General features: G+C 29.8%; 68 protein-coding genes and 1 CRISPR repeat array. Of the genes, 63 read left to right on the forward strand and 5 right to left on the reverse strand.

What is annotated here, in order from left to right; all coding sequences use genetic code 11:
* Nucleotides 1–354 precede the first annotated feature (354 nt).
* From rpsJ to TR13x_RS08445, 53 genes are all read left to right on the forward strand, one after another.
* The gene (rpsJ, locus tag TR13x_RS08185; RefSeq protein WP_035162201.1) at nucleotides 355–681 is read left to right on the forward strand and encodes a 30S ribosomal protein S10; all 327 of its coding nucleotides are present in this window, start codon (nucleotides 355–357) and stop codon (nucleotides 679–681) included.
* A gap of 58 nt (nucleotides 682–739) precedes the next feature.
* Nucleotides 740–1,366: a 50S ribosomal protein L3 gene (rplC, locus tag TR13x_RS08190; protein ID WP_054871439.1), complete on the forward strand. Its 627-nt coding sequence runs from the start codon at nucleotides 740–742 to the stop codon at nucleotides 1,364–1,366.
* A gap of 33 nt (nucleotides 1,367–1,399) precedes the next feature.
* Nucleotides 1,400–2,023 carry a 50S ribosomal protein L4 gene (gene rplD / locus TR13x_RS08195; RefSeq protein ID WP_054871440.1) on the forward strand — a complete coding sequence of 208 codons (624 nt, stop codon included), beginning with the start codon at nucleotides 1,400–1,402 and terminating at the stop codon, nucleotides 2,021–2,023.
* Nucleotides 2,023–2,316 (forward strand): 50S ribosomal protein L23, encoded by a 294-nt coding sequence (gene rplW, locus TR13x_RS08200; protein ID WP_054871441.1) that lies wholly within the window; start codon nucleotides 2,023–2,025, stop codon nucleotides 2,314–2,316. The genes rplD and rplW overlap by 1 nt, the downstream gene beginning before the upstream one ends.
* Nucleotides 2,317–2,347: 31 nt before the next feature.
* A complete protein-coding gene (rplB, locus tag TR13x_RS08205) occupies nucleotides 2,348–3,178 on the forward strand; it encodes a 50S ribosomal protein L2 (RefSeq protein ID WP_054871442.1) in 831 nt (276 codons plus the stop codon).
* Between the two features lie 65 nt (nucleotides 3,179–3,243).
* Entirely contained in the window at nucleotides 3,244–3,525 is a 282-nt protein-coding gene (gene rpsS / locus TR13x_RS08210; protein ID WP_054871443.1) for a 30S ribosomal protein S19, read from the forward strand.
* A gap of 18 nt (nucleotides 3,526–3,543) precedes the next feature.
* The gene (rplV, locus tag TR13x_RS08215; protein ID WP_054871444.1) at nucleotides 3,544–3,879 is read left to right on the forward strand and encodes a 50S ribosomal protein L22; all 336 of its coding nucleotides are present in this window, start codon (nucleotides 3,544–3,546) and stop codon (nucleotides 3,877–3,879) included.
* Between the two features lie 16 nt (nucleotides 3,880–3,895).
* Nucleotides 3,896–4,564 carry a 30S ribosomal protein S3 gene (gene rpsC / locus TR13x_RS08220; RefSeq protein ID WP_054871445.1) on the forward strand — a complete coding sequence of 223 codons (669 nt, stop codon included), beginning with the start codon at nucleotides 3,896–3,898 and terminating at the stop codon, nucleotides 4,562–4,564.
* 29 nt (nucleotides 4,565–4,593) lie between these two features.
* A complete protein-coding gene (gene rplP, locus TR13x_RS08225) occupies nucleotides 4,594–5,037 on the forward strand; it encodes a 50S ribosomal protein L16 (RefSeq protein WP_054871446.1) in 444 nt (147 codons plus the stop codon).
* Entirely contained in the window at nucleotides 5,027–5,230 is a 204-nt protein-coding gene (rpmC, locus tag TR13x_RS08230; RefSeq protein ID WP_054871447.1) for a 50S ribosomal protein L29, read from the forward strand. The genes rplP and rpmC overlap by 11 nt, the downstream gene beginning before the upstream one ends.
* 27 nt (nucleotides 5,231–5,257) lie before the next feature.
* Nucleotides 5,258–5,512 (forward strand): 30S ribosomal protein S17, encoded by a 255-nt coding sequence (gene rpsQ, locus TR13x_RS08235; protein ID WP_054871448.1) that lies wholly within the window; start codon nucleotides 5,258–5,260, stop codon nucleotides 5,510–5,512.
* Nucleotides 5,513–5,540: 28 nt separating this feature from the next.
* Nucleotides 5,541–5,909: a 50S ribosomal protein L14 gene (gene rplN, locus TR13x_RS08240; protein WP_054871449.1), complete on the forward strand. Its 369-nt coding sequence runs from the start codon at nucleotides 5,541–5,543 to the stop codon at nucleotides 5,907–5,909.
* A gap of 15 nt (nucleotides 5,910–5,924) precedes the next feature.
* A complete protein-coding gene (gene rplX / locus TR13x_RS08245) occupies nucleotides 5,925–6,236 on the forward strand; it encodes a 50S ribosomal protein L24 (protein WP_054871450.1) in 312 nt (103 codons plus the stop codon).
* 28 nt (nucleotides 6,237–6,264) lie between these two features.
* On the forward strand, nucleotides 6,265–6,807 hold the full coding sequence (gene rplE, locus TR13x_RS08250) for a 50S ribosomal protein L5 (protein WP_054871451.1): 543 nt from the start codon (nucleotides 6,265–6,267) through the stop codon (nucleotides 6,805–6,807).
* 15 nt (nucleotides 6,808–6,822) lie between these two features.
* Nucleotides 6,823–7,008 carry a type Z 30S ribosomal protein S14 gene (locus tag TR13x_RS08255; RefSeq protein ID WP_035162230.1) on the forward strand — a complete coding sequence of 62 codons (186 nt, stop codon included), beginning with the start codon at nucleotides 6,823–6,825 and terminating at the stop codon, nucleotides 7,006–7,008.
* 31 nt (nucleotides 7,009–7,039) lie between these two features.
* A complete protein-coding gene (gene rpsH / locus TR13x_RS08260) occupies nucleotides 7,040–7,438 on the forward strand; it encodes a 30S ribosomal protein S8 (protein ID WP_054871452.1) in 399 nt (132 codons plus the stop codon).
* Nucleotides 7,439–7,470: 32 nt separating this feature from the next.
* Nucleotides 7,471–8,010, forward strand: a complete 540-nt coding sequence (rplF, locus tag TR13x_RS08265; protein ID WP_054871453.1) for a 50S ribosomal protein L6 — start codon at nucleotides 7,471–7,473, stop codon at nucleotides 8,008–8,010.
* A gap of 20 nt (nucleotides 8,011–8,030) precedes the next feature.
* The gene (gene rplR, locus TR13x_RS08270) at nucleotides 8,031–8,399 is read left to right on the forward strand and encodes a 50S ribosomal protein L18 (RefSeq protein ID WP_054871454.1); all 369 of its coding nucleotides are present in this window, start codon (nucleotides 8,031–8,033) and stop codon (nucleotides 8,397–8,399) included.
* A 17-nt stretch (nucleotides 8,400–8,416) separates the two neighbouring features.
* Complete coding sequence (gene rpsE, locus TR13x_RS08275) at nucleotides 8,417–8,923, forward strand: 30S ribosomal protein S5 (RefSeq protein WP_054871455.1); 507 nt, start codon at nucleotides 8,417–8,419, stop codon at nucleotides 8,921–8,923.
* 13 nt (nucleotides 8,924–8,936) lie between these two features.
* Nucleotides 8,937–9,113 (forward strand): 50S ribosomal protein L30, encoded by a 177-nt coding sequence (rpmD, locus tag TR13x_RS08280; RefSeq protein WP_054871456.1) that lies wholly within the window; start codon nucleotides 8,937–8,939, stop codon nucleotides 9,111–9,113.
* A gap of 20 nt (nucleotides 9,114–9,133) precedes the next feature.
* Nucleotides 9,134–9,574, forward strand: a complete 441-nt coding sequence (gene rplO / locus TR13x_RS08285; protein WP_054871457.1) for a 50S ribosomal protein L15 — start codon at nucleotides 9,134–9,136, stop codon at nucleotides 9,572–9,574.
* A 1-nt stretch (nucleotide 9,575) separates the two neighbouring features.
* Nucleotides 9,576–10,850 (forward strand): preprotein translocase subunit SecY, encoded by a 1,275-nt coding sequence (secY, locus tag TR13x_RS08290; RefSeq protein WP_054871458.1) that lies wholly within the window; start codon nucleotides 9,576–9,578, stop codon nucleotides 10,848–10,850.
* Between the two features lie 31 nt (nucleotides 10,851–10,881).
* Nucleotides 10,882–11,532 (forward strand): adenylate kinase, encoded by a 651-nt coding sequence (locus TR13x_RS08295; protein WP_054871459.1) that lies wholly within the window; start codon nucleotides 10,882–10,884, stop codon nucleotides 11,530–11,532.
* Nucleotides 11,532–12,278: a type I methionyl aminopeptidase gene (gene map / locus TR13x_RS08300; protein WP_054871460.1), complete on the forward strand. Its 747-nt coding sequence runs from the start codon at nucleotides 11,532–11,534 to the stop codon at nucleotides 12,276–12,278. Before TR13x_RS08295 ends, map begins: the two co-directional genes overlap by 1 nt.
* A gap of 19 nt (nucleotides 12,279–12,297) precedes the next feature.
* Nucleotides 12,298–12,579, forward strand: a complete 282-nt coding sequence (locus TR13x_RS08305) for a KOW domain-containing RNA-binding protein (protein WP_054871461.1) — start codon at nucleotides 12,298–12,300, stop codon at nucleotides 12,577–12,579.
* 29 nt (nucleotides 12,580–12,608) lie between these two features.
* Entirely contained in the window at nucleotides 12,609–12,827 is a 219-nt protein-coding gene (gene infA, locus TR13x_RS08310; protein ID WP_054871462.1) for a translation initiation factor IF-1, read from the forward strand.
* Between the two features lie 15 nt (nucleotides 12,828–12,842).
* Nucleotides 12,843–12,956 carry a 50S ribosomal protein L36 gene (rpmJ, locus tag TR13x_RS08315; RefSeq protein WP_025434559.1) on the forward strand — a complete coding sequence of 38 codons (114 nt, stop codon included), beginning with the start codon at nucleotides 12,843–12,845 and terminating at the stop codon, nucleotides 12,954–12,956.
* Between the two features lie 162 nt (nucleotides 12,957–13,118).
* The gene (rpsM, locus tag TR13x_RS08320; protein WP_054871463.1) at nucleotides 13,119–13,490 is read left to right on the forward strand and encodes a 30S ribosomal protein S13; all 372 of its coding nucleotides are present in this window, start codon (nucleotides 13,119–13,121) and stop codon (nucleotides 13,488–13,490) included.
* Between the two features lie 21 nt (nucleotides 13,491–13,511).
* The gene (gene rpsK / locus TR13x_RS08325; protein ID WP_054871464.1) at nucleotides 13,512–13,910 is read left to right on the forward strand and encodes a 30S ribosomal protein S11; all 399 of its coding nucleotides are present in this window, start codon (nucleotides 13,512–13,514) and stop codon (nucleotides 13,908–13,910) included.
* Nucleotides 13,911–13,936: 26 nt separating this feature from the next.
* Nucleotides 13,937–14,560 (forward strand): 30S ribosomal protein S4, encoded by a 624-nt coding sequence (gene rpsD, locus TR13x_RS08330; RefSeq protein WP_054871465.1) that lies wholly within the window; start codon nucleotides 13,937–13,939, stop codon nucleotides 14,558–14,560.
* 64 nt (nucleotides 14,561–14,624) lie between these two features.
* Nucleotides 14,625–15,572: a DNA-directed RNA polymerase subunit alpha gene (locus tag TR13x_RS08335; protein ID WP_054871466.1), complete on the forward strand. Its 948-nt coding sequence runs from the start codon at nucleotides 14,625–14,627 to the stop codon at nucleotides 15,570–15,572.
* 20 nt (nucleotides 15,573–15,592) lie between these two features.
* On the forward strand, nucleotides 15,593–15,934 hold the full coding sequence (gene rplQ / locus TR13x_RS08340; RefSeq protein ID WP_054871467.1) for a 50S ribosomal protein L17: 342 nt from the start codon (nucleotides 15,593–15,595) through the stop codon (nucleotides 15,932–15,934).
* Between the two features lie 112 nt (nucleotides 15,935–16,046).
* Nucleotides 16,047–16,865 carry an energy-coupling factor transporter ATPase gene (locus tag TR13x_RS08345; RefSeq protein ID WP_255351329.1) on the forward strand — a complete coding sequence of 273 codons (819 nt, stop codon included), beginning with the start codon at nucleotides 16,047–16,049 and terminating at the stop codon, nucleotides 16,863–16,865.
* Complete coding sequence (locus tag TR13x_RS08350) at nucleotides 16,862–17,725, forward strand: energy-coupling factor transporter ATPase (RefSeq protein ID WP_054871469.1); 864 nt, start codon at nucleotides 16,862–16,864, stop codon at nucleotides 17,723–17,725. The genes TR13x_RS08345 and TR13x_RS08350 overlap by 4 nt, the downstream gene beginning before the upstream one ends.
* Nucleotides 17,718–18,515: an energy-coupling factor transporter transmembrane protein EcfT gene (locus TR13x_RS08355; protein WP_054871470.1), complete on the forward strand. Its 798-nt coding sequence runs from the start codon at nucleotides 17,718–17,720 to the stop codon at nucleotides 18,513–18,515. Before TR13x_RS08350 ends, TR13x_RS08355 begins: the two co-directional genes overlap by 8 nt.
* Before the next feature lie 12 nt (nucleotides 18,516–18,527).
* Entirely contained in the window at nucleotides 18,528–19,265 is a 738-nt protein-coding gene (gene truA, locus TR13x_RS08360) for a tRNA pseudouridine(38-40) synthase TruA (RefSeq protein WP_054871471.1), read from the forward strand.
* A 123-nt stretch (nucleotides 19,266–19,388) separates the two neighbouring features.
* Nucleotides 19,389–19,817 carry a 50S ribosomal protein L13 gene (rplM, locus tag TR13x_RS08365; protein WP_054871472.1) on the forward strand — a complete coding sequence of 143 codons (429 nt, stop codon included), beginning with the start codon at nucleotides 19,389–19,391 and terminating at the stop codon, nucleotides 19,815–19,817.
* A 24-nt stretch (nucleotides 19,818–19,841) separates the two neighbouring features.
* Nucleotides 19,842–20,234: a 30S ribosomal protein S9 gene (gene rpsI, locus TR13x_RS08370; RefSeq protein ID WP_054871473.1), complete on the forward strand. Its 393-nt coding sequence runs from the start codon at nucleotides 19,842–19,844 to the stop codon at nucleotides 20,232–20,234.
* Between the two features lie 189 nt (nucleotides 20,235–20,423).
* Nucleotides 20,424–21,140: an N-acetylmuramoyl-L-alanine amidase CwlD gene (gene cwlD / locus TR13x_RS08375; protein ID WP_054871474.1), complete on the forward strand. Its 717-nt coding sequence runs from the start codon at nucleotides 20,424–20,426 to the stop codon at nucleotides 21,138–21,140.
* An 83-nt stretch (nucleotides 21,141–21,223) separates the two neighbouring features.
* Nucleotides 21,224–22,636: an AmmeMemoRadiSam system protein A gene (gene amrA / locus TR13x_RS08380; protein WP_054871475.1), complete on the forward strand. Its 1,413-nt coding sequence runs from the start codon at nucleotides 21,224–21,226 to the stop codon at nucleotides 22,634–22,636.
* A gap of 253 nt (nucleotides 22,637–22,889) precedes the next feature.
* On the forward strand, nucleotides 22,890–23,996 hold the full coding sequence (locus tag TR13x_RS08385; RefSeq protein WP_054871476.1) for an amidase domain-containing protein: 1,107 nt from the start codon (nucleotides 22,890–22,892) through the stop codon (nucleotides 23,994–23,996).
* Between the two features lie 129 nt (nucleotides 23,997–24,125).
* A complete protein-coding gene (locus tag TR13x_RS08390; protein WP_054871477.1) occupies nucleotides 24,126–24,929 on the forward strand; it encodes an amino acid ABC transporter substrate-binding protein in 804 nt (267 codons plus the stop codon).
* A 14-nt stretch (nucleotides 24,930–24,943) separates the two neighbouring features.
* The gene (locus tag TR13x_RS08395; RefSeq protein WP_054871478.1) at nucleotides 24,944–25,585 is read left to right on the forward strand and encodes an amino acid ABC transporter permease; all 642 of its coding nucleotides are present in this window, start codon (nucleotides 24,944–24,946) and stop codon (nucleotides 25,583–25,585) included.
* Between the two features lie 11 nt (nucleotides 25,586–25,596).
* Entirely contained in the window at nucleotides 25,597–26,301 is a 705-nt protein-coding gene (locus TR13x_RS08400) for an amino acid ABC transporter ATP-binding protein (RefSeq protein WP_054871479.1), read from the forward strand.
* An 89-nt stretch (nucleotides 26,302–26,390) separates the two neighbouring features.
* Entirely contained in the window at nucleotides 26,391–27,311 is a 921-nt protein-coding gene (locus TR13x_RS08405) for a pseudouridine-5'-phosphate glycosidase (protein ID WP_407060170.1), read from the forward strand.
* Nucleotides 27,312–27,344: 33 nt separating this feature from the next.
* Nucleotides 27,345–28,436: a mechanosensitive ion channel family protein gene (locus TR13x_RS08410; protein ID WP_082394839.1), complete on the forward strand. Its 1,092-nt coding sequence runs from the start codon at nucleotides 27,345–27,347 to the stop codon at nucleotides 28,434–28,436.
* 74 nt (nucleotides 28,437–28,510) lie between these two features.
* The gene (locus tag TR13x_RS08415; RefSeq protein ID WP_054871481.1) at nucleotides 28,511–28,978 is read left to right on the forward strand and encodes an endolytic transglycosylase MltG; all 468 of its coding nucleotides are present in this window, start codon (nucleotides 28,511–28,513) and stop codon (nucleotides 28,976–28,978) included.
* A 32-nt stretch (nucleotides 28,979–29,010) separates the two neighbouring features.
* Complete coding sequence (locus TR13x_RS08420; protein WP_054871482.1) at nucleotides 29,011–29,505, forward strand: DNA-deoxyinosine glycosylase; 495 nt, start codon at nucleotides 29,011–29,013, stop codon at nucleotides 29,503–29,505.
* Between the two features lie 258 nt (nucleotides 29,506–29,763).
* Nucleotides 29,764–31,614, forward strand: a complete 1,851-nt coding sequence (locus tag TR13x_RS08425) for a lipopolysaccharide assembly protein LapB (protein ID WP_054871483.1) — start codon at nucleotides 29,764–29,766, stop codon at nucleotides 31,612–31,614.
* Nucleotides 31,615–31,890: 276 nt separating this feature from the next.
* Nucleotides 31,891–32,658, forward strand: a complete 768-nt coding sequence (locus TR13x_RS08430; protein WP_054871484.1) for a L,D-transpeptidase family protein — start codon at nucleotides 31,891–31,893, stop codon at nucleotides 32,656–32,658.
* 89 nt (nucleotides 32,659–32,747) lie between these two features.
* Nucleotides 32,748–33,128: a fluoride efflux transporter CrcB gene (gene crcB / locus TR13x_RS08435; RefSeq protein ID WP_200905846.1), complete on the forward strand. Its 381-nt coding sequence runs from the start codon at nucleotides 32,748–32,750 to the stop codon at nucleotides 33,126–33,128.
* Nucleotides 33,129–33,139: 11 nt separating this feature from the next.
* Nucleotides 33,140–33,487 (forward strand): DUF190 domain-containing protein, encoded by a 348-nt coding sequence (locus TR13x_RS08440; protein WP_054871486.1) that lies wholly within the window; start codon nucleotides 33,140–33,142, stop codon nucleotides 33,485–33,487.
* Between the two features lie 111 nt (nucleotides 33,488–33,598).
* A complete protein-coding gene (locus TR13x_RS08445; RefSeq protein ID WP_054871487.1) occupies nucleotides 33,599–34,105 on the forward strand; it encodes a ferritin in 507 nt (168 codons plus the stop codon).
* 64 nt (nucleotides 34,106–34,169) lie between these two features.
* On the opposite strand, the gene TR13x_RS08450 is transcribed toward TR13x_RS08445, so the two are convergent.
* Together TR13x_RS08450 and TR13x_RS08455 are read right to left on the reverse strand one after the other, a co-directional pair.
* Complete coding sequence (locus TR13x_RS08450; RefSeq protein ID WP_054871488.1) at nucleotides 34,170–34,397, reverse strand: alpha/beta-type small acid-soluble spore protein; 228 nt, start codon at nucleotides 34,395–34,397, stop codon at nucleotides 34,170–34,172.
* A gap of 165 nt (nucleotides 34,398–34,562) precedes the next feature.
* On the reverse strand, nucleotides 34,563–35,114 hold the full coding sequence (locus tag TR13x_RS08455; protein WP_082394840.1) for a manganese efflux pump: 552 nt from the start codon (nucleotides 35,112–35,114) through the stop codon (nucleotides 34,563–34,565).
* Nucleotides 35,115–35,240: 126 nt separating this feature from the next.
* Between TR13x_RS08455 and TR13x_RS08460 the strand changes: the two genes are divergently transcribed.
* The gene (locus TR13x_RS08460) at nucleotides 35,241–35,675 is read left to right on the forward strand and encodes a metal-dependent transcriptional regulator (protein WP_054871490.1); all 435 of its coding nucleotides are present in this window, start codon (nucleotides 35,241–35,243) and stop codon (nucleotides 35,673–35,675) included.
* 136 nt (nucleotides 35,676–35,811) lie between these two features.
* Here the strand turns inward: TR13x_RS08460 and TR13x_RS11360 are convergent, their stop codons facing one another.
* The 3 genes from TR13x_RS11360 to TR13x_RS08475 are packed head-to-tail and all read right to left on the reverse strand — an operon-like array spanning nucleotide 35,812 to nucleotide 38,257.
* Nucleotides 35,812–37,197 carry a nucleoside recognition domain-containing protein gene (locus TR13x_RS11360; RefSeq protein WP_054871491.1) on the reverse strand — a complete coding sequence of 462 codons (1,386 nt, stop codon included), beginning with the start codon at nucleotides 37,195–37,197 and terminating at the stop codon, nucleotides 35,812–35,814.
* A gap of 13 nt (nucleotides 37,198–37,210) precedes the next feature.
* A complete protein-coding gene (locus TR13x_RS11365; RefSeq protein ID WP_054871492.1) occupies nucleotides 37,211–37,966 on the reverse strand; it encodes a FeoB small GTPase domain-containing protein in 756 nt (251 codons plus the stop codon).
* 12 nt (nucleotides 37,967–37,978) lie between these two features.
* Nucleotides 37,979–38,257 (reverse strand): FeoA family protein, encoded by a 279-nt coding sequence (locus TR13x_RS08475; protein WP_054871493.1) that lies wholly within the window; start codon nucleotides 38,255–38,257, stop codon nucleotides 37,979–37,981.
* Between the two features lie 286 nt (nucleotides 38,258–38,543).
* Here TR13x_RS08475 and TR13x_RS08480 point away from each other — a divergent pair, with 286 nt between their 5' ends.
* The 9 genes from TR13x_RS08480 to cas2 all read left to right on the forward strand — a co-directional run bounded on the left by TR13x_RS08480 (nucleotide 38,544) and on the right by cas2 (nucleotide 47,717).
* Nucleotides 38,544–39,494, forward strand: a complete 951-nt coding sequence (locus TR13x_RS08480) for a YafY family protein (RefSeq protein WP_054871494.1) — start codon at nucleotides 38,544–38,546, stop codon at nucleotides 39,492–39,494.
* 70 nt (nucleotides 39,495–39,564) lie between these two features.
* Nucleotides 39,565–40,296: a CRISPR-associated endoribonuclease Cas6 gene (gene cas6 / locus TR13x_RS08485; protein ID WP_054871495.1), complete on the forward strand. Its 732-nt coding sequence runs from the start codon at nucleotides 39,565–39,567 to the stop codon at nucleotides 40,294–40,296.
* A gap of 3 nt (nucleotides 40,297–40,299) precedes the next feature.
* The gene (gene cas8a1, locus TR13x_RS08490) at nucleotides 40,300–42,000 is read left to right on the forward strand and encodes a type I-B CRISPR-associated protein Cas8b1/Cst1 (protein WP_054871496.1); all 1,701 of its coding nucleotides are present in this window, start codon (nucleotides 40,300–40,302) and stop codon (nucleotides 41,998–42,000) included.
* Nucleotides 41,993–42,877, forward strand: a complete 885-nt coding sequence (cas7i, locus tag TR13x_RS08495) for a type I-B CRISPR-associated protein Cas7/Cst2/DevR (protein ID WP_054871497.1) — start codon at nucleotides 41,993–41,995, stop codon at nucleotides 42,875–42,877. The genes cas8a1 and cas7i overlap by 8 nt, the downstream gene beginning before the upstream one ends.
* Before the next feature lie 8 nt (nucleotides 42,878–42,885).
* Nucleotides 42,886–43,647 carry a type I-B CRISPR-associated protein Cas5b gene (gene cas5b, locus TR13x_RS08500; RefSeq protein ID WP_054871498.1) on the forward strand — a complete coding sequence of 254 codons (762 nt, stop codon included), beginning with the start codon at nucleotides 42,886–42,888 and terminating at the stop codon, nucleotides 43,645–43,647.
* 51 nt (nucleotides 43,648–43,698) lie between these two features.
* A complete protein-coding gene (locus tag TR13x_RS08505; protein WP_054871499.1) occupies nucleotides 43,699–45,933 on the forward strand; it encodes a CRISPR-associated helicase/endonuclease Cas3 in 2,235 nt (744 codons plus the stop codon).
* A gap of 14 nt (nucleotides 45,934–45,947) precedes the next feature.
* Nucleotides 45,948–46,466 (forward strand): CRISPR-associated protein Cas4, encoded by a 519-nt coding sequence (gene cas4, locus TR13x_RS08510; protein WP_054871500.1) that lies wholly within the window; start codon nucleotides 45,948–45,950, stop codon nucleotides 46,464–46,466.
* A 2-nt stretch (nucleotides 46,467–46,468) separates the two neighbouring features.
* Entirely contained in the window at nucleotides 46,469–47,452 is a 984-nt protein-coding gene (gene cas1b, locus TR13x_RS08515; protein ID WP_054871501.1) for a type I-B CRISPR-associated endonuclease Cas1b, read from the forward strand.
* A gap of 1 nt (nucleotide 47,453) precedes the next feature.
* A complete protein-coding gene (cas2, locus tag TR13x_RS08520) occupies nucleotides 47,454–47,717 on the forward strand; it encodes a CRISPR-associated endonuclease Cas2 (RefSeq protein WP_054871502.1) in 264 nt (87 codons plus the stop codon).
* Nucleotides 47,718–48,120: 403 nt separating this feature from the next.
* Nucleotides 48,121–52,382: a CRISPR direct-repeat array (repeat unit 29 nt; unit sequence GTTTTATATTAACTATGTGGAATGTAAAT).
* The last annotated feature ends 63 nt before the right edge of the window (nucleotides 52,383–52,445 follow it).

A 52,445-nucleotide genomic window follows, 5' to 3' on the forward strand; every position in this document is an offset into this window, starting at 1 on the left:
GTGTTGTTACTCAAATTATTGAATAATAATACAAGATATTAAAAGAAGGGGCAACCCTTCTTTTAATATCTAAAAAATATTCAAAAAGCCAAAAAAAAATCTTAATTAGGGCTTGAGTTTTCTTTTAAATTAATATAAAATGATATAGTGTGCAATTGACATGCGATGAGGCAAAAGGTTGCTTAAATTTTAAGGGAATTTTTGCCGAGAATGTCCGATTTGAAATCGGGCGACTGGTATTGCCTTGTCACTGGACCGGTTGATAAAAAAAATATACAAAACGCCCGGTTGAGTGTATAGGTGATTCCACGTCGCATGTGTAAAATATAACATGCGATAGAAGGAGGGAATTTTATGTCAAAAAATAATGGTAAGGGAAAACAAAAAATAAGAATCAGACTAAAAGCTTATGATCACGAAATTCTTGATTCTTCAGCTCGTAAGATTGTAGAGACTGCTAAGAGAACAGGAGCAACAGTATCAGGTCCTGTACCTCTACCAACAGAAAGACAAGTTATAACAATCTTAAGAGCAGTTCACAAGTATAAAGATTCAAGAGAGCAGTTCGAACAAAGAACTCACAAGAGATTAATCGATATTACAAACCCTTCGCCAAAAACTGTAGATGCGTTAATGAGACTTAACTTGCCTGCAGGCGTTGACATTGAAATTAAGTTATAATTCTTAGCATGATTGCACATGACGTGTAATCCGCTGTAAGATTATAGGAGGTGTAGATATGAAAGCTATATTAGGAAGAAAGTTAGGTATGACACAAGTTTTCACAGAAGACGGTGTTGTTATACCAGTAACAGTAATCGAAGCTGGACCAGTTAAGGTTGTACAGAAAAAGACTATTGAGAAAGACGGTTATAGCGCAATACAAGTTGGTTTCAGTGATATAAAAGAAAAGAAAGTTAACAAACCACTTAAAGGACACTTTGAAAAAGCTGGAGTTGAATACAAGAGATATTTAAGAGAGTTTAGAGTAGAAAATGTAGATGAATATGAAGTAGGACAAGAGATCAAAGCAGATGTTTTCAGTGCAGGAGATAAAGTGGATGTAATAGGAATTTCAAAAGGTAAGGGATTCCAAGGTGTTATTAAAAGACATAATCAATCAAGAGGACCAGAAACTCACGGTTCTAAATATCACAGAGCTGTAGGTTCATTAGGTGCTTCTTCATATCCATCAAGAGTATTCAAAACTAAGAAACTTCCAGGACATATGGGACATGAAAGAGTAACAGTTCAAAACCTTGAAGTTGTTAGAGTTGATGCAGAAAAGAACTTAATCCTTATAAAAGGAGCAGTTCCAGGACCTAAAGGTGGATTATTAACAATAAAACAAAGTGTTAAAGCTTAAGAAAGTTACTTTTTATAGAAGGGAGGACATAAAATGCCAAAGGTAGCTTTATATAATGTATCTGGACAACAAATTGGTGATATAGAGTTAAATGATAGCGTATTTGGTGTTGAAATTAATGAACACGTATTATATGAAGCTGTAAAGAATCATCTTGCTAATAGAAGACAAGGTACTCAATCAGCTAAAACTAGATCAGAGGTGAGAGGTGGCGGAAGAAAGCCTTGGAGACAAAAAGGAACAGGTAGAGCACGTCACGGAAGTATAAGATCACCTATTTGGAAAGGTGGCGGAGTTGTATTCGCACCAAAACCAAGAGATTACAGCTATAAATTACCAAAGAAAATCAAGAGACTTGCTATGAAATCAGCATTAAGTTCAAAAGTAGTAAATGGAGAAATAATAGTATTAGACGAATTAAAAATGGATAGACCTAAAACTAAGGATATGGTATCTATCTTAAACAACTTAAATTCAAACAAAAAAGCTCTTATAGTTATGAGTGGAAAAGATGAAAATGTAGTAAAATCAGCAAGAAATATACAAGGTGTAAAGACTACACTTGTAAATACATTAAATGTTTATGACATTTTAAACTGCGATTCTTTTATCATAACTAAGGATGCGGTTCGAAAAGTGGAGGAGGTGTATGCATAATGCGTAGCCCACACGATATTATAATAAAACCTATTATTACTGAAAAAAGTATGAATGACATGGCAGAAGGGAAATACACCTTTGTAGTGGATAAAAGGGCTAATAAAACTGAAATTAAAAACGCAATTGAACAAATATTTGGAGTTAAAGTTGAAAAAGTTAACACAATGAACATGAAAGGTAAAGTTAAAAGAATGGGTATTCATGTAGGAAGAAGGCCAAATTGGAAGAAGGCTATTGTTACTTTAACTTCAGATAGTAAAGGTATAGAGTTCTTTGAAGGTATGATTTAGCGGTAGAATTAGTTAGAAGGAGGGAACGGAAATGGGTATAAAGAGTTTTAAGCCTACTTCACCAGCTAGAAGACAGATGACTGTTTCCACTTTTGAAGAGATAACAAAAAAAGAGCCGGAAAAATCTTTAACAGTATCTTTGAACAAAAAAGCTGGAAGAAATGCTCAAGGTAGAATAACAGTTCGTCATAGAGGTGGCGGAGCTAAGAGAAAATATAGAATTATAGATTTCAAAAGAAATAAAGATGGTATTCCAGGAAAAGTTGTTGCAATAGAATATGATCCAAACAGAACTGCAAACATAGCACTTATTAGTTATGCAGATGGTGAGAAAAGATATATTATAGCTCCATACAAATTAAAAGTTGGAGATATTATTGAATCAGGAGAAAATGTTGATATTAAAATAGGTAATGCATTACCTTTAAGAAGTATACCAGTTGGTAGTACAATTCATAACATAGAGTTAAAGCCTGGTAAGGGTGCACAATTAGTTAGATCAGCTGGTAACTCAGCGCAACTTATGGCTAAAGAAGGAGACTATGCTTTAATCAAACTTCCTTCAGGAGAAGTAAGAAAAATAAGATTAGAGTGTAGAGCAACAATAGGTCAAGTTGGAAACATAGATCATGAAAATATTACTATAGGTAAAGCTGGTAGAAAGAGACATATGGGTATAAGACCTACTGTTAGAGGTAGTGTTATGAACCCTAACGATCACCCACACGGTGGTGGAGAAGGTAGAGCACCAATTGGTAGACCAACACCTGTTACTCCATGGGGCAAACCAACTCTTGGATACAAAACTCGTAAGAAAAATAAACCATCTGATAAATTTATTGTTAGAAAAAGAAAGAAATAATGTAGTTTTATATAAACTAAGATGCGTCGGTTAAAAATAAAGTGGCATTGAAAGGAGGATCATAGATGGGTAGATCACTAAAAAAGGGTCCTTATTGTGATCCTAAGTTATTAAAAAAAGTAGAAGAAATGAACAAAAAGAATGAAAAGAAAGTTATTAAAACTTGGTCACGTCGTTCAACTATTTTCCCACAAATGGTTGGTCACACATTAGCAGTTCATGATGGTAGAAAACATGTACCAGTTTATATAACTGAAGATATGGTTGGTCATAAGTTAGGAGAATTTGCTCCAACAAGAACTTATAGAGGTCATGCAGACACAGAGAAAACAACTAAAGTTAGATAGATAAAGGAGGGAATTCAGGTGGAAGCTAGAGCTATTGCCAAATATGTTCGTATTTCACCCAGGAAAGTTCAGATAGTAGCAAATTTAATTAGGGGCAAAAATGTAAATGAAGCTCTTGCTATTTTAAAGTTTACTCCTAAGAAATCAGCTAGATTATTAGAAAAAGTTGTTAAGTCAGCACTTGCTAACGCTGAAAACAATTTTGATATGGATAGAGATAATCTTTATGTAGCTGAGGTTTACGCTAATCAAGGTCCTACACTAAAAAGATGGAGACCGAGAGCACAAGGAAGAGCATATCCTATTCTTAAGAGAACTAGTCATATAGGAGTAGTGCTTAGGGAAAGAGAATAGATAAGGAGGGACTGAAATGGGTCAGAAAGTAAATCCACATGGACTTAGAGTTGGAATTATAAAAGATTGGGACTCTAGATGGTATGCTGGAAAGAAAGAATTCGCAGATTTTCTAGTAGAAGATTTTAATATACGTAAATTTGTAAAACAAAAATTATATATAGCTGGAATTTCAAAAATAGAAATAGAAAGATCGGCTAACAGAGTAAGAGTAACAATAAATACTGCTAAACCAGGAATGGTTATTGGTAAAGGCGGTCAAGGAGTAGAAGAATTAAGAAAACAATTAGAGAAATTAACTAAGAAAAAAGTTATAGTAAATGTTGAAGAGGTAAAAGTACCTGAATTAGATGCACAATTAGTAGCAGAAAATATAGCAGCTCAAATTGAAAGAAGGGTATCTTTCAGAAGAGCTATGAAGCAAGCTATTCAAAGAAGTATGAGAGCGGGCGCTAAAGGTATTAAAACTGCTGTATCAGGAAGATTAGGTGGAGCTGACATGGCTAGAACAGAAGGATACAGCGAAGGAAATATACCTTTACAAACTTTAAGAGCAGATATAAGCTACGGTTTTGCTGAAGCAGATACTACTTATGGTAAAATAGGCGTTAAAGTATGGATATACAAAGGAGATGTACTTCCAGCTAAAAAAGCTGACAAACAGGAAGAGAAAAAAGAAATGTAGTTTTAATCCCTTAGGAAGGAGGAAAAAATATGTTAATGCCTAAGAAAGTAAAACATCGTAGAGTACACAGAGGTAGAATGAAGGGTAAAGCAACTCGTGGTAATAAAATAGCTTACGGTGAATTTGCATTACAAGCTTTAGAACCAGCTTGGATTACTTCAAATCAAATAGAGGCTGCCAGAAGAGCTATGACTAGACACGTTAAGAGGGGCGGTAAGATCTGGATTAAAGTGTTCCCAGATAAGCCAGTAACTCAAAAACCAGCTGAAACTCGTATGGGTTCTGGTAAAGGTTCACCAGAATATTGGGTAGCTGTTGTAAAACCTGGCAGAATCTTGTTTGAAATGGCAGGAGTGCCTGAAGATGTTGCAAGAGAAGCTATGAGATTAGCATCACATAAATTGCCAATAAAATGTAAATTTATAACTCGTGAAGAGGCAGCTCAAGAAGGTGGTGAAGCTAATGAAAGCTAAAGAATTGCGTGAATTAACAACTCAGGAATTGAATACTAAATTAACTGATCTTAAGTCAGAATTATTCAATCTTAGATTTCAATTAGCGACAGGACAATTGGATAATCCAATGAGAATAAAAGCAGTTAGAAAAGACATTGCAAGAGTTAAGACTATTATGAGAGAAAGAGAATTAAATAAGATGAACGCATAGTAGTTCCAGAAAGGAGGACTATTTAACGTGAGTAGAGGAAATAGAAAAGTTAGAATAGGTCGTGTAGTAAGCGATAAAATGGATAAAACTATTGTAGTTGCAGTTGAAACATTTGTATCGCATCCATTATATGGAAAACAAATTAAAAGAACTACAAAGTTTAAAGCTCATGATGAAAACAATGAATGCGGAATTGGTGATATTGTAGAAATCATGGAAACAAGACCTTTAAGTAAGGATAAAAGATGGAGATTGGTTAGAATAGTAGAAAAAGCTAAGTAATCCTAAGCATTTGAAAGGAGGTTATCTCATGATTCAAGCAGAATCACGTCTAAAAGTTGCTGACAATTCAGGAGCAAAAGAATTATTATGTATAAAAGTTTTAGGCGGAACTAGAAGAAGATATGCTAATATCGGAGATATAATAGTATGTTCTGTTAAGAGTGCAACACCTGGCGGAGTTGTTAAAAAAGGAGACGTTGTTAAAGCAGTTGTTGTAAGAACTAATAAAGGTGTTAGAAGACCAGATGGTAGCTATATAAGATTCGAAGAAAATGCAGCTGTTATAATCAAGGATGATAAATCACCTGTAGGTACACGTATTTTCGGACCTGTTACAAGAGAATTAAGAGAAGGTAACTTTATGAAAATAATATCACTAGCACCTGAGGTATTATAAGAGGAGGTGTAGTTAATGAATGTAAAAAAAGGAGATACAGTAGTAGTAATCTCAGGTAAAGATAAAGGGAAAAAAGGTAAAGTGCTAACAGCAATGCCTAAGCGTAATAGAGTTATTGTAGAAGGCGTAAATATGCAAACTAAGCATACAAAGCCTAGTCAAAAATCTCCGCAAGGAGGAATTATACATCAAGAAGGACCAATCCATGTATCAAATGTAATGTTATATTGCGATAAAGATAAAAAAGGCGTTAGAGTTGGATATAAAGTATTAGAAAATGGTGAAAAAGTAAGAGTTTGCAAAAAATGCGGTGAAGTTTTAGATTAGTTCTTACTGCTGAAAGGAGGTACACCAAATGACATCACGTTTAAGAGAGAAGTATGTAAACGAAGTAGTTCCAGCTTTAATGGAGAAGTTTAAATATAAAAGCATTATGGAAGTACCAAAGATAGAAAAAGTTGTTCTAAACATGGGAATTGGCGATGCTAAAGATAATCCTAAGTCATTAGAGGCTGCTGTTGAAGAGTTAACTTTGATAGCAGGACAAAAAGCTGTTGTTACTAGAGCGAAAAAAGCAATATCAAACTTTAAAATTCGTGCAGGTATGCCAGTAGGTGCAAGAGTTACACTAAGAGGAGAGAGAATGTACGACTTTTTAGATAAATTTATGAACATTGCTCTTCCAAGAGTAAGAGACTTTAGAGGTGTATCAAGCACATCATTTGACGGAAGAGGAAATTATTCACTAGGTATTAGAGAGCAGCTTATTTTCCCTGAAATAGACTATGATAAAATTGATCGTGTAAGAGGTTTAGATGTAACTGTAGTAACAACTGCTAAGACAGACGAAGAAGCAAAAGCATTACTTGAACTAATGGGTATGCCCTTTAAAAAGTAAGAAGGAGGGAGTTAAGTGGCAAAAAAATCATTAATTGCTAAACAAAAAAGAAAACCAAAGTTCAGCACAAGAGCTTATAATAGATGTAGAATATGTGGTAGACCACATGCTTATTTAAGAAAGTTTGGAATTTGCCGTATTTGCTTTAGAGAATTAGCTTATAAAGGGCAAATACCTGGAGTTAAAAAGGCAAGCTGGTAAAGTTAGCTAATATGGAAGGAGGTAAACCCTAATGGTAATGACTGATCCAATTGCAGATATGCTTACAAGAATCAGAAATAGTAATAATGCAAAACATGAAACTGTTGACATCCCAGCTTCTAATATGAAGAAAGCTATAGCTGAAATCTTATTAAATGAAGGTTTCATTAAGGGATATGATATTATAGATGACAACAAGCAGGGTATTATAAGAATACAACTTAAATACGGAAAGAATAATGAAAGAGTTATCACAGGATTAAAGAGAATTTCAAAACCAGGGTTAAGAGTATATGCTAAGAGAGATGAAATACCAAGAGTATTAGGTGGACTTGGTATAGCTATTCTTTCAACATCAAAAGGAATAATGACTGACAAAGCAGCAAGAAAAGAAGGCGTAGGCGGAGAAGTTATCTGCTACGTTTGGTAAAGTTTTTAAACCAGAGAACAGGAGGTGTAGTCATGTCTAGAATAGGGTTAAAACCAATAGCGATTCCTGCTGGCGTTGAAGTAAAGTTAAGCGACAATAATTATATAGTTGTTAAAGGACCAAAAGGACAATTAGAACAGCAACTTCATAGAGACATGAAAATAAACATAGAAAATAACGAAATAACAGTAGTAAGACCTACTGAAAATAAAAAGCATAAGTCACTACACGGATTAACAAGAACTTTAATAGCTAACATGATTGAAGGTGTGACTAAAGGTTATTCAAAAACACTAGAAATAGTAGGTGTTGGATACAGAGCGCAAAAACAAGGTAATAAGCTTGTATTAAACCTTGGTTTCTCACATCCAGTAGAAATGGAAGCTCCTGAAGGTATCGAAATAGAAGTACCTGCTAACAATAAAATAATTGTTAAAGGTATTGATAAACAAAAAGTTGGTAACTATGCTGCGGTTATAAGAGAATTGAAGAAACCAGAGCCTTATAAAGGCAAAGGTATTAGATATGAAGGCGAGATTATCAGGCGTAAAGAAGGTAAGACTGGTAAATAGCAGGAAAGGAGTGATTAAGAGTGCTTAAGAAAGTACGTAGGAATGAAAATAGAAAGAAAAGGCATTTTAGAGTAAGAAATAAAATACAAGGAACTCCTGAAAGACCAAGATTAAATGTATTTAGAAGTGCTAAACATATATACGCACAAATAATAGACGATGTAGCTGGAAATACTTTAGTTGCTGCTTCAACTTTAGATAAAGAAATAAAAGAGAATGTTAACTATACAGGAAACAAAGAAGCAGCTAGATTAGTTGGTAAATTAGTTGCTGAGAGAGCTTTAGAAAAAGGCATTGAAACAGTAGTATTTGATAGAGGCGGTTATCTATATCACGGAAGAATTAAAGAACTTGCTGAAGGTGCAAGAGAAGCAGGACTTAAGTTTTAGTTAAAGGAGGGGAATTAATGCAACGCGGACGTATTGATGCTAGCGAATTAGATTTAAAAGAAAAAGTTGTTAACATAAATCGTGTAACAAAAGTTGTTAAAGGTGGTAGAAACTTCAGATTCAGCGCATTAGTTGTTGTTGGAGATGAAAATGGTCATGTTGGAGTAGGTATGGCAAAAGCATTAGAAATACCTGATGCAATAAGAAAAGCTATACAAGATGCTAAAAAGCATTTAATTAAAGTGCCTATGGTTGGAACAACTGTTCCACATGAAATCATAGGAGAATTCGGCGCTGCTAGAGTTCTATTAAAGCCAGCTGCAGAAGGTACAGGAGTTATAGCAGGAGGTCCTGTACGTGCAGTATTAGAGTTAGCTGGTATAAGAGACATAAGAACTAAGTCATTAGGATCAAATAACCCTAGAAACATGGTTAATGCTACAATAGAAGCATTAAGACAGCTAAAAACAGCTGAAGAAGTAGCAAGATTAAGAGGAAAATCAGTAGAAGAGTTATTAGGGTAAGGGGGTATACACCTTGGCAAAAATAAAGATCAAATTAGTAAAAAGCAAAATAGGTAAAACTGAAAAGCAAAAAAGAACTATTGAAGCTTTAGGCTTCAAAAAAGTTGGTCAAATTATAGAGAAGGAAGATACTCCTCAAATTAGAGGTATGATACAAAAAGTAAGCCACATGGTTGAAGTAATTGACTAGTTAAAGAGGAGGTGTTTAGAGTGAAGTTACATGAACTTAGACCAAATGATGGAAGTGTAAAGGCTACCAAAAGATTAGGTAGAGGTACTGCTACTGGACAAGGAAAAACTGCTGGTAGAGGTCAAAAAGGTCAAAAGTCACGTTCTGGTGGTGGTGTTAGACCAGGATTCGAAGGTGGACAAATGCCTTTATATAGAAGACTACCAAAAAGAGGTTTTACAAATAGATTTGCAAAAGAATATGCAATAGTTAACATAGAAGTATTAAATAGATTTGAAGACAATACAGAAGTAACTCCAGAATTACTTCTTGAAACAGGTATAATCAAGAAAGTAATGGATGGAGTTAAGATACTAGGCGATGGCGAACTAAACAAAAAATTAACTGTAAAAGCTCATAAGTTTAGTAAATCTGCTATTGAAAAAATTGAGGGAGTTGGGGGAAAGGTAGAGGTGATCTAATATGCTAACTACTCTTAGGAATGCGTGGAAAATTCCTGATTTAAGAAAGAGAATGTTATTTACCTTATTAATGCTAGTTATATTTAGATTGGGGGCTAATATTCCAGTACCAGGAATAGATAAGCAAGTAATAGCTGAAATGTTTAAGGGTGAAGCTGCTGGGCTACTAGACTTTATGAACTTAATGGCCGGTGGTGCTTTTAAAAACTTTACAATATTTGCATTAAACATTTATCCTTACATTACAGCTTCAATAATTATTCAATTACTTACAATAGCTATTCCTAGCCTTGAAGCTTTAGCAAGAGAAGGGGAAGAAGGAAGAAAGAAACTTGCTAAATATACAAGGTATGGTACAGTAGTGCTAGCATTGATACAGGCAATAGGTTACAGTGTAGGTTTCTTCAATAGAGCTTTGATAAATAAAGATTTTCTTTCAGTATCAGTTGTAGTAATTACATTAACTGCAGGTACAGCTTTCCTAATGTGGTTAGGTGAGCAAATTACAGATAAAGGTATAGGTAATGGTATTTCGCTCATTATATTTACAGGTATTATTTCAAGAGTACCTGGTGGATTAGCAAAAATGATTAATCTTTTAAAAGTTGGAGAAACAAATGTTATTGAGATATTAGTATTCTTAGTACTTTCAATATTAATAATTGCAGGGGTTGTTGCAATACAAGAAGGTCAGAGAAGAATACCTGTTCAATATGCTAAAAGAGTAGTTGGAAGAAAAATGTATGGTGGTCAAAGCACTCATATACCACTAAAAGTTTTAATGGCAGGGGTAATTCCTGTTATCTTCTCAACTTCATTGTTAGCATTCCCACAGACTTTAGCATTCTTCTTCAAAGGAGGATTTGCTGAGTGGGTTAACAAGTATTTATCACTAAACGGCAACCCTGGTGTTATAATTTATTCAATATTGAACGCTTTATTGATAATTTTCTTCACATATTTCTATACAGCAGTTCAATTTAATCCTTATGAATATTCTAATAACTTGAAACAATATGGTGGTTTTATTCCTGGTATAAGACCAGGTAAGCCAACAGCTGAGTATTTAAATAAAGTTATTTCAAGAATCACATTAGTAGGAGCATTAACACTTGCTATAATAGCTTCACTTCCAACTATTATATTATCTACTACAAGTCTAAATATTAGATTTGGTGGTACTGCACTTTTAATAGTAGTTGGTGTTGCTCTTGAAACTATGAAGCAGATAGAAGCTCAAATGTTAATGAGACACTATAAAGGATTCTTAAAGTAGCTTTGGATTACTCCACAAGGAGATGATTGTTTTGAGATTGATATTATTAGGACCCCCTGGAGCTGGTAAAGGTACCCAAGCTTCAGGGATTGTAAAAAAATATAATATTCCACATATATCAACAGGAGATATTTTTAGAAAGAACATAAAAGAGGGCACTGAATTAGGTAAAAAAGCAAAAGAGTATATGGATAAAGGACTTTTAGTTCCTGATGATATAGTTGTAGCTATTGTAAAAGATAGATTAACAGAAAGTGACTGTAAAGATGGATTCTTATTAGATGGATTTCCTAGAACAGTAGCTCAAGCAGATGCGCTTGAAGTTGAATTAAAAAACTTAAATATGCAATTAGACAAAGTAATCAATATTGAGGTTGATAAAGAAGCGCTTATTGAAAGAGCAGTAGGAAGAAGAATCTGTAAGGAATGTGGAGCGACTTATCATATTAAATTTAATCCTCCCAAACAAGAAGGAATCTGTGATGTATGTGGAGGGCAGCTATATCAGAGAAAAGACGATACTGTTGAAACAGTAACAAAGAGAATAGAAGTATATCTAGAGCAAACTAAGCCCCTAATTGATTATTATAAAGAAAAAGGGATACTTGCTAATATAGATGGAATGCAAAATATTGATAAGGTATTCGAAGATATCGTAGAGGCTTTAGGGAGCGGTAAATAATGATCATAATAAAATCTAAAAGAGAGATTGAAAAGATGAGAAGGGCGGGTAGGCTTGTTGCTGAAACCCATGCCTTTCTCCAACAATTTATCAAGCCTGGCATTACAACGAAAGAGTTAAATAGAATTGCTGAAGATTTTATATTAAAGAACAATGGTAGACCAGCTTTTAAAGGATATAACGGTTATCCAGCTTCTATTTGTACGTCAGTTAATGAAGAGGTTGTACATGGCATACCTGGATTAAAAAAACTAAAAGATGGCGATATTATAAGTATAGATATTGGTGTGATTGTAGATGGATACTATGGTGACAGTGCTAAGACTTATCCTGTAGGCAATGCATCAAAAGAGGCTCTAAGACTTATAAAAGTAACTGAAGAATCTTTTTACGAAGGAATAAAATTTGCAAAAGTAGGATATAGACTTTCGGATATATCTCATGCAATTCAAAAGTATGTAGAAAAAAATGGTTTTTCAGTTGTGAGAGACTTTGTTGGACATGGAATCGGACAAAAAATGCATGAGGACCCACAAATACCTAATTTTGGACCACCTGGCAAAGGACCAAGATTAAAAGAAGGTATGGTTTTAGCTATAGAACCAATGGTGAATGCAGGAACATATCATGTTCGAATTCTTAGTGATAATTGGACGGTAGTTACGTTTGATGGAAAACTGTCATCTCACTACGAGCACACTATAGCCATTACAGATGGTGAACCTGAAATACTGACTGTTTTATAACAAATAAGAGGTGAAATTTATGGAAACTACTAGTGATATTCAAATAGGTCAAGTAGTAAGATCAAAAGCTGGTCGAGACAAAGGAAGAGTTTTCGTTGTTATTGATATTATAGATGAGAAGTATGTATCGATAGTTGATGGTGATTTAAGAAGGCTAGATAAACCAAAGAAGAAGAAAATAAAACATTTAATAGTTTACAAGACTATATTAAAAAACATAAGAGAAAAGATTGAAAAGGGAGAGAAGATTAATAACGCTTATGTTAGAAAATCTCTAAAACCTTTTAATGAAGAGATATAATTTCCCTGAATAGGAGGTTAGGTTGCCTAATGTCCAAAAAAGACGTTATAGAGGTAGAGGGAACTGTTATAGAGGCTCTACCAAATGCAATGTTTAAAGTAAGGCTTGATAATGGACACGAATTGTTAGCTCATATATCAGGCAAACTGAGAATGAATTTTATAAGAATTCTTCCAGGTGATAAAGTGACAGTTGAGTTATCTCCATATGATTTAACTAGAGGTAGAATTACATGGCGTAAAAAGTAGCAAGGAGGGATTGCTGTGAAAGTAAGGCCATCAGTTAAACCAATTTGTGAAAAATGTAAAATTATTAAAAGAAAAGGTAGAGTAATGGTTATTTGCGAAAATCCAAAGCATAAACAAAAACAAGGTTAATATTAATATTAATATTAATTTATAGACACAATACACTAGCTATTTATTATACTTTCTAGTATAATATTTATTTGGGTTAGTGAATATCGCGGCTGCTAAGAAATAGAAAGTTGTATACACATAAAACTATTTGATTCACAGTATTAGGAGGTGTAGAGATTAATGGCCAGAATTGCTGGTGTTGACTTGCCAAGAGACAAGAGAGTAGAAATAGGGTTAACTTATATATTTGGTATTGGAAGATCAAGAGCAAATGAAATTTTAGCTAAAGCTGGTATTAATCCAGATACAAGAGTTAAGGATTTAACTGAAGAGGAAGTAAGCAAATTAAGACATATTATAGATAACGAGTATATAGTAGAAGGTGACTTAAGAAGAGAGATAGCTTTAAATATCAAAAGACTTAAAGACATTAACTGCTATAGAGGTATCAGACATAGAAGAGGTTTACCTGTAAGAGGTCAACGTACAAAAACAAATGCAAGAACTAGAAAAGGTCCTAGAAAAACAGTAGGTAAGAAGCGTAAAAAGTAATAGATAAAGGAGGGACTGTAAGTGGTAGCTAAGAAGAATAGAAGAGCTCGTGTTAAAAGAAGAGATAGAAAAAACATTGAAAGAGGTCAGGCTCATATCAGATCAACATTTAATAATACAATAGTTACTTTAACTGACACTCAAGGTAATACTATTTCTTGGGCTAGCGCAGGTCAGCTTGGTTTTAAAGGTTCAAGAAAATCAACTCCATTTGCTGCTCAAATGGCTGCCGAAACTGCTGCTAAAAAGGCTATGGAACACGGATTAAAAACTGTAGAAGTATACGTTAAAGGGCCAGGAGCAGGTAGAGAAGCAGCAATAAGATCATTACAAGCTGCTGGGCTAGAAGTTAGTCTAATAAAAGATGTTACTCCAATCCCACACAACGGTTGTAGACCACCTAAACGTAGAAGAGTATAATTATATAGATATAGGAGGTGTAGAGAATGGCAAGATATACAGGTCCAGTTTGTAGACTTTGTCGTAGAGAAGGGCTTAAACTTTATTTAAAGGGAGATAGATGCTATACAGATAAGTGTGCAATTGCTAGAAGAAACTATGCTCCAGGACAACATGGTAAATCAAGAAGAAAGCTATCAAACTATGGTATCCAGTTAAGAGAAAAGCAAAAAGTTCGTAGATATTATGGAATATCAGAAAAGCAAATGAGAAAATACTTCGAAATGGCAGATAAAATGAAGGGCATCACAGGTGAAAACCTATTAAAAGTATTAGAAATGAGATTAGATAATGTTGTGTTTAGATTAGGATTAGCTTCAACTAGAGCAGAAGCTAGACAGTTAGTTACTCATGGACACTTTACTGTTAATGGTAAAAAAGTAAATATTCCTTCATATCTAGTTTCTATAGGTGATGTTATTGCAGTAAAAGAGAAAAGTAGATCATCAGCTAAGTTCAAAGAATTAATTGAAAACCATCAAGGAAGAGTACCAAAATGGTTACAGTTTACAGCAGAAAAAATGGAAGGTAAAGTTATCGCTGAGCCTTCAAGAGAAGATATAGAATTACCAATCGAAGAACACTTAATTGTAGAGCTATATTCTAAGTAATGGATAAATTAGAATCAGTTGCCCTCAGTATCACAAAAAAGCTTATAGGGAGGGTTATTAGTAGATGATTGAAATAGAAAAGCCAAAAATTGAGATTGTTGAAATGAGCGAAGACAATACCTATGGTAAGTTTGTTGTAGAGCCTTTAGAAAGAGGTTACGGAACTACTTTAGGTAATTCACTTAGAAGAATATTGCTTTCATCTTTACCAGGTGCTGCTGTTACATCAATAAAGATTCAGGGAGTATTACATGAATTTTCCACCATTCCTGGAGTAGTTGAAGATGTTACTGAGATAATATTGAACTTAAAAAGTTTAACAGCTATAATGCATACTAATGAGCCAGTGACATTAAGAATAGAAGCAGAAGGACAAGGAGAAGTAACAGCTGGAGATATTATTACAGGACCTGAAGTTGAAATATTAAACAAGGACTTACACATAGCTACGCTTGATGAGGATGGAAAGCTATATATGGAACTTGAAATGGCTAAAGGGCGCGGATATGTTCCAGCAGAGAAAAATAAAAAAGAGAATCACACAATAGGAGTAATACCTATTGATTCAATTTTTACTCCTGTTAGAAAAGTAAACTTTAAAGTTGAAAATACCAGGGTTGGTCAAATTACTGATTATGATAAGTTAATCCTAGAAGTATGGACAGATGGTAGTATTAAACCAGATGAGGCTACTTCATTAGGTGCTAAGATTATGAGTGAGCACTTAAATTTATTCATTACATTGACTGACCATGTAAACGATGTTGAAATTATGGTTGAAAAAGAAGAAGACAAGAAAGAAAAAGTACTAGAAATGACGATAGAAGAATTAGATTTGTCAGTTAGATCATATAACTGCTTAAAAAGAGCGGGTATTAATACAGTAGATGAATTAACTAAGAAAACAGAAGAAGACATGATGAAAGTTAGAAATCTTGGTAGAAAATCCCTTGAAGAAGTTCAACGCAAATTAGCAGAACTCGGATTGAGCCTAAGGAAGAGTGATGACTAAGAAGTAAGGAGGGAAGAGGGATGGCAAAATTAAGAAAACTAGGTCGTAAAACTGACCACAGAAAAGCAATGTTAAGAAACTTAGTAACTAGTTTGTTAAAAAATGGAAGAATAGAAACAACAGAAACTAGAGCAAAAGAAACTAGAAGATTAGCTGAAAAAATGATAACTCTTGCAAAAAGAGGAGATTTACATGCTAGACGCCAAGTTTTAGCATTTGTATATGATGAGACTGTTGTTAAAACATTGTTTGATGAAATTGCACCTAAATATGCAGAAAGAAATGGTGGTTATACAAGAATATTAAAAATCGGACCTCGTAGAGGCGACGGTTCAGAAATGGTAATACTAGAATTAGTATAAATAGTGTAGGGGATTAAGTTGTTAGCTTAACTTAGTCCCTGTTTTCTTATAACTTATTTAAATCAAGGATTTTATTCAGTTTATATGAGTGGGGATAGATATGAAAGAAATAATGGTTAAAATGGATAATGTAACATATGAGTACACTAACAACGAAGAAGAACGTATAGCAGCGGTAAAGAATATTAATTTAGAAATACATAAAGGTGAATTTCTTGTAATTTTAGGACATAATGGTTCGGGTAAATCTACTCTTGCTAAATTGATGAATGCACTTTTATTACCATCTGAGGGCAAAGTTTATGTAAATGGGATTGATACGACTGATATGAAGAAAATTTGGGATATCAGACAGATTGCTGGAATGGTATTTCAAAATCCAGATAATCAAATTGTTGCAACTATAGTAGAAGAAGATGTAGCGTTTGGGCCTGAAAATCAAGGAATAGAGCCAAATGAAATAAGAAAAAGAGTAGACGAGGCTTTGGCTGCAGTTGAAATGTCAGAATATAAAGAGTATGCGCCACACTTACTTTCAGGTGGACAAAAGCAGAGAATAGCTATAGCGGGTGTTCTAGCTATGAAACCTGAGTGCATAATTCTAGATGAACCAACAGCTATGCTTGATCCATCTGGCAGAAAAGAAGTTATGAATACAATAAAAAAACTTAATAAAAATGAAAAAAAGACTATCATACACATAACGCATTATATGGATGAAGCAGTTGAAGCAGATAGGATAATCATTATGGAAAAAGGACAGATTATAATGGAGGGTACTCCTAAAGAAATATTTAGTAAAGTAGAAAAATTAAAAAGCATGGGACTAGATGTGCCACAAGTAACGGAATTAGCATATAAACTTAGAAAAGAAGGCATTGATATTCCCGCAGATATATTAACAGTTGAGGAATTGGTGAGTGTACTATGACTATTGTTATAAAAAATCTAACTCATATTTATAATCCAAAAAGCCCATTTGAGACAAAAGCTTTAGATAACATAAATTTAGAAATTGCTAAAGGTGAGTTTGTAGGTTTAATTGGACATACAGGTTCTGGTAAGTCTACTTTAATTCAACATCTTAATGGTCTTTTGAAACCTACATCTGGTAAAATATTTATTAATGATTTAGATATAACATCAAAAGATGTAAGCTTAAGAGAAATTAGACAAAAGGTAGGACTAGTATTTCAATATGCAGAATATCAGCTTTTTGAAGAAACAGTAGCAAAAGATATAGCTTTTGGACCTAAAAATCTAGGTTTATCTGAAGATGAAATAGAAAAAAGAGTTAGAGAATCAATGGAAATGGTTGGACTAGATTATGAAACTTTAAAAGACAGGTCTCCATTTGAGATAAGTGGAGGTCAGAAAAGAAGGGTCGCTATAGCGGGTATACTTGCTATGAAGCCAGAAATTTTAATATTGGATGAACCGACGGCTGGATTAGATCCAAAAGGTAGAGATGAAATACTAGGGCAAATTAAAAGATTACATGAAAAATATAAGATTACAATAATACTTGTTTCACATAGTATGGAAGATATAGCTAAATTAGTTGATAGATTGATAGTCATGTATAAAGGCAAAATAGTTATGAACGGTACGCCTAGGGAGATCTTTAGTAAAGCTAATGAGCTTGAGAATTTAGGATTGGGAATACCTCAAATAACATACTTTATGAAAGCTCTAAAGAAAAAATGGGTGAGTATTAGAGATGATGTAATAACAGTAGATGAGGCTAAAGAAGAGATTTTGAGAGCTATAAGGGGAAATAATTATGATTAGAGATATTACTATAGGTCAATACTATCCTGGAAATACGGTTATTCATAAGTTAGACCCTAGGGTAAAGATAATAATAACATTTATGCTTATTATGGCATTGTTTTTTATAGATAAGTTTTTGCCATACTTATTTATACTAGGTTTTATCCTAATGGCTATTTTAATATCTAAAATTCCAATAAAATACATATTGAAGGGTTTAAAACCCTTACTTCCTATTATTATAATTACATTTGTATTAAATCTATTTATGACTAAAGGGCAAGTGATTTTTGAAATAGGTCCATTAGATGTTACAATAGAAGGTTTAAATAAGGCGTTATTTATGGCACTTAGATTAATCTTTTTAATAATAGGTACATCATTACTTACATTAACAACTTCTCCAATATCACTAACTGACGGTATAGAAAAATTATTGAACCCGTTTAGGAGAATAGGAGTTCCAGCTCATGAATTAGCAATGATGATGACGATAGCATTAAGATTTATCCCTACTTTACTTGAAGAAGCAGATAAAATTATGAAGGCTCAGATGGCTAGAGGAGCAGATTTCGAAAGTGGGAACATTTTAAATAGGGCTAAAAGTTTAGTACCATTATTAGTACCATTATTTGTAAGTGCTTTTAGAAGAGCAGATGAATTAGCTATGGCTATGGAAGCAAGATGTTATAGAGGTGGAGAAAATAGAACACGAATGAAACAGTTAGTATTAAAGCCAAGAGACTTTATCTCATTAGGTATAATGATTACTTTGTTTGTAATAATAGTATTGTATAGATATTTGTAGGTGGTATGTTCAATGAGGAACATAAAATTAGTTATTGAATATGATGGAACTAATTATTTTGGATGGCAGAAGCAGCCTGAGTTAAAAACCATTCAAGAGGAAATTGAAAAGGCAATAAAAAAAATAACAAAAGAAGAGGTAAAACTAATAGGCTCTGGTAGAACAGACAAAGGAGTACATGCGAGAGGGCAGGTAGCAAATTTTCATACTAATTCCAAAATTCCTGCAGATAAGTTCAAATTTGCATTAAATAGCGTATTGCCAATTGATATATCTATAAAAGAATCTATTGAAGTAGATGAAAGTTTTCATGCAAGATATTCTGCAAAAGGAAAAGAGTATAGGTATTTAGTTTTAAGTAGTAAAACAAGAAGTCCTCTTATGAGAGATTATTCATATCATATACCTTATACTTTAGATTTATCTAAGATTAAAGAAGCTGCTAAATTATTTATTGGAACATATGATTTTAGAGCATTTATGTCATCTAGGAGTTGTATGGAAGATACCGTTAGAACTATTTACGATTTAGAAATAGTTGAAAAAGAAGACTTAATTGAGTTTAAAGTTACAGGCAATGGTTTTTTATATAATATGGTAAGAATTATAGTAGGAACTTTAATAGAGATAGGATATGGAAAGAAAAAAATAGAAGATATACCCAAAATTATAGCTTCAAAAGATAGAAACAAAGCTGGTCATACAGCACAACCTCAAGGGCTATATTTAGAGAGGGTATTTTATGAGTAGTATCTTGACACACAAGGCTGCTTGTATTACAATATATAGAGTGTGAGAATAATGAAAATCCACTAGCCCCGGATTTTTCATATAAATCTCAAAGTAATTTTGGTAAATAGGGAGGGAAAAAGGTTGAAAAGCTTTTTAGCTAAGCCACAAGAAATTGAAAGAAAATGGTATATAATAGATGCAGAAGGTAAGACTTTAGGTAGATTAGCTAGCGAAGTAGCAAAAATCTTAAGAGGAAAGCATAAACCAATATATACTCCACATGTTGATACTGGTGATCATGTAATAATCATTAATGCAGAAAAAATTGTTTTAACTGGTAAAAAATTAGAGCAAAAATACTACAGATACCATACAGGATATCCTGGTGGTTTAAGAGAAATTCCATATAAAAAATTAATGGCTGAAAATCCTGAGAAAGTTATATTCCTAGCTGTTAAAGGTATGTTACCAAAGAATAGATTAGGAAGAAAGATGATCAAAAAGTTAAGAGTTTATAGAGGTTCAGAGCATAATCATCAAGCACAAAAACCTGAGGTTTACGAAATATAGTGCTTAAGGAAAGGAGGACTGTAAGTGGCTAAGGTGCAATACTACGGAACTGGTAGAAGAAAGACTTCTGTTGCTAGGGTAAGATTAGTACCTGGTGAAGGTAATATTATAGTAAATAAGAGAAATTTAGATGAATATTTTGATTATGATACATTAAAAGTTATAGTAAGAGAACCATTAGTTATAACTGATACTTTAGGAAAATATGATGTTATTGTAAAAGTTGAGGGTGGCGGATTCACTGGTCAAGCTGGAGCTATAAGACATGGTATTGCTAGAGCTTTACTTAAAGCTGATGCAGAGTTAAGACCAATACTTAAGAGAGCAGGAATGCTAAGAAGAGACCCAAGAATGAAGGAAAGAAAGAAATACGGATTAAAGAAAGCAAGACGTGCTCCACAATTCTCAAAGAGATAAGAAAACACTGGACTTTGTGTCCAGTGTTTTTTTATCTCTTTTTTCTTTTTTTAGCATGTACTTGGAATATAGACAAAGGTAAATTAAATATTATAAACTAGCACCTAGTATCAAGTACTTAGTACCTAACAAATATAGACAAAGTTTTTTTTAATATTATTAAATAATAGTTTCAACAGGAGGAATACTATGAAACTAATAATTATAAGAAAAGAATGGATAATTATATTTCTTTTAATATTAGTAAGTTTTATTTATTATATAAATTCAAACAATCTCGTAACAACATCTCTATATCTACCTATTACAGATAAAGTAATAATTATAGACCCAGGGCATGGAGGAATTGACCCAGGGGCAGTTGGTAAGTTAGGAAAAAAAGAAGATGATATTAACTTACAAATAGCTCTCAAGTTAAGGAGATTAATAGAACAGACAGGAGGAATAGCTATTTTAACTAGAGAAGAAGATAAAGGATTATATACAGAAAAATCAAAAACCTATAGGCAGAAAAAAAACGAAGATTTAAGAAATCGAAAGATATTTGTAAACAAAAGTGAAGGTGATATCTTTATAAGTATTCATTTAAATAGTTTTCCACAATCTAAATATTATGGAGCTCAAACGTTTTATAAAAAAGGATGTGAAGATAGTAAGAAATTAGCAGAAATTATACAAGAAGAACTAAGAAATGTTCTAGATAAGAATAATAAGAGAGTACCACAGGATAGGGATAATATATATTTACTCAGGGAAGTTAACATTCCTTCTGTGTTAATAGAATGTGGATTTATTTCAAATCCTAATGAAGAAAGACTTTTAAGTAATAGTAAGTATCAAGAAAAAATTGCTTGGGCAATATATATAGGTATCATAAGGTATTTTAAAGAAATGGAAAATGAATAAAATAATATAGTTAGAGGGTATTATTATTCTATGGGAAACATTTATGAAATATAATCTCAAAATAAAAAATAGGAGGAATACTGATGGGAAAAATATTAGGAGCATACGTACTTCCTCATCCGCCAATTATAATACCTGAAATAGGAAAAGGACAGGAAAGTAAAGCTGCAAAAACTATTCGCAGTATGAAGCAGATAGCATCTGATATCAGTAAGAAGAAGCCTGATACTATAATTATTGTTACTCCACATGGACCTTTATTTACTGATGCAATATCAATTCTTTATGAAGATAAACTTGTAGGAGATTTTAAGAAATTTGGGAGTGAGGAAATATATTTTGAGATAGTTAACAATAAAAGAATTGTGGATAATATTATAGAAAATGCATCTTATAAAGATATTGTTTGTGCAAAAATTGATAAAGAGTTTGCATCAGACTATGATGTCGACTATAAATTAGACCATGGTGCTTTAGTGCCATTATATTTTATAAAAAAAGAATACTCTGACTTTAATCTAGTACATATGACTTATGGTTTATTATCACCTATTGAGTTATATAAATTTGGAATGGTATTAAAACAAGTCATTGAAGAAAGTAGAGAAAATATAGTATTTATAGCTAGTGGTGATTTATCTCATAAATTAACAAAAGATGCTCCTAGTGGTTACAACGCAAGAGGTAAAGATTTCGATGAAATGATAGTAAAGTTATTAGAAACTGGAGATAGAGAAGGATTAATGAAAATAGATTTTAATTTCGCAGAGATAGCTGGAGAATGTGGTCTTCGTTCAATTATGATAATGTGTGGTTTATTAGATGGATATAAAACCATATCAGAAGTAATTTCATACGAATATCCTTTTGGTGTTGGTTATTGTGTAAGCTATACAGAGATTGAAGGAACATCTAAAGATAACATGCTACTTGATAAACTTATTAAGCATGAAAAAGAGAAAATGCAAAGAATGAGAGAAAATGAAGATGAATATGTAAGATTGGCAAGAGAGAGTCTAGAGTATTTTATAAAGAATGGTAAAGTTATGGATATATCTACTGATATTAATGATGAAATGATTATGAACAAAGCAGGAGTTTTTGTATCAATAAAAAAAGACGGTAAATTAAGAGGATGTATAGGTACTGTAGCTCCAACTGAAGAAAATATAGCAAAAGAGATTATAAGAAATGCAATTAAAGCAGGCACTGAAGACCCACGTTTCTATCCTGTAGAAGAAGATGAACTTGAAAGACTAAAATATTCTGTTGATATTATTAAGGAGCCAGAAGAAATAGATACAATAGAAAAATTAGATATTAAAAAATACGGTGTTATTGTAAGAAAAGGATATAAAATGGGAGTTCTTCTGCCAGATTTAGAAGGTGTGGATAGTCCAGAAGAGCAGGTACTAATAGCCTTAAGAAAAGCAGGCATAAGACCTGATGAAGGATATATTTTAGAACGATTCGAAGTTATAAGACATTGTGGATAGATTGTTAATAATTACATGTGGATAAATTGTGTATTGTGGAAAAAAATTATTATGTAAAGTTAAATATTGTTAAACTAAGTAAATAAGTTATTAATAAGTTTACATAAGTTATCCACTAATACATGTGGATATTGTTGATAATGTGGATAAGAACAGTGGATAATTTAGAAGCGGCCTATGGCCGCTTTTGTATTATATTACATTCTTTTATCATATAATCTTATAGAATGAAGAAATTACGGGGGTTATACTTATGTTTATAATTATTTCAAAAAAGAAGTTATATATAGCTATATTGATATTAGTTATAGTATCTATATTTTTAGTAGTGGTTAAATTCTTGTTTTTAAAAGATATACCAATATTTATTGATAAAGAGATTACACATGAAATTGAGAAAATCTTTGATTTAAGAAGTCAAGCTATTTTAAAACAAGATGAAAGTTTGCTGTCGATGCTTTATAATACATCAACCAAATATGGCAGATGGGCGTATACGCATGAACTTAGGAGAATGAAATATTTACATAAATGGGCTGATAAGCAGGGAGTAAAATTTGTAAGTATAAAGCCTAAAATTATTATTAGGAAAGTCAGAGAAAAGGGACAAGGGTTTTATATTAATTTAATGGTGTCTACTGAATATAAATATGTTTATGAAAATGAAAGTAATATAAATGTATTTAGAATAGGGACATATCATTCAATGGATATTGTTAAAGGTGAAGAAGATGAATGGTTTATTACAAGAGAATGGTATACCGATCCATTTGCAGACTCATTGAAATTGGATAATATTAAGACAGAAGAGATAAAAACTTATATATTATCACATAAACCTAGGGATTTATCTAAAATAAGTAAGCGAAGAAAGTCAGCAGTTGAATATGCAGATAAGTACTGTGGAGCAGCTGGTTCTGAAAAAACAGGATATAGATATAACAATAAATATATAAATTATAATTCTAGAGGTGGCGATTGTGCAAACTTTGCTTCGCAAATTTTGTTTGAAGGAGGAAAATTTAGAAAGACTTATACATGGAATTATAATAAAGGTGGTAGTAAAGCTTGGGTTAATGCACAAGCATTTAAAGATTATATGCTGTACAGTGGTAGAGGTTCATTAATAGCTTATGGTAGCTATGAAAAAGTTTATAAAGCTGCTTATAAATTACTTCCTGGCGATTTTATAGCTTATGGTAGAAAAGGAAAAGTAACTCATATTTCTGTTGTTACAGGTGCAGATTCTAAAGGGTATCCATTGGTAAATTGTCATAATACAGATAGATACAGAGTACCATGGGACTTAGGATGGAGTGACAAAGGTATAAGATTTTGGTTAGTTCGTGTTCATTATTAACCTACATAAACACACAGAAAATTCTAAATAATAAAAAGATTACTTCTTTATCTTTAATACTTTACTTTTCTAAAGCGATAAAGTATAATTTGTATTATCATAAAATATAAGCTTAAGGAGGAGATACAAATGAAGAAAAATTATGTATTATTAATTTTAGCATTTATATTACTATCTTTAACATTTACAGGATGTGGTCAAAAAAATACAGAAGACCAATCATTAGAAGAAATTAAGGAAAAGGGATATTTTATTGTTGGACTTGATGATAATTTCCCACCAATGGGTTTTAGGGACAAGTCAGGTGAAATTGTAGGATTTGATATAGATATGGCAAAAGAAGCAGCAAAAAGAATGGGAGTAGAAGTTAAATTCAAACCAGTAGATTGGGATGGAGTAATATTAAGTCTTAAAAAGAAAGATATTGATTTAATTTGGAATGGGTTAACAGTAACAGATGAAAGGAAAAAGCAGATTAGTTTTTCAAAAGTTTACCTTTCAAATAGACAGATTATAATTGTTAATGACGATTCAGCTATAAATAGCAAAGATGATTTAAAAGGAAAAGTAGTTGGCGTTCAACTTGGAAGCAGTAGTGAGCAAGCATTAAATTCAGATAAAACTTTAGTTGAAAATCTAAAGAATGTAAGGAAATATTCAAATAATATTGAAGCATTATTAGATTTAAAAGCAAAGAGAATTGATGCAGTTGTTATAGATGAAATAGTTGGAAGATACTATATAGCTAAAAAACAAAATGAATACAGAGTACTTGAAGAAAATCTTGGAGATGAATCATATGCAGTTGGAATAAGGAAAGAAGATGTTTCATTCAGACAAGAATTAGATAGAGTACTTGATGAAATGAAAAAGGATGGAACAGCTGCTGAAATATCTAAGAAATGGTTTGGTGAAGACATAGTTATTAAATAGGGAGAGAATAGGAAATGACATATATTTTAGATGTTACAAGATTTATATTAAGAGGTGCGATAACAACTTTTAATTTGTATATTGTAACGGCTATATTGTGTGTGCCTTTAGGGATTTTATTGGCTGTGTTCAAAATATCGAGATATAATATTATATCAAAAGTAATAGGTCTATATACATGGATATTTAGAGGTACTCCTTTGCTTTTACAATTATTCTTTGTGTATTATGGGCTGCCTGTAATAGGTATTTCTTTAATGCCTTTTACGGCAGCTGCTCTTACTTTTGTATTAAATTATTCAGCATATTTAACAGAAATATTTAGAGCTGGTATTGAATCAATAGATAAAGGCCAATTTGAAGCAGCTAAATCACTTGGAATGAATTATAGACAGACTATGACTAGAATTATAATTCCTCAAGCTGTAAGAAGAGTTATTCCACCAACATGTAATGAAGCTATAAATCTTGTAAAAGATACTGCATTAGTAGCGGCTATAGGTATGGGTGATTTGTTGAGAGCAGCTAAAGAAGTACTTACGAGAGATTTTACAATAACTCCATTTATTATAGCAGCACTACTTTATTTAGGTATAAGTTCTATAATTGTGACTATATTTAAAAAAATTGAAGATAGATATTCTATATCTGATTAGGAGAGAGTACTATGATAAGAGTAGTTAATGTAAACAAAAGTTTCAAAGACCTTAAAGTATTAAAAAATATATCTTTTAATGTAAACAAAGGTGAAGTAATATCAATAATAGGTCCATCCGGTTCCGGGAAAAGTACTCTTTTAAGATGTATAAGCCAGCTAGAGGAAATAGATTCTGGATATATAGAAATTGATGGTGTATCAATTACTAAAAACGGATATAAAAAAGTAGGTATGGTTTTTCAAAATTTCAATTTATTTCCTCATAAAACTGCACTTGAAAATATTATTGAAGCTCCTATTATAGTTAAAAAAATTAATAAAGATAAAGCAATAAAACTAGGGAAAGAATTGCTTTCAAAAGTAGGTTTGCTTGATAAACAAGATTATTATCCGTCTCAACTTTCAGGGGGACAGAAACAGAGAGTTGCAATTGCTAGGGCATTGGCAATGGAACCTGAAATAATGTTATTTGATGAACCGACTTCAGCTTTAGACCCAGAGCTTGTAGGGGAAGTACTAAATGTAATTAAGGAACTTGCCAAGGAACATATGACTATGCTTATAGTGACACATGAGATGAGATTTGCAAAAGAAGTTTCAGATAGAGTAATATTCATGGACGAAGGGGAAATTATTGAAGAAGGTGATTCTAAGAAAATATTTGAAAATCCTGAGCATCCTAGAATAAAGTCGTTTTTGAGTAGAATGATATAAATATGACTTCGGGGAGAACCCGAAGTTTTTTGTATGTAAATATTTTTGATATAATATCTTTAAAGATAAGTAAAGGAGTTGAATTTATGATAGATAGATATTTAGAAATACATCCTGAAGTGGAAAAAGCAATAAAAGAAGGAAAACCTGTAGTTGCATTAGAATCTACTATAATATCTCATGGTATGCCTTATCCTCAGAATGTTGAGACTGCTAAGAAGGTAGAAGAAATAGTAAGGGAAAATGGAGCTATACCTGCAACTATTGGGATAATAAAAGGGGAAATAAAAGTAGGTTTGAGTGAAGAGGAAATTGAATACATGGGGAAAGCTGAAAATGTATTTAAAGTAAGTAGGAGAGATATGCCTTTTATAATAGCAAAGAAACTTGATGGAGCTACAACAGTAGCTTCAACTATGATAATTTCAGCATTAGCGGGTATAAAAGTATTTGTTACAGGAGGAATTGGAGGAGTTCACAGAGGAGCTCAGGAAACATTTGATATTTCTGCTGATCTGATGGAGCTAGCAAACACAAATGTAGCAGTGGTTTGTGCTGGAGCGAAATCTATATTAGATATAGGTTTAACTTTAGAATATTTAGAAACTCATGGAGTACCTGTAATTGGATATAAGACAGATGAATTTCCAGCTTTTTATACTAGAAAAAGTGGATTTAAGGTTGATTATAGAGTAGATTCTGAAAGTGAATTAGCAAAAATTATTAAGACAAAATGGGATTTAAATCTGAAAGGTGGTTTAGTTGTAGGCAACCCAATACCTAAAGAGTATGAAATGGATTATGATATAATAAATAAAGCAATAGATGATGCTATCATTGAAGCAAATGAAAAAGGTATAAAAGGAAAGGATATCACACCATTTTTACTATCTAAAATAAAGCTGATAACTGGAGGAAAAAGTTTAGAATCTAATATCCAGCTAGTTTATAATAATGCAGTAGTTGGTTCAAAACTTGCTGTTGAGCTAAGCAAATCATATAAGAAATAATCATAATAAAGGCCTGTTTTAGGGGTGATTTTTATGGACTATGTAGCAGTTTTTAAAGAAGTTGGTATGGTAGTTTTAGACATGCCAATTCAAAAATTAGGGATAGCTATATTTATATTTTTATTTACTATAATAATGAGAAATGTTTTTGCAAAATACTTTTTAAGAGTAGCTTTAAAGTTGACAAGTAAAACTAAGTCAGAAGTTGATGATGATTTAGTTAAAGCTTTTAGTAGTCCTTTAAGAACATTTATAGTCATATTAGGTTCATATTTTGCAATTAAGCTATTTCCTTTAAGTTTTTCAACTGAACAATTTATTTTAAAATTATTTCGTTCTTCAATAGTAATAATTATTGCGTGGGGGTTTTATAACTTAGAAGGCACATATTCAATACTTTTTGAATTAATGGGAGATAAATTCAATCTAAAAACTAGCAAAGTATTAAAACCTTTTTTCTCTAAGATAATGAGAGTGATAACAGTAGTGATTACATTAGGGATAGTAGCTGAAGAATTTGATTATGATGTCAGTGGATTTATAGCTGGTTTAGGTATAGGTGGTTTGGCAGTAGCTATGGCTGCTAAGGACTTTCTATCAAATATATTTGGTGGAATTGTTGTCATTATGGATAAACCGTTTGATATTGGGGACTGGATAACAACATCAGATATAGAAGGGGTTGTAGAAGATATCAGTTTTAGAAGTACTAAAATTAGAACATTTAACAAAGCAATAGTAACTGTTCCAAACTCGATGCTTGTTGGACAGCCGATAATCAATAATTCAAGAAGAGGTATAAGACGTATTACCTTTAAGCTAGGAGTTACATATAGCACTCCGAGAGAGAAATTAGAAAAATGTATAAATAGAATAGAAGAAATGTTAAAAAAACATCCAGGAGTAGATAAAGATACAATATTTGTTAAATTTGATGGGTTTAATGATAGTAGCTTGGATATTTTACTATACTTCTTTACTAATACATCAGAGTGGGCAAGATATTTAGATATTAAACAGGATGTTAACTTTAAGATAATGAAAATACTAGAAGAAGAAGGGGTAGAAATAGCTTTTCCAAGTACAAGTATATATTTTGAGAATGCTCTAAAAACAGAACAATAAAAGAAATTTAAAATTGAAAATGTAAAATATAAAATTAGTTGATAGTTAACTTGAATAAAAATGGAGGATTAGCTATGAATATTTCAGATAAAAAACTAGTACCAATATTATTATTTTTAGCAGGAGTCATGTTTATTTCAGCAGGTATAATTATGGTAGCTAAACCTAATGTAAAATATATAGACTATACTGATGAAGAAATAAAAAGAAGAGCTAGAGAATTAGGAATGGTAGATATAAAGGAAATTATAGAAAAGAATCAGTCTAAAAATGAAGAAAATAAAGAAGTATCAAATAAAACAGAAGAGCAAGAAAAAGTTAAAGAGGAAAAAGATACAGTATTATTTGAAATAAAAAAGGGAGAAACTAGTGAAAGTGTAGTTGAAAGATTATTTAAAGAAGGCTTAATAGCAGATAAAGATGAATTTACTAAGGTTGTATTTTTAAAGAAAGCAGAAAGACGCTTTAAGTATGGCGTATTTGAATTAAAAAAGGGCATGGATTATGAAACTATAATAGATATACTTATGGGTCAGGCTTGAAATATTTCCATTTAAGGTTAGTAGGTGAAAATATGAATATACATTCTTTTGGACCAATCGTTGATGAAAATTGTAAAGTTTTAATATTAGGTTCGATACCGGGAGTGAAATCATTAGAAAAAAATCAGTATTATGGACATCCAAGAAATCAGTTTTGGAAAATAATATATATGATGTTTAATGAAAAAGTAGAAGAAGATTATGATAAAAAAGTACAATTTTTATTATCTCATAAAATAGCTTTATGGGATGTAGTTAAGTCTTGTTATAGAGAAGGAAGTTTAGATTCTAATATTAAAAAACCAGAAATCAATGATTTTAAGACACTTTTCTTAAAATATCCAAATATAAAGTTTATATTTTTTAATGGGTCAAAAGCAGAAGAAATTTTCAAAAGAAAAGTTGATAAGGAACTGGTAAAAGAAAAACAATTATTCAGGCTACCATCAACAAGTCCAGCTAGAGCCATTTCATTTAATGAAAAACTAAAATATTGGATGAAAGTAAAAGAATGTTTAGAAAAATAGTTTGAAATATTTAAAAAGATAATAGACTACTGGAAATAGAAAATGGCGAGCTTCAGCTTGCTGTTTTTTTGTTTTAAATCTTAGCAAAGTTTGTACAAAAGAAGGAATAGTTTAATATTGTCATTAGTATATATTAGAATTAGAGGTAAGATTATAAAAGAAACTCTAGAATAAATAAAAAATGTAAATATGCACCTTCTGAAACAAATGGGTTTATTGAGATAATATTAAGAATCAAAAATGAAATGAGGGGATAGCTTGAACTTATTTATTAAATTTTTTAGTGAGGATGATTTAGAAAGAGGAAGAGTAAATTATAGTTTAAAACCTATAATTGAGACTTACAGCAATATTCTGTGGGTTAGCAAAGACGACATAAGCCAGTGTTTAGCAAGCTTTGCACCAAGAGATTACGGTCAACACTATATTAAAGAACTAAAAGTAAAAGACATTGATATTGTAGAAGGACGCATAATTATAAAATTTGATATTATTGATGAATTAGATATTACTTCAAAAGAAGCCAATGCCCGTGCTTGGCACATTGCAGTAAGAGAGGGATTTATTAAAAGAGAACACCTTTTACCTTTAATATCTATAATTACAGATGATCAGTTAGATGAAATCATATATGGAAGATACAATCTGTATACAGGTAAATCAAGAAGTAATATAGAAAAACTTGATGAGTTAAAACAAAAGAATGATTGGTTAGGAATATATAAACTATTTGAACCTATAGACCAAATAAAAAATAAATTTAATGATATTTGGAATGACTCAGAAATTCTAAATAATATTGCATTTGCATGTGCAAAATTAGCACAAATAGGCGATGTACCTAAAGATAAGAAAGAAAAAGAAAAATATCTTAAAGAAAAAGCTAAGTATAGAAAAGAAGCTGAATTAATCAGGAAAAGATGTATAGAACTTAACCCTGATAATCCAACTTATCTATCTAACTTAGGGTATTTATATTATCACAATGTTCAAGAACTGACTCGAGCTAGAGGTCGTAAAGATGGTAATGTAATTGATGAAATAAATAGAGCCATTGAATATATAGGTAAAGCGTTAATAATAGATGATACGCGAATTAAAGATCATTATAGGAAAGGGTATCTATTAACAGAGAAATTACCTGATCAATTGTATTATGGACCAGCGAACAATAGACAACTAGCTGATATAAAACGTGACGAGGGGATAAAAGAACTTGAAAAAGTTATTATTATTTGGGAAAATTTAGATGATTTTGATACTAGGCAATCACGTGAAAAAAGTAGGTGTAGAAAGGAATACATTAAATCAATATATCACTTAGGAGAAGCTTACTATGATAAGTTTAGAATGAGTAGGTATTGGAGAAATGTTTTTTATTCTTTTGTTACGAATAATAAAGGTTATTTAGAATTATTATTTAGTAATTATGATGTTGGTAATTTAAAAAAATCTCAAAAGTTTTTTGTTAAATGTTGGGATGTAGAATTAGAAAGTGATATAGATATTAAAAATATAAGTGAAATTAATAAAGCGAGTAAAGAATGGGTGTATAATGCTGTTGATAAGCTTTATAGATTAGGAATTATAAATTTAGATTTTTATTGGGTTATTAAGAATAATCCGAAATATAATGAAACTACAAAGTTGAAGTTTTTAACAGTAGCTGAACAATATTTAAAGTCAAGCTTATTAGTTAAATGGAATGACAATAATGAGAGAAAACCTAAAGATTATGTAGCAGAAAAGTTAGCTAGAGTTTATATTTCTCGTGGAGATTATAACAAAGCAGTAGATATAATCAAGAAATATTGTAATAGAAAGATTAAGTCTTATATAGTTAATACTTTGTCCTTAGCATTGTATCTTATGAATAATTATGATGAAGTGATTAAGTATTTGCAAGGACCAGTTAGAGATAAACATAACAAAAACAAAGAACAATCAATAATACTATTAGGATATGCATATATGAAACTTAATAAATACGATAAAGCTATAAAAACATTTAAGCTACTAGACGAAGAGGGATATGTAAGTTCAACGGCTTTAGAAATATCAGAAAATGCAATAGAAGAATGTATGGAGAAAAGTGAAATTTTATTCTAAAATCAGTTTAATAAGGTGATAACTGATGATTGTAGATAGAAATAAAATCATATTGGAAAATGAAGAGTTGATAGATAATTTTTCGTTTGTTGATGATAATAAAAGTGAGCAGTTAAGTATGTTACAAAAATATTTGTAAAATACAAATCAGTTTTTAGAAAACAGTGAGCAGTTAGCTTACTGTTTTTTTATAATAATCTATTTTAATCGAAGATTTTGTTCTATTATATTTATTTAGCTTAAGCATATAATTAAGTAGATGGAGGTGATAGGGGATTGCGCAAAAATAAATACATAATTTTTATAATACCGATAGTAATTTTTTTATTATTTATAAAAAACAATGATGAATTAATAAGTGCAGTAGGGTTAAAAAAATATAATTTAAAAGAACTGAATAAAATATATAAAGAATATGAGGCATGGGAAGAAAAACAATTAAAAGAACATTATAATTACAAAAATTTAGTAATTTTAGTTGATATAGATAAAAAATATTTATACCTATATGATGCCAATGCAAATAAAGTTATAAAAAAATATGTTGTAGCAACAGGAAAACCAAGTACTCCTACACCTATAGGTAGCTTTAAGATAATTGAAAAAGCGAAATGGGGTGGAGGTTTTGGTTCAAGATGGATGAGAATAAATGTACCGTGGGGGAAATATGGGATTCATGGAACGGATAAACCCACATCTATTGGTTATAATGCTTCACATGGATGCGTTAGAATGAGAAATAAAGATATAGAGGAATTATATAGTATTGTTAAATATAATACGCCAGTTATCTTATTTAGTGGACCATTTGGGCCGTTTGGTTATGGTTTTAGAATATTAAGGCCAGGTGATAGAGGTTCTGATGTACAGGAAGTTCAAAGAAGATTAAAGAGAAAAGGATATTATTATGGACCTATAGATGGAATTTATGGTGACTCGATGAAGTATGCATTATATAAATTTCTTAAAGATAATAAATTACCTAAAGATGATAGGATAGGATATTTAGTATATAAGAAGCTGGGTATCATTTTAATAGAATAAACTTTTAATTAATACTTTTTATGTTGTAATGAAGGCAAAAACGGACTATAATTTAAACGTGATATTGTATGAAGAAGGGAATGATGAATATGTTTAAGAAAGTAATATTATTAGGGATAGGAGGTTTTATTGGAAGCAACTTAAGATATTGGATAACAGGATGGGTAACGGATATTTTTGGTTCATATTTACCTTATGGCACTCTAGTTGTAAATGGATTGGGTAGCTTTATGCTTGGATTTTTGATGATGTATGGTACTGAGGTTGTAGAAATAGATCCTCAAATACGTTTACTTATTGGAACAGGTATGTTAGGTGCGTTAACTACATTTTCTACATTTTCATATGAGACAATTAACTTGTTTAGAGAATCTAGTTATTTTTTAGGTTTATTAAATATATTCTTAAATATGGGAATAGGTTTAACTTCAGTGTGGTTAGGCTTTATATTAGCTAAATCTCTAATTTAGGGAGGTTTTTTATGAGAACACAAAGTAAAGGAAAATTACTTAGAATTTATATTTCTGAATCTGATAAATATAACGGATTATCGCTATACCGTTTGATAGTAGAACAAGCAAAAAAATTAGAAATGGCAGGGATTACAGTATATAGAGGAATAGAGGGGTTTGGAGGTCATCATAGTTTACATACAACGCATATTTTTAGATTATCAGATAATTTGCCAATAGTATTAGAAATAATAGATTCAGAAGAAAAAATAGAACAATTCATATCAAACATAGAGAAATTTATAAATGATGGTTTAATAATAACACAAGAAAATATAAATATAATTAAGTTTACTGATGAAAAAGAGTCACGTTAAAAGATGAGAAATATTGTTGAATAATGAAGAATTTTTGTTTAATTTAACTTGAATCGGGTATAAGCGTATATAGATGTAAATTAATACGCTTTTCTAGAGGAGGGGGAACTAATGTTATCAGAAAGATTATTAAAAGAACTAAATGAACAAGTTAAATACGAGCTATATTCAGCTCATTATTATCTAGCAATGGCTGCGTATTGTGCACAGCAAGATTTAGACGGATTTGCAAATTTCTTTAAAGTTCAAGTTGAAGAAGAGAAGTTTCATGCTATGAAGTTTTTTGATTTCATAAATGAAATGGATGGGAGAGTTACAATACAAGCACTTGAAGAGCCAAAAAATGATTTTGAATCATTAATAGATGTTTTCAAAGCTGCTTTAGAACATGAAAAATTTGTGACTAAGAGAATATATAAACTTATGGATATTGCTACTGAAGAAAAAGAACATGCTACAATAAGTTTATTAAAATGGTTTGTAGATGAGCAGATAGAAGAGCAAAATAGTATGAAAGCTATACTTAAAAAATTAGAAAGATTAGGAGATAATAGTCATGGAATTTACATGCTAGATGAGGAACTAGCTCAAAGGACTTTTACTCCACCAGCTGTATAATACAAAAAACAAAGGTAGACTTTAAATCTAAAGCCTACCTTTGTTTTTAGTTATTATTATTTAATTATCTAGTTGGAGTTGTTCCACTCATACTTCTTTGAGCTTGCTCAACTAGTCTCTTAGTCATGTAACCTCCTACATAACCATTTTGTCTTGCAGTTAGGTTACCTTTATCCATTGCATCATAGTTTGATAATCCTAGCTCGTTAGCTATTTCAGTTTTCATTTGGTTTAATGCTTGTCGAGCTTCAGGAACTACTATTTTATTCCTTCCTGGTTTTTGATATGCCATCATTTACCCTCCTTAATATATTTTTTTATTTTTGTTTTTTGTTGTACTAATATTATGTGTAATAATACGCTAACTAAACCATGTAATTTTATGTATCATTACATCAGGATAGTAAATGATGTAGAATATACTTACTATACAAATTAATTCTCAAAATTGTATAAATTAAAAGAATATCATTTTTATTCCAAAAAAAATCAAAATAATCCCTCCAAGGAAATCGGCATATTCTCTTATGAATTTGAGCTTTTTAATATGTCTGCTTATAAAAAAAGAAATAGTTGTAAAAATTGAGGTTGTAAAGCCAACAATAATACAATTCTTAAGTAGCATTAATTTAGAAGTGAAAGTATTAAATATAGAAAAGCCTACAACTAAAGCATCTATACTAACAGATATTCCTAATATTAGTATTAATACATAATGAAGAGAGCTGAATTTATCTTTATTATCAAAGCCTTCTTTGAACATTAAAATACCAACTAGTAATATTATTATCCCACCGACTAAACTTGGAAGTTTAAAAACATACCTATTAAAAAGGGTTCCCAAATATCCTCCTATGAATGCAAAATAAAACTGAAAAAACCCAAAAATTATTATTGTAAAAAAAACACAATTTTTTTTAATTCTTTTATCTAAACCAAGAGATAATGCTACTCCAAAAGCATCTAATGCTAGTGCAAAAGATATTAAAAACACATCAAATATAAGCAAAAATACCCCTCCTGATAGGTTGAAGTCTATGTACATTACATACTTATGTTTAGGATATATTTAATATTATTGAATATAATTTAAATATATCTAATACAATTTATTAAAACTTAAGGAGATGGTCGCATGCTCTCTCCAAGCCTTGAAGATTATTTAGAAGAGGTATATAGATTATCAAGGAACAAAAAAGAAATAAGGGTTAAGGATATAGCAGATTGTCTAGGAGTTTCGATGCCTTCTGTTGTTAAGGGATTAAAAAAATTACATGACTTAGAATATATAGTATATAGACCATATGAGAAAATTTATATGCTAGAAAAAGGAGAAAAAGAAGGGAAATTCTTAATAGAGAGGAATAGAATATTACGTGAATTTGTTAGAATTATAGGGTCTGATTGTGATGTAAAACAAGAAGCAGAGGCTATGGAACATTACTTTACTATTTCTACAATAAAATGTATTGAAAAATTAGTTCAATTTTTTAAAGATAATGATGACCTTTATGAAAAATTTAAAAACTATAAAATACACAGTAGTTTAGAAAATATTAAAAGAAGGTAGACAGTTAACAACAATTAAAAATTCGCCGCTCATCATTTTTTTAAATATCGAAACGTGAATGATGAACGACGAATAATCAATTATCACCTAGTACCAAGTGCCCAGCACCTAGTACCAAGTATCCAGTACCAAGTACCTATATTATTGTAGCTAATAAATTTATAGTTAATGTAACTAAAATAGCTATCGAAGTAGTTAGTATAGCAGTGAAAGCAGGCCATTTAATACTATTTGTTTCGTTTTTTATGGTCAGTAGAGTTGTTCCACATGGGAAATGTAATAAAGAGAATAACATAAAGTTTAATCCTGTTACCCAGGTCCAGCCGTTATTAACTAGTAGATTTTTTAGAGCATCTAGACTATTTAGTTCAATCATAGCTCCAGTAGATAAATAACTCATTATAAGAATTGGAAGTACAATTTCATTTGCAGGTAGACCTAATATAAATGCTAGTAAAATAAAACCATCTAATCCCATTAAATTTCCGAGAGGATTTAAAAAGTAAGCTATATGATTTAATAGGCTTATTCCACCAATGTTGATATTAGCAACCAGCCATGTTAAAGCTCCTGCTGGTGCGGCTACTAATACTGCTCTTGATAAGACAAACAATGTCCTATCTATTAAGGATCTAACTAATATTCTGCCTATTTGAGGTTTTCTATAAGGTGGTAGTTCGAGAGTAAAGGTTGAAGGAACGCCCTTTAGAATTGTTTTAGAAAGTATCTTTGATACCAATAAAGTTATAAATATGCCGATTAGAATAATACCTATTACAGATACTGTTGCTGTAATTGTGCTAAATTTTGGAGAGACTAGTGAACTGAAAAAAATTGTTGATACGGCAATAAGAGTTGGGAATCTTCCATTACAAGGAACAAAACTATTTGTAATTGTAGCTATTAAACGTTCTCTTGGGGAATCTATTATTCTAGTTGCTATAACTCCTGCTGCATTACATCCAAACCCCATACTCATTGTTAAAGCTTGTTTTCCATGCGTTCCAGATTTTCTAAAGAAATTGTCTAAATTAAAAGCTATTCTGGGCAGATATCCTAGGTCTTCTAATAATGTGAATAGTGGAAAAAATATAGCCATAGGTGGTAGCATTACAGATACTACCCAAGCAAGAGTTCTATACATTCCTAAAATTAATATACCGTGTAACCAATATGGAGCATTAATATACATAAAAAATTCAGTTAGTTTATTTTCTAAACCAAATAATATTTTGCCTAGTAACTGTGATGGATAGTTAGCACCTTGTATAGTTATCCAAAAAATTAGACCTAAAAGTAACAGCATGATCGGGTATCCAAATATTCTAGATGTTAGTATATCATCAATTTTTTTATCCCAATTAATTTTTCTTTTATCTTCAATTATTAAAACTTCGTTTGCTATTTCTTCTGCTTTTTCATATATAGTAGTTACTATGCTATCACTAATATTTATTTCTGTTTTGAGTTTATTATTTAATATGTTCGAAATTCTACTTGATGCATCTTTAATGGAGTCCATAAATTCACCTCTCTTAAACTGAGTTTTCTTTTAGGATATTATCTATAGAATTAAAAATAGCTTTATCTCCATCTATTAATCTTAGTGCAAGCCATCTAGTGTTATATTTTGAACCTAAAGATTCTTCTAAAATTGGCTCAATCTTTTCAACAATAGATTCAATTTCATCACTATATTTTAATCTATAAGGATTAGCTTCGATATTTCCGTTAATCATTTTATAAATTGTTTCTAATAATTTATCTATGCCTTTATTATCTCTTGCAACAGTAGGTATTACTGGTACACCAAGCCTGCTTTCTAATTTTTCTATATCAATTGATATTCCCTTGCGTTTTGCTTCATCCATAAGATTAAGACATACGATAACTCTATCAGTTATTTCCATAACTTGAAGTACGAGATTTAAGTTTCTTTCCAGACAAGTTGCATCAGTAATTACGATAGTTATATCTGGATTTTCAAAACAAATAAAGTCTCTGGCTATTTCTTCTTCAACTGAATTTGCTAAAAGAGAATAAGTTCCAGGTAAATCTACAAGTAGAAATTCTTTATCTCTGTACTTAAAAGTTCCTTTAGCATTACATACTGTTTTTCCTGGCCAGTTACCAGTATGCTGATTTAAACCTGTTAAAGTATTAAATAAAGTACTTTTTCCTGTATTAGGGTTACCCGCTAACGCAATTACTATCATATCTTTATCATCCTTATCGATATTGTACTTGTTCTTTAGTAGCGATAAACCCGTTGATTTACTGGTAAGTCCCATTTATTATCCTCCTCAATCTAGAATTTCAACAATTACATTTTCTATTTCTTCTTTTCTTAGAGCAATTATTGCTCCTCTTATGTTATATGCTATCGGATTTCCAGAAGGACTTATCCTTTCAGTTTTAACTATTGTATTTGGTATAAGCCCTAAATCTAGAAGCCGCCTTCTTGGAAGTATATTTTTTGATAACATTTTTATTCTAGCTTTTTTTCCAACAGGAAGCTCATTTAGTGGAATTTCATGTTTTCTAATTTTATAACTAACAAAAGATTTGCTTACAAGCTCCATAATATCACCTCTCTAGTTAGCTTAGGTTAACTTAAACTAAAAAAATAATTAGTCTTGGCTAACATTAGATATCAAATAAGTTTCTAATGACATTATATGGGATTGATTAAATATGTGTGACTAGGATAAATGAAGAATAAAAAGGTTTGTTATACATAATGTAGTTTTATTACAATTAATTATTAATTGTAGTATATTGTTTTAAAATAGGAATTATATAGCAGGATTTTCTTTTAGAGTTATAGAATTTTATAGAAACTTTGAATTTTATAAAAGGGGTTTTGATATGAGTAAGCTAAGTAATTGTTTGAGAATGCTAATTCTTTTAAAAAGTAGAGGTAGAATGAAAATAAAAGAGCTAGCTGAAATATTAGAAGTAAGCGAAAGAACAATACGGGAGTATAAAAATGAACTAGAAAAAGCTAGGATATATTTACTAAGTGAACCAGGAAAGAATGGTGGATATTATTTAGATAAAAACTCATTTATTTTTAATTTAGATTTAGAAGAAGCAGAAATTTCTTCTTTTTTAATGGCTAAAGAACTTCTTGAAAAAGAAGATAATTTTATGTTTTTAAAAGAATATGAAAGAGGTTTAGATAAAATTAAGGCTGCTTTAGAAAGAAGATATGACGATAGCGAAAGTCAACATATAATAAAAGTTTCGAGACCTAACATAGATTTAGAAAATGAAAAGAAAAAATATGTGGATATCAGCAGTTCAATAATATCAAGGAATAAGTTGAAAATTAATTATTTTTCAATAAATTCAGGCTTAGCTGAAAGGATTATAAGACCATATGCACTTTTTATGTATAAAGGATTTTGGTATTGTATTGGGTACTGTGAACTAAGAGGAGAGATTAGAGATTTTAAATTATCTAGAATTAAAAGCTATGAATTATTAAAAGATACTTTTGATAAGCCAATTGATTTTAAATTAAGCGACTATCTAGGGTATAATAGCATCTTTAAGGACAAGCTTTATAACATAAAATTAAAAATAAAATTTCCTATGTCTATTATAGTCAGTGAAAGGATTTGGAGTGAAAATCAAAAAATAATATTCAATCAAGAGGACAACTCTATTCTATTTGAAGCAATAATGACTGGTTTGCCAGAGATAAAAACTTGGATTTTAAGTATGGGTAGTCATGTAGAAATATTAGAGCCTGAAGAATTGAAAGAAGAAATAAAAGATGAAGTAAAAAAATTAAAAGATTTATACAAAATTTAATAATGTGACAAATATACTTCCACGTATATATGGTAATATTTTCTTAAATAAAAGGGAAGGAGGTGATTCAATGAAGTTAAGCTGCTCTTATGAATGCGATGTTTTACCTCTATCTTATAGAATGATGTTTGTAAGTTTAATAAAAAAATCACTAGAAAAATCAAATAAAGAATATTTTAATAACTTGTATTATTTTAAAAATAAATCTAATAAGAAAAGTAAAAATTTTTGTTTTTCAGTATATCTAAATGATTTTAAAAGAGAAAATGAAAATTTTAAAGTAAATGGAAAAATAACTTTAAACATAAGCTCGCCAGACCATGAGTTTATGATAAATCTTTATAATGGCTTACTTAAAAATACAGTGTTTGAATATAAAAGCTATAGACTAAAAAAAGATAGAATAAGGCTTGTAAGAGAAAAGAGAATATTAAAAGATAGAGCTATTTTTAAAACATTGTCGCCAATTTACATAAAAGATAAGGTGGGTAATTCTTTATCACCAGAGGATGAAAAATATGAAGAAAATCTTAATTACATATTAGATTTAAGTTTGAAAAATTTTAGAGGATATGGATTAAAAAAAGAAATAAAATTTAAACCAATTAATCTTACTAAAGTTGTAGTTAAGGAAAAAATAGGAGGCTATATTCAAAAAAATAATAATGATTATTTGTATTTAAATTCATATAAAGGTAGTTTTTATCTCGAAGGAGACATAGAAGATTTGAATGATATATATATGCTTGGAATTGGTTTTAGAAGGAATCAGGGATTTGGAATGGTGGAGGTATTAGTGTAGGAGGTGAGAAAGATTAGCAAGATAAGGTTAGAACTTTCAGATTGGTTATATAATGCAGGCATAGTTGGAATAGCCAACATCTTAGAATATAGTGAAAAAAAGTTTGAAAAAAAATTAAATTATATAGAGTTTGATGAAAAGCTATTAGAAAACTTTGAAGAAATGTATTTTAAGTATTTTATAGATAAGTATTTAAAATTCACTTCATGGTATAAGATAGTTAGTTTTGAAGATTATATAATGAATTTTAATGAAGATGAAATAAAAGAAAAAGATATAGAAAAAATAAATTCTTATATTGAATATACCAAAAAAAGACTAACAAGCAGTAGTTATAAAAGTGGGTATTCAATTATTAAATTTGGCAGATTAGATTTGTTAAAAGAAGAGAAGAAATTAAAAAAAATAAAGAAGACAAAAAAGCAAACTATTAAAGATATTATTCCTAATATAAAGGGACAATTAGATATAATTAGTAATATAATATATTTTTTAAAAGAAGACGAAGTAAAGAGAATAATACTAGCAAAAAATATTATATACGATGTAATAGCTAAATTTCTTAAAGATGTAAGTTTTTTGCATAAAAATGCAAACAAAAATGATATGTATGAAGAATATAAGAACTATTTTATAAATAGTATTATCAGTTATATACATGAAGATAAGAATAATTTTAGTTATAATTGTTTTAATTGTAATAGGAAGATTTCAAAATTATCTAAGCCAGCTTCTTATGATTTAACTTGGCTAAATAAAATAGGAGTGGATATGTCTCGAAAAACATCTCATTTTTGGAATTTCTATGGAGATACATTTATTTGTCCTATATGTAATTTGGTATATTCTTGTATACCAGCAGGATTTACAGTAGTAAGAGATAAAGGGTTGTTTATTAATCAAAATTCAGATGTTAAAACTCTGATAAGTATTAATAGTATTGCGATAGACCATAATACTAAGTTTGAGGAATTAGAAGAAAAAAGTTATTATGCTGTATCTGAAAATTTAAAACAAAGTGTAGTAGAAAATATGGAAAAAGAGATAGATAATATACAGATAGTTAAATTAGATTCTAATAATGATAGAAGGCCGTATACCTTTAATGTACTATCAAAGAATAAATTAAAAATCATATATGAAAATAAGAAGTTATTAAGATATTTGGTGAATAATTATGTAAAGACTGATGCAGGGGATTATATTAATGTATATAGCGAAGTTATTAAAAGATTATATGATAACAAAAATCAGTTTGATCTAATAAATAAACTTTTATATCTAAATATGAATGAAAAATTCACTAGAATTGGTAATATAAAAATTATTATTAAAATAAATAATGATTATTTAGGAGGTATTATGAAAGGGAAAATGATTTCTTATAATACTATAGATAAACTTCAACAGTTAGGTTTTGAGCTTAGAAAGGCTTATGAAGTGAAAAATTCAAAAAATAAGATAAATGGTATATCTTATAGATTATTGAATGCACTAAAAACTAAGAACACAAATAAGTTCATGGATACTCTTATAAATGCTTATATGTATTTGAATAAAGAAATACCGATTGAATTTGTTGATGGATTGAAGGATGAAGATAGATTCCAAACATTAGGATATTCATTTTTATTAGGACTTCAAGGAGAAAGTGAGAAAAGAGATTCAAATAAAGAAAATGAGGGGGATGAGATAAATGAATAAAAAAGGTTTAACTGCAAGCTTTATATTTGAAGCTGAAAGTGCAAATTATGGTGAGGGAGTTGGAAATGTTGCTTCATTAAAAAAGATATCTAGAGGTTCAGGAGAAAGTTATACATATATCTCTAGACAAGCAATTAGATATAATATCATAACCCAAATGGGAGAAGATAAAACACCATTAGAATTAGATGGTTCTGTAATACAATTTGCTCCAGATGCAACAATCAAGGATTATCCTGAAATAGATTTATTTGGATATATGAAAACAAAAAAACCAGCTAAAACTCGTTCTGCAGTAGTAAGACTTTCTAATGCAGTGTCATTAGAGAGCTTTAACGCTGATTTAGATTTCTTAACCAATAAAGGATTACTGGATAGATACAATAAACAAGAAAAAGAATTCAAAGATGGCGGTAATATAGCTCAAAGTGAGATACATAAATCTTATTATGCTTATACTATAACTATAGATTTAGATAAAGTAGGAATAGATGAAAATGATGATATAGAGATTCCAAATGAAGAGAAGGCGAAAAGAGTAAATAAACTGTTAGATACTATTAAGTTTTTATATAGAGATATAAAGGGAAGAAGAGAAAATTTGTCACCAATATTTGCTATTGGTGGAGTATATGATATTAAGAATCCTTTTTTTGAAAATAAACTTAAAGTAAAGAACAATAAGATTTTAATAGATACTATAGAAGATGTTTATAGACTAGATGATAATATAAGAGAAAATACTATATGTGGACTTATCAAAGGGATATTTAAAAATGATAGTGATATAGAAGAAAAATTAAAACCACTTAATATGGGTGATTTCTTTAATAAGTTAAAAGAAAGAGTAGATAAATATTACAAAGAAGCTAAGTAGGTGATAAGATGAGAGCTATTAGACTTAGGCTTTATCAAAATTTAGTTAACTATAAGAAACCTACAAGCTTTCAGTTGAAAGAAACTTATCCTCTACCACCTTATTCAACTGTAATAGGAATGATTCATTATGTATGTGGATTTGAAGAATATAAGGATATGAATATAAGCATTCAAGGTAAGTATCATTCTAAAGTAAATGATTTATGGACAAGATATGAGTTCTCATGTGCAGCGTATGAAGAAGGCAGACATAATGTAATAGTAAGAGCTAAGGAGATAAACAAAAAAACAGGAGAAGAAATTGAAAAATCATATGGAATAATAAAAGGAGTTTCTACTGCAGAACTTTTAGTAGATGTAGAGTTATTGATACATATAAAACCAAAAGATGAAAAGTTATTGGAGTTAATTTATGAAAATTTTATAAATCCCAAAGAGTATATTTCTTTAGGACGAAGAGAGGATATTGTTAGAGTTGATGAGGTAAAGATAGTAGAAATAAATAACGAGGAGTTAGAAGATTGTTCAATTAAGTTAGGTTATGATGCATATATACCTTTAAATATGTTTTGTAAATCTGATTTTCCTTCCAATGCAACTATATATACTCTTAATAAAGTTTATAACAAAATAAAAATAAAGAAAAATACTATTATCAGGAAATGGGAAAAGGTTAGAGTAATTCATGGAGTTATGAATAGAAATGAAATAACTGAAGGATCGGAAATATACAAAGACGAAGATAACAATTTAGTTTTTTTCGCTTAAAGATAGGGGATTAACCCTATCTTTAAATTTAATGGAAGGGGATAGAGGGATATGGATAATCTATTTCTTGCAAAAACTAAAGATAAAGAAAGTATTGTAGAACATACAAAAGAGTTATTGTTTCAATTTGGTAAACTAAAAAGTATATATCCAAATATTAAATATCTAGATTTGGAAATTTTAAGAATTGCTTGTATATATCATGATTTAGGTAAGATGAATACTAAATTTCAAAATAAGCTGTATAGGAAAATGGGATTAAATGAATTAAAAGATGATTTGCCAGAGATAGAGGAGATTCCTCATGGGTATTTAAGTCCTGCTTTTTTACCAAAAAAGAAGTTAGCAAAAAAGTATAGTGAGGATGAGTTAAGAGTTTTATATCAAAGTATATATTATCATCATAATAGACCAAAATTAGAGAATTCAGATTTTATAAAAAAGATTGTAAAAGAAGATTTGGAAAAATGGAGAGATTTATTTGAATTTGATGAAATAGACAAAACAGAAAAACTATATAAATCATATTCGAGATACGTAAATAAATATAGACGAATAATATATGGAGAAGATGAAAATGAAATTTATTACAAATATATACTTACTAAAGGATTACTTAACAAGTTAGATTATTCAGCAAGTGCCCATATACCTGTTGAGGAACCTAATAAAGATTTATTTGAGAAAACATTAAAATCAATAGAGGATAGTGGATATAAACCAAATGAATTACAACAATATATGATAAAGAACCGAGATAATAATAATATAATAATTGCTTCAACAGGTATAGGTAAAACAGAAGCAGCTTTATTTTGGATAGGAAATAATAAGGGATTTTTTACATTACCTTTAAGAGTTTCTATAAATGCTATATATGATAGGGTTAAAGATAAAATAGGATTTAAGCATGTAGCATTACTTCATTCTGATACATATTCTGAATACTTAAAGAGAAATGATGATTTCGATATTGATTATTATGATAAAACAAAACAGTTTAGTATGCCACTTACTATATGTACATTAGATCAACTTATAGACTTTATATTTAAGTATGAAGGATTTGAATTAAAACTTGCTACCTTAGCTTATTCAAAACTTGTAATAGATGAGATACAAATGTATTCACCAGATATGATAGGATATTTAATTGTAGCATTAAAATATATTACGGAAGCTGGAGGAAAGTTTAGTATAGTAACTGCTACATTACCACAGATAATATTAGATTTTATGAAAGAAGAGGAAATAGAGTTTAATGAACCTGTAACCTATTGTAAAAAGGAAAAAGGAAAGGTACAGCTCAGACATAAAGTCGAGGTAATAGAAGAAAGTATAAACATAAATCATGTAGTAGAAAATTGGAGAGACAAAAAGATATTAATCATAGTTAATACGGTAAAAAAGGCACAAGAGATTTATGATGAATTAAGTAATAAGTTGCCAGATGCTAATGTTAATTTATTACATAGTAGGTTTATAAAAAAACACAGGGCATTAAAAGAGAGAGAAATATTAGAAATGGGTGATAGAAATAATAAGGAAAGTGGTATATGGGTAACTACACAAGTAGTTGAAGCTAGTCTTGATATAGACTTTGATGTATTATATACAGAGTTATCTGATATATCTGGTTTATTTCAAAGAATGGGAAGAGTATATAGAAATAGAACATTAAAAGATAATGTAACAAATGTATATGTATATACAGGTAAAGATACATATACATCAGGAGTAGGTAATAGTGATAAATCTATTATTGATCCCAAAATATTTCAATTATCTAAAGAAGCTATAAAAGAATTAAATGGACAGAAATTAGATGAGGAGTTGAAGATGAAAATAGTTCAAAATGTATATTCAAAGGAAAAATTAGAAGAAGCTGAATACTATAAAAAAATTAGGAATACAATCAATAAGATTAAAAATATAAGGGAATTTGAAATAGAAAAGGTAGATGTTAAACTAAGAAACATTTTAAACGTTCCAGTTATACCTAGATGTATTTATGATAAAGATATAGATTTTATTAAAGAATGTGAAAGTATTGTAAAGACAAGTAAGGATAGAAAAAAAAGAGAATTGGCAAAAAATAACATTAAAGAATTTGTAGTAGATATACCTCTATATATGTTTGAAGATGCAAGAAGAAATGGACGTATAGTAGATTATATCGAACTAGGTAGATTTAATAAAATACCTGTAATCGATTATAACTATAGTTTTGAAATAGGATTAAAAAAAGATTTGAACGAATTTGATGTTGAAATGCAGTTTTTGTAAGGTAAGGTGATATAATGGAATTTGATTTAAATAATTTTAAAGTTCAAGGAGTAAAAGTAAATTACTATTATATATGTAAAAGAAAACTATGGTTATATTCAAAAGGAATAACAATGGAACAAAATAGCGACAGAGTAATGATAGGTAAATTAATTCATGAAAATTCTTATAAAAGATTAAAGAAAAAAGAAGTATTAATAGATGATATGCTTAAAATAGATATTTTAGATAATGATTATGTAAGAGAAGTAAAAATAAGTAGTAAGATGACAAAAGCAGATAAAATGCAACTTATATACTATTTATATTATTTAGATAGTTTAGGAATAAAGAAAAAAGGATTAATAAACTATGTAAAAGAGAAAAGACAAGAAGAAATAGAGCTAACTGATGAATATAAGAGGGAAATCGAAAAAGCTTTAATTGACATTAAAGAAATTTCACAAAAGAGAAAACCTCCTGAATTGGTTAAATTACCATATTGCACGAAATGTGCGTACTACGAGTTTTGCTTTGCTAAAGAGGAGGTGTAGCTATGTCAAGAGATTTTTATATATTTAGCAATGGAAGGTTAAAAAGAAAAGATAATACAATATACTTTATAGATTGTTTAGAAAATAAAAGAACATTACCTGTTGAGCAGATAAACTGTATTCACTTATTTGGAGAAATAGATTTAAATTCTAAACTTATAAACTATTTATCACAGTACGGAATAATGCTTAGCTTTTACAACTATTACGGTTATTATTCTGGTACTTATTATCCAAGAAAAAAGAATGTTTCGGGTTTTACAGTAGTAAATCAAGCAAATCATTACAATGATTATGAAAAAAGACTTTATATAGCAAAATCATTTGTAGACAGTGCTGTTCATCACATACTTAAAAATATGAGAAGACATAAAGAAGGAATAGAAGATTTAATAGAGAGAATCCAAGCTGAGAGGAAAAACATAGAAAAAGTACAAAGAATCGATGAACTAATGGGGATAGAAGGAAGAATAAGAAAAAGTTATTACAAATCATTCAATAAAATATTAAAATCAGATTTTGGTATTGAAAAAAGAAAAAAGAGGCCGCCAACTGATCCAGTAAATGCAATGATATCTTTTGGGAATAGTTTAATGTATACAACTGTATTGTCTGAAATATATAAAACACAGCTAGATCCAACGATAAGTTTTCTTCATGAGCCATCAGTTAAAAGATTTTCGTTAGGATTAGATATTTCAGAAATATTTAAGCCTCTCGTTGTTGATACAATAATATTTAGTTTAGTAAATAATAGAGTAATAACATTTGATGATTTTGATATAGATGAAGGAATATGTTATTTAAATGAAAAAGGTAGAAAGAAATTTATTTCAGAGTATGAAAGAAAACTAGGTACAACTATAAAACATAGGAAACTGAAAAGGAAAGTTTCTTATAGAATGTTTATAAGATTAGAATGTTATAAGCTTATTAAACATTTCATAGGCGATGAAGAATATAAACCTTTAAAGGCTTGGTGGTAATATGTTTGTGATACTTACGTATGATGTTGGTGAAAAAAGAGTTAATAAAGTTAGAAAAAAATTAAAAGAATATTTAATTTGGACACAAAATTCAGTATTTGAAGGGGAAATAACAGAAGGAAAATTGAAAAAGTGTCTTTATGAGGTAAATAAAATTTTAAATAAGCAAGAAGACTCTCTTTATATTTATGAAATTAAAGCATCTAGTCATATAAAGAAAAAAATAATTGGTATTGATAAAAGCTTTGATGATATTTTTTTATAATCCATAGGGAATTATATACTTTGTTAAATTGTGAATGATTTAAAATATAATTTCCGTTTATGGATATGGGCAAAATCTACCTTATAATTTATTTAAATCGAAAATTTTGTTTTAACCATAATTTTTAGTATAATGGTATGATAGATGATGAGATTTATTAAATAAGTTTTTGAAAAGTACTTTAGGATTTTGCTTTAAATCATAATTGAGAAATTCTAAAGTTGCAGTAAAGTAATTTTAATTAAAAAAGTTATGAAACTCAAGAAATATCTTAATCAAAAGGCAATTAATTTATATTACATAAAACACTACTACAGCTTTACTGCAAAAATACTAATTATAATTAAATTAAAATAAGCTGTAAACTTTTAAAATTCTTATAAGTAGCTATTATAAAAATGGGGTTTTATATTAACTATGTGGAATGTAAATGTATAACTATTGGAAATTCCATGACATCATCATCACGTTTTATATTAACTATGTGGAATGTAAATGACACAACCGATAAATATATAGCTGGTGATGATGATGTTTTATATTAACTATGTGGAATGTAAATTTATTCTTTTTAAACTTTTCATATTCTTTCTCTCTTTCGTTTTATATTAACTATGTGGAATGTAAATAAGCGTTTCTGTTCTGTATTCTGCTAAAATCTTAAGGTTTTATATTAACTATGTGGAATGTAAATGTATTTGTCCATACTGCCATACATAGTTCATCATCTAAGTTTTATATTAACTATGTGGAATGTAAATTTCTATAATATTCATCTTGCAATTCAAATATCAAATTGTTTTATATTAACTATGTGGAATGTAAATCTTTTCTTTTAGGAATTGCAGAATACCAACTACAATAGTTTTATATTAACTATGTGGAATGTAAATGTAGAAATTGTTGAGGGACAAGCACCGTTACAAGTAGGTTTTATATTAACTATGTGGAATGTAAATAATTCAACGTCTTACTAGTCAAAGTAACATCAATCAAGTTTTATATTAACTATGTGGAATGTAAATAACTGCTTAATACTCCAATTGTGCTTATATGAATTGTTTTATATTAACTATGTGGAATGTAAATCCCAACCGACGCTATTAACATTGTTCGTATCTCATAGTTTTATATTAACTATGTGGAATGTAAATGCATAATAGTCGACAATAACATCTACATTTAAAGTATAGTTTTATATTAACTATGTGGAATGTAAATCATAATGCGAAAGTATAAAGTGGTCCATGATTAAGGGTTTTATATTAACTATGTGGAATGTAAATGGAGCTAGCGTGTCGGCAATTCTTACAACTTCCCTAGTTTTATATTAACTATGTGGAATGTAAATTATAATGCATAGGTGGTGATATAATGCCGGTATTCTATGTTTTATATTAACTATGTGGAATGTAAATGGAATTACGTTAGAGCAAGAAGTACAAGCGAAATTAGTTTTATATTAACTATGTGGAATGTAAATCGTTGTTGCAATTCTGGTACTGCTATATATTTAAGGACGTTTTATATTAACTATGTGGAATGTAAATGATGTGTATTATGTAGAAGTAGATAATGAAGAAATGGGTTTTATATTAACTATGTGGAATGTAAATAATTGTTTTTCTACTTCTTCCGCATAAGGTAACATTTTAGTTTTATATTAACTATGTGGAATGTAAATCCGCTAAAATCAATCATTCTTACCCCTCTTTTCCTTTGTTTTATATTAACTATGTGGAATGTAAATTTCTAGTTGTTCCTTTTTCTTCGTCTATTTCTATTCGTTTTATATTAACTATGTGGAATGTAAATTTTGGCGGCTCAAACATTTTAATTCTTTCAATAGCAAGTTTTATATTAACTATGTGGAATGTAAATAGCGAATATTGACAATACGCTTATGACTCAATCTAATCGTTTTATATTAACTATGTGGAATGTAAATCAGCCTTTTCGTGAAGATCATCTCTCATTACTCCAGTTGTTTTATATTAACTATGTGGAATGTAAATGGGTAAAATCTTATCCTTATTCCTTCTATTGTCCCGGTTTTATATTAACTATGTGGAATGTAAATTTGCATTTTTTACACTCTTTAAATTTTGAATATTTAAGGTTTTATATTAACTATGTGGAATGTAAATAAACTTCTCGCAATTCTTGCTATACTAACATTTTGATAAGTTTTATATTAACTATGTGGAATGTAAATTACGCTGAACAAGACTATGATGTAAATACAATAGTTCGTTTTATATTAACTATGTGGAATGTAAATTTACAACTATAAGAAGCAATTGCTAGAATTTTTTTGCGTTTTATATTAACTATGTGGAATGTAAATATTATTGCATCATGGAAATAGTTGAAAGAAGAATAGACGTTTTATATTAACTATGTGGAATGTAAATCATTATATTAAGAATGTTTATAATGGAAAAGAATACGTTTTATATTAACTATGTGGAATGTAAATGCGAAGCCTCTAAACGTGGCAAAAGGGCAAAGAAAAAGTTTTATATTAACTATGTGGAATGTAAATAGGGCAAGCTGTGGAAATATATAATATAACGAATAAAGCGTTTTATATTAACTATGTGGAATGTAAATCTAAAAAGAATTGACAATTGTACGAACAAATGTTATAAGTTTTATATTAACTATGTGGAATGTAAATTGAAGATTTTTTGAAATTCACTTGTATGAGCAAGAGCGTTTTATATTAACTATGTGGAATGTAAATTCGTTATTTATCATGTATTTTATATACTTATTTCTTTGTTTTATATTAACTATGTGGAATGTAAATTCATAATTTTCACTCATAGTTTCTTTGTCTTGTGCTGTTTTATATTAACTATGTGGAATGTAAATTATCATTGGGGTGCAGGAAAAACAATGCCTTTAGACCCAGTTTTATATTAACTATGTGGAATGTAAATGTTCTATGCTCAAGCTATTTTTTAAATTATCCCTTTGTTTTATATTAACTATGTGGAATGTAAATGGACAAGCTATAGAAATATATAATATAACGAATAAAGGTTTTATATTAACTATGTGGAATGTAAATTACCATATCAACACTATACAAAGTAATACGCCCCCCAGAGTTTTATATTAACTATGTGGAATGTAAATGATGTAAGTGTGGTAAGTAATTATTATGATGATTATAGTTTTATATTAACTATGTGGAATGTAAATATGTTTCCTGTATTACCCGCTAAGTCTTTAATACCTTGTTTTATATTAACTATGTGGAATGTAAATGAAGAATTATTGGAAGAATTAGAAGAATTGGAAGGGTTTTATATTAACTATGTGGAATGTAAATTCAAAAAATACACAGGTTATTTTCACACGACCCCCACCGTTTTATATTAACTATGTGGAATGTAAATTTAGAAAATCCGGAGGAACTAAAAGTTAAGGTATCTGTCGTTTTATATTAACTATGTGGAATGTAAATGTCGAAATTGTTGAGGGACAAGCACCTGTTACAGTAGTTTTATATTAACTATGTGGAATGTAAATCATGACTTTGTCAGGTTTTTTCTCAAGATATTCAAAGTTTTATATTAACTATGTGGAATGTAAATCATGACTTTGTCAGGTTTTTTCTCAAGATATTCAAAGTTTTATATTAACTATGTGGAATGTAAATGCTGATCTTATTGGTTTATTACTCCAGGTGCGTAAAGAAGTTTTATATTAACTATGTGGAATGTAAATCATGACTTTGTCAGGTTTTTTCTCAAGATATTCAAAGTTTTATATTAACTATGTGGAATGTAAATGCTGATCTTATTGGTTTATTACTCCAGGTGCGTAAAGAAGTTTTATATTAACTATGTGGAATGTAAATAGTATCGGATTTATATTGCTAAAAGTGTAGGAGATAGTTTTATATTAACTATGTGGAATGTAAATAGATGGGAAAGACATGAAGAATTAAAGGTGATAGAAGTTTTATATTAACTATGTGGAATGTAAATAGTATCGGATTTATATTGCTAAAAGTGTAGGAGATAGTTTTATATTAACTATGTGGAATGTAAATAGATGGGAAAGACATGAAGAATTAAAGGTGATAGAAGTTTTATATTAACTATGTGGAATGTAAATTAAATTCTTCGTTTAGTTTTTCAATATCTTCTTGTGTGTTTTATATTAACTATGTGGAATGTAAATCTACTTCTAAAAAACTATCTGTCAAATGAAGTTCATCGTTTTATATTAACTATGTGGAATGTAAATGGGTAAAAAAAAGGTTTATAAGTAGTACAAATTATGGCCAGTTTTATATTAACTATGTGGAATGTAAATGAAATTCTTCGTTTAGTTTTTCAATATCTTCTTGTGTGTTTTATATTAACTATGTGGAATGTAAATCTACTTCTAAAAAACTATCTGTCAAATGAAGTTCATCGTTTTATATTAACTATGTGGAATGTAAATGGGTAAAAAAAAGGTTTATAAGTAGTACAAATTATGGCCAGTTTTATATTAACTATGTGGAATGTAAATGGCGCTCCTGCTTCTTCTTCAAGTATATCTGGGTCAGTTTTATATTAACTATGTGGAATGTAAATGAATTTTTATGATGTTTTACAGAGCTTAACCAACCTGCGTTTTATATTAACTATGTGGAATGTAAATGTGGTCTATTGTAGAATCTTCTTGATATTTCTCTGGGTCGTTTTATATTAACTATGTGGAATG

The sequence above is a fragment of the Caloranaerobacter sp. TR13 genome, assembly GCF_001316435.1.
In the GTDB taxonomy this organism is placed as follows: domain Bacteria; phylum Bacillota; class Clostridia; order Tissierellales; family Thermohalobacteraceae; genus Caloranaerobacter.

Coding starts and splice junctions, on each gene's coding strand:
- rpsJ (WP_035162201.1), top strand. CDS start 355: ATGTCAAAAAATAATGGTAAGGGAAAACAAAAAATAAGAATCAGACTA.
- rplC (WP_054871439.1), top strand. CDS start 740: ATGAAAGCTATATTAGGAAGAAAGTTAGGTATGACACAAGTTTTCACA.
- rplD (WP_054871440.1), top strand. CDS start 1,400: ATGCCAAAGGTAGCTTTATATAATGTATCTGGACAACAAATTGGTGAT.
- rplW (WP_054871441.1), top strand. CDS start 2,023: ATGCGTAGCCCACACGATATTATAATAAAACCTATTATTACTGAAAAA.
- rplB (WP_054871442.1), top strand. CDS start 2,348: ATGGGTATAAAGAGTTTTAAGCCTACTTCACCAGCTAGAAGACAGATG.
- rpsS (WP_054871443.1), top strand. CDS start 3,244: ATGGGTAGATCACTAAAAAAGGGTCCTTATTGTGATCCTAAGTTATTA.
- rpsC (WP_054871445.1), top strand. CDS start 3,896: ATGGGTCAGAAAGTAAATCCACATGGACTTAGAGTTGGAATTATAAAA.
- rplP (WP_054871446.1), top strand. CDS start 4,594: ATGTTAATGCCTAAGAAAGTAAAACATCGTAGAGTACACAGAGGTAGA.
- rpmC (WP_054871447.1), top strand. CDS start 5,027: ATGAAAGCTAAAGAATTGCGTGAATTAACAACTCAGGAATTGAATACT.
- rplN (WP_054871449.1), top strand. CDS start 5,541: ATGATTCAAGCAGAATCACGTCTAAAAGTTGCTGACAATTCAGGAGCA.
- rplX (WP_054871450.1), top strand. CDS start 5,925: ATGAATGTAAAAAAAGGAGATACAGTAGTAGTAATCTCAGGTAAAGAT.
- rplE (WP_054871451.1), top strand. CDS start 6,265: ATGACATCACGTTTAAGAGAGAAGTATGTAAACGAAGTAGTTCCAGCT.
- rpsH (WP_054871452.1), top strand. CDS start 7,040: ATGGTAATGACTGATCCAATTGCAGATATGCTTACAAGAATCAGAAAT.
- rplF (WP_054871453.1), top strand. CDS start 7,471: ATGTCTAGAATAGGGTTAAAACCAATAGCGATTCCTGCTGGCGTTGAA.
- rpsE (WP_054871455.1), top strand. CDS start 8,417: ATGCAACGCGGACGTATTGATGCTAGCGAATTAGATTTAAAAGAAAAA.
- secY (WP_054871458.1), top strand. CDS start 9,576: ATGCTAACTACTCTTAGGAATGCGTGGAAAATTCCTGATTTAAGAAAG.
- map (WP_054871460.1), top strand. CDS start 11,532: ATGATCATAATAAAATCTAAAAGAGAGATTGAAAAGATGAGAAGGGCG.
- TR13x_RS08305 (WP_054871461.1), top strand. CDS start 12,298: ATGGAAACTACTAGTGATATTCAAATAGGTCAAGTAGTAAGATCAAAA.
- infA (WP_054871462.1), top strand. CDS start 12,609: ATGTCCAAAAAAGACGTTATAGAGGTAGAGGGAACTGTTATAGAGGCT.
- rpsM (WP_054871463.1), top strand. CDS start 13,119: ATGGCCAGAATTGCTGGTGTTGACTTGCCAAGAGACAAGAGAGTAGAA.
- rpsD (WP_054871465.1), top strand. CDS start 13,937: ATGGCAAGATATACAGGTCCAGTTTGTAGACTTTGTCGTAGAGAAGGG.
- TR13x_RS08335 (WP_054871466.1), top strand. CDS start 14,625: ATGATTGAAATAGAAAAGCCAAAAATTGAGATTGTTGAAATGAGCGAA.
- rplQ (WP_054871467.1), top strand. CDS start 15,593: ATGGCAAAATTAAGAAAACTAGGTCGTAAAACTGACCACAGAAAAGCA.
- TR13x_RS08345 (WP_255351329.1), top strand. CDS start 16,047: ATGGTTAAAATGGATAATGTAACATATGAGTACACTAACAACGAAGAA.
- TR13x_RS08350 (WP_054871469.1), top strand. CDS start 16,862: ATGACTATTGTTATAAAAAATCTAACTCATATTTATAATCCAAAAAGC.
- TR13x_RS08355 (WP_054871470.1), top strand. CDS start 17,718: ATGATTAGAGATATTACTATAGGTCAATACTATCCTGGAAATACGGTT.
- truA (WP_054871471.1), top strand. CDS start 18,528: ATGAGGAACATAAAATTAGTTATTGAATATGATGGAACTAATTATTTT.
- cwlD (WP_054871474.1), top strand. CDS start 20,424: ATGAAACTAATAATTATAAGAAAAGAATGGATAATTATATTTCTTTTA.
- amrA (WP_054871475.1), top strand. CDS start 21,224: ATGGGAAAAATATTAGGAGCATACGTACTTCCTCATCCGCCAATTATA.
- TR13x_RS08385 (WP_054871476.1), top strand. CDS start 22,890: ATGTTTATAATTATTTCAAAAAAGAAGTTATATATAGCTATATTGATA.
- TR13x_RS08390 (WP_054871477.1), top strand. CDS start 24,126: ATGAAGAAAAATTATGTATTATTAATTTTAGCATTTATATTACTATCT.
- TR13x_RS08395 (WP_054871478.1), top strand. CDS start 24,944: ATGACATATATTTTAGATGTTACAAGATTTATATTAAGAGGTGCGATA.
- TR13x_RS08400 (WP_054871479.1), top strand. CDS start 25,597: ATGATAAGAGTAGTTAATGTAAACAAAAGTTTCAAAGACCTTAAAGTA.
- TR13x_RS08410 (WP_082394839.1), top strand. CDS start 27,345: ATGGACTATGTAGCAGTTTTTAAAGAAGTTGGTATGGTAGTTTTAGAC.
- TR13x_RS08415 (WP_054871481.1), top strand. CDS start 28,511: ATGAATATTTCAGATAAAAAACTAGTACCAATATTATTATTTTTAGCA.
- TR13x_RS08420 (WP_054871482.1), top strand. CDS start 29,011: ATGAATATACATTCTTTTGGACCAATCGTTGATGAAAATTGTAAAGTT.
- crcB (WP_200905846.1), top strand. CDS start 32,748: ATGTTTAAGAAAGTAATATTATTAGGGATAGGAGGTTTTATTGGAAGC.
- TR13x_RS08440 (WP_054871486.1), top strand. CDS start 33,140: ATGAGAACACAAAGTAAAGGAAAATTACTTAGAATTTATATTTCTGAA.
- TR13x_RS08445 (WP_054871487.1), top strand. CDS start 33,599: ATGTTATCAGAAAGATTATTAAAAGAACTAAATGAACAAGTTAAATAC.
- TR13x_RS08450 (WP_054871488.1), bottom strand. CDS start 34,397: ATGGCATATCAAAAACCAGGAAGGAATAAAATAGTAGTTCCTGAAGCT.
- TR13x_RS08460 (WP_054871490.1), top strand. CDS start 35,241: ATGCTCTCTCCAAGCCTTGAAGATTATTTAGAAGAGGTATATAGATTA.
- TR13x_RS11360 (WP_054871491.1), bottom strand. CDS start 37,197: ATGGACTCCATTAAAGATGCATCAAGTAGAATTTCGAACATATTAAAT.
- TR13x_RS11365 (WP_054871492.1), bottom strand. CDS start 37,966: ATGGGACTTACCAGTAAATCAACGGGTTTATCGCTACTAAAGAACAAG.
- TR13x_RS08475 (WP_054871493.1), bottom strand. CDS start 38,257: ATGGAGCTTGTAAGCAAATCTTTTGTTAGTTATAAAATTAGAAAACAT.
- TR13x_RS08480 (WP_054871494.1), top strand. CDS start 38,544: ATGAGTAAGCTAAGTAATTGTTTGAGAATGCTAATTCTTTTAAAAAGT.
- cas6 (WP_054871495.1), top strand. CDS start 39,565: ATGAAGTTAAGCTGCTCTTATGAATGCGATGTTTTACCTCTATCTTAT.
- cas7i (WP_054871497.1), top strand. CDS start 41,993: ATGAATAAAAAAGGTTTAACTGCAAGCTTTATATTTGAAGCTGAAAGT.
- cas5b (WP_054871498.1), top strand. CDS start 42,886: ATGAGAGCTATTAGACTTAGGCTTTATCAAAATTTAGTTAACTATAAG.
- TR13x_RS08505 (WP_054871499.1), top strand. CDS start 43,699: ATGGATAATCTATTTCTTGCAAAAACTAAAGATAAAGAAAGTATTGTA.
- cas4 (WP_054871500.1), top strand. CDS start 45,948: ATGGAATTTGATTTAAATAATTTTAAAGTTCAAGGAGTAAAAGTAAAT.
- cas1b (WP_054871501.1), top strand. CDS start 46,469: ATGTCAAGAGATTTTTATATATTTAGCAATGGAAGGTTAAAAAGAAAA.
- cas2 (WP_054871502.1), top strand. CDS start 47,454: ATGTTTGTGATACTTACGTATGATGTTGGTGAAAAAAGAGTTAATAAA.